This window comes from Actinacidiphila sp. bgisy160 (genome assembly GCF_965342435.1).
Lineage (GTDB): Bacteria > Actinomycetota > Actinomycetes > Streptomycetales > Streptomycetaceae > Actinacidiphila.
The window spans coordinates 1-56,842 of record NZ_CBDRCM010000040.1; the positions used below are offsets into that span (position 1 = coordinate 1).

Below are 56,842 nucleotides of genomic sequence, written 5' to 3' on the forward strand. Positions count from 1 at the left end.
CGGCAAGGGGCAGATCTTCGTCAAGGGCGAGGTCATCAAGACCGTGCCGGAGTCGAAGATCGTGGAGACCCTCATCGAGGAGGCCATGAAGCTCGCCGAGCAGATGGAGGCCGACGGCGTCACCTCCGGCGAGCCCTCCGTCTCCGTCAGCTGACCCATCATCCCCTCCGCGTCCCGGACCCCCGGTCCGGGATACGGGCGGGCACGGGCGGAACACGCGTTCCCGAGGTAAGGTTCGGGGACTTCCCCCGACCGCTGCGGCCCGTACGGTGAGGCGCCCCACGTGTTGACGACCACGACGACCAAGGTCATGGAGCCCGGCGAACTCGACGCCGCCTTCGCGGTGCTCGACCGCGATCCGGTGGCCAACGCGTTCGTCGCGTCCAGGGTCGCCGTCGCCGGACTCGACCCCTGGCGCCTCGGCGGCGAGATGTGGGGCTGGTACTCCGGGGGCCGTCTCGAGGCGCTGTGCTACGCGGGCGCCAACCTCGTCCCGATCTGCGCCGGCCCCGAGGCCGTGCGCGCCTTCGCCGAGCGGGCGCTGCGCGCCGGGCGGCGCTGCTCCTCCATCGTCGGACCCGCCGACGCCACCGCGGCGCTGTGGTCGCTGCTCGAACCCAGTTGGGGACCGGCCCGCGAGGTCCGCGCCCACCAGCCGCTGATGGTCACCCGCTCGCTGCCCACACGGGTCGAGCCCGACCCGTACGTGCGGCGGGTCCGGCGCGACGAGATGGACGTGATCATGCCGGCCTGCGTCGCCATGTTCACCGAGGAGGTCGGCGTCTCCCCGCTCGCCGGCGACGGCGGTCTGATCTACCAGGCCCGCGTCGCCGAACTCGTCGGCTCCGGCCGGGCGTTCGCCCGCATCGAGGACGGCAAGGTCGTCTTCAAGGCGGAAATCGGCGCCGTTACCCGGCACGCCTGCCAGATCCAGGGCGTCTGGGTCGCCCCCGAGCACCGCGGCCGCCGCCTGTCCGAGACCGGCATGGCCGCCGTCCTGCACTACGCGCTGCGCGACGTGGCCCCCGTGGCCAGCCTCTACGTCAACGACTTCAACGCGCCCGCCCGCGCGGCCTACCGCCGCGTCGGCTTCACCGAGGTCGGCGCCTTCATGAGCGTCCTGTTCTAGTAGTGTCGCCGCCCATGGAGGACGTGGCGGTCGAGCCGATCGACCTGGCGGCACGGGTGGACGAGGCACTGGCCGTCCAGGCGGTCGCCTTCGGGCTGGGCGCGGAGGAGGTCGCCATCCGGCGCCAGATCGTGCTGCGGCACCTCTGCTTCCCCGGCGTCCGCGCGCTCGGCGCGCTCACCCCCGGCGGACGGCTCACCGGTTTCGTGTACGGCATGCCCAACAGCCGCACCCACTGGTGGTCCACGGTCGTCGAGCCCTACCTGCGGCGCGCCGGCACCGAGGCGTGGCTCGACGACTCCTTCACCATCACCGAACTGCACGTCCACCCCGACTTCCAGGGCCGCGGCCTCGGCCGCGCCCTCATCACCACCATCACCGACAGCGCCGACGAGCCCCGCAGCATCCTCTCCGCCATCGACACCGAGAGCCGGGCCCGGCGGCTCTACCGCGCCCTCGGCTACATCGACCTGGCCCGGCCCGTGCACTTCCCCAGCGCGGCCAGCCCCTACGCGGTCATGGGCGCCCACCTCCCACTCGCGCGATAACGCGTTTCCGGCGGCGCCCCGCGGCTCGATATCCTCGGCGGAACGGTACGAAACCCCCTGGAGAGCCCCCATGGTCCTGCGCATGTCCCGGCTGATGCTCAAGACGCTGCGCGACGACCCGGCCGACGCCGAGACCGCGAGCCACAAGCTCCTGGTCCGGGCCGGATACGTCCGCCGCTCATCGGCGGGGGTGTGGACCTGGCTGCCGCTCGGCAAGCGGGTGCTGGAGAACGTCGCACGTGTCGTCCGCGAGGAGATGGACGCCATCGGCGGCCAGGAGGTCCTGCTGCCCGCGCTCCTCCCGCGGGAGAACTACGAGGCCACCGGGCGCGCCGAGGAGTACGGCGACCTGCTCTTCCAGCTCCGCGACCGCAAGGGCGCGCACTACGTGCTCGGGCCCACGCACGAGGAGATCTTCACCCAGGTGGTGAAGGACCAGTGCACGTCCTACAAGGACCTGCCGGTGATCCTCTACCAGATCCAGACCAAGTACCGCGACGAGGCCCGGCCCCGGTCCGGCGTGCTGCGCGGCCGCGAGTTCCAGATGAAGGACTCCTACTCCTTCGACACCACCGACGAGGGCCTCGCCGAGGCCTACCGGCTGCACCGCGAGGCCTACATCAAGATCTTCTCGCGGCTCGGCTTCGACTTCCGCGTCGTCTCCGCCGTCTCCGGCGCGATGGGCGGCTCGGCCTCCGAGGAGTTCCTCGCCCCCGCCGCGGCCGGCGAGGACACCTTCGTGGACTGCCCCGCCTGCGACTACGCGGCCAACACCGAGGCCGTCACCACGGTGGTGCCCCCTGTCGACGGCGCCGCGCACCCGCCGCTGGAGGAGGTCGACACCCCCGGCACCCCCACCATCGAGACCCTCGCGGCGCACCTCGGTGTGCCGGCCTCGGCCACCCTGAAGAACCTGCTGGTCAAGGTCGACGGCGAGATCGTCGCCGTCGGCGTCCCCGGCGACCGCGAGGTCGACCTCGGCAAGCTCGGCGAGCACCTCGCCCCGGCCGAGGTCGAGCTCGTCACCGCGGAGGACTTCACCGGCCGCCCCGACCTCGTCCGCGGCTACGTCGGCCCGCAGGGCCTCACCGGCGTCCGCTACCTCGCCGACCCGCGCGTCGCCCCCGGCACGGCCTGGGTCACCGGCGCCAACAAGCCCGACACGCACGCCCGCAACGTCGTCTGCGGCCGCGACTTCGAGGTCGACCAGTACCTCGACGTCGTCACCGTCGAGCCCGGCGACCCCTGCCCGCGCTGCGGCGCCGGCCTCAGGCTGGACCGGGCCATCGAGATCGGCCACATCTTCCAGCTGGGCCGCAAGTACGCCGACGCCTTCGAGCTCGACGTCCTCGGCCAGAACGGCAAGCCGGTCCGGGTCACCATGGGCTCCTACGGCATCGGCGTCTCCCGCGCGGTCGCCGCGCTCGCCGAGCAGACCGCCGACGGGCAGGGCCTGTGCTGGCCGCGCGAGGTCGCCCCGGCGGACGTCCATGTCGTGGCGGCGGGCAAGGCGCTGCAGACGGAGCTGGCCCTCGAGGTGGCGGAGAAGCTGCACGCGGCCGGGGTCAGGGTCATCGTCGACGACCGCGCGGGCGTCTCGCCGGGCGTGAAGTTCACCGACGCGGAGCTGCTCGGGGTGCCGACGATTCTCGTCGTGGGGCGAGGGGCGGCGGACGGGGTCGTCGAGGTCAAGGACCGCCGGAGCGGGGAGCGGGAGGAGTTGCCGGTCGCGGAGGCGGTTTCCCGCCTCTCGGCGTAGCGGCTGCGGGCCGCTGCGCCGGGCTGCCCGGTTGTGGTGGTGCGCGGCGCCGTTGTGGTCGGGGTTGCGGTTTTCTCCCCCGCCCGTGCCGGCACGATCCGCCCGGCGGCCGCCTGCGGCAGCGGAGCGTACGCCGCAACCGCACCGGCTCCGGCCGGCCCCGGTCCGACGCGGCCTACAAGGCGCCGTGCCCCCGTCGATGCCCGACCACCGGCGACAGCTCGACCAGGTCTTCACCGGCCCGTCTGCACACAGCACCGCGTCGGCGAGCTCGAAGAGCGCATCGGCTTGGCTGTACAAGCAGTCGTAGAAGTCGACCCGAAAGCGGGACAACACGTCCAACGCAGTACCTGCGGGCGGCGTCTCGGCGGGGAGACTCCTGGGCAGCGGCCGTTCTCCCGTGCTCCGTGACCCGACCTCTCGAAGGGCGGAGAACGGCCGCCCCCACTGTCCCGAGAGGAACCGCAGATCAGCAGGTCGAGTGACCTGCGAGGTAAAATGTAGAGTCAAAGCCAGGCCGCGAACTCCAGCAGCAACTCCCCGCCCTGACGGTCGCCCACGGAGAAGGCCCACACGCCCGCCTCCACGGCGCGGAACAGGGACCAGGCCCGGACGCGGTCCCGGTCGACCTCGAGGGAGTCGGAGAGTTTGGCGACCCTCCGGCGGGCCGCGGACTGCGACCCCGGCGTCGCGACCAGCGTCTCCAGGCGGTCGCGGACGAGCCACGCCAGGTCGTACGCGGGGTCGCCCGCGACCGGCTTGGGGTCGATGGCCAGCCACGGCACGCGGTCCGCGGCGAGCACGTTCCCGTGGTGGTAGTCGCCGTGCAGCAGTACGGCCTCGCCCGGGGCGGCCGCGCACAGTTCGTCGCGGACCGCGAGGGCCTCGTCGACCAGGGCCCGGGCCTCCTCGGGCACGTACGGCTGCTCGCGCCGCTCCCGCAGCAGCGCCGCCAGGCGCGCCGTGCGCTCGGCGACCGGCACGAACGGGTGCCCCTCGCCCGGGGGGATCCAGAGCCGCCGCAGGGTGGCGCAGGCCTCGAGCATCGCCTTCTGCTCGGGCAGTGAGCGCAGCGACACGTCGCTGTGCAGGCGCTCCAGCAGGAGCGCCCCCGCTTCGGGGTCGGCCTGCAGCAGGCGGACCGCGCCGCGGCCGTCCCAGCGGGCGAGGGCGGCGTGCTCGTGCCGGGTCTCGTCCGTGACGAGGCCGACCTTGAGGGTCGCGGGGGTGCCGTCGGCCTGCCGTACCAGGACGACCATGCTGATCTGGCCGCCGGGGGAGAGAACCCGCTCCGGCCGCAGCTCCCAGCGCGTGAGATGGTCCGCGACGCGCTCGGGGAGGCCGGCGAGCCAGGCGCGGCCCGCCTCGCCCTGCCAGGCGCTGACCGTGCGGACCAGCCGCTCGGGCGGTTCCAGGTGCTGGGGCTGTGGTGCCGAGGCCATGCGTGGGTACGTCCCTCCTGGTGCTAAACGTTCTCCGCGGCCGTCCGCGCGCGTTCGGCCAGCCCCGGGAAGGCTACGCTGCCCCCGCGCCAGCGCACGGCGCGGACCGCCGCCTCGCGCAGCGCGTCGGCGGCCTCGCGGCGCAGGTCGGCGTCGGCGGCGCGCACGAGGTCCGCGTAGACGCCGGCGACCCGGTCCTCGATCTCCGCGGCGAGGCGCACGGCCGCCGCGCCGTCCGGTACGTCGAACGGCAGGGCGTACGCGGGCTCGGCGGCCACGGGTTCGGCGCCGAGGTCGCCGACGGTGCGGCGCAGCGAGTCGCGGCGGGCGCGGTGCGCGTCGTACGCCTGCTGGGCCTGCTCGCCCCGTTCGCCGCCGACGCGGGCGCCGACGATGCCGTAGCCGTACACGGCGGCGTGCTCGGCGGAGAGTGCGGCCTGGACGGCCTTGAGCAGCGCTTGCTGTGCCATGAGTCGGGTCAGTGCTCCTTGAGCAGCAGGACGTGCCCGGCGCCGCAGGCGGCCACCGAGGCGAGCAGGCGGGCGAGTTCGGGCGGCGCGCCCAGGAGCACGGCGGCCCGGGCGTCGGCGAGGGTGCGTTCGGCCGCCGACAGCGCGGACAGCGCGTCCCCGGCCCGCGCGGGGACGGACGGCGAGGAAGTCGGCGACGGGGTGGACGACGGCGAGGACGACGACGAAGGCGCGGCGGACGGGGACGCGGCCCGCCCGGACGTGCCGAACGCCTCGACGTGGCGGGCCACTTCGGCCCGCAGCGGCCGCAGTCGCTTCGCCAGGTCCGGATGCGCCGCGATGGTGGCGTCGTAGCGCGCGAGCAGCGCCGCGCTGTCCCGCACGGCCCGCCTGCGCAGCGTCACGTTCGCGTCGGCGGACGGCGAGCCCTTCGCGGAAGTCCCCTCGGGCGGTGTCTCGCTGGAGCAACCGCCGAGCAGTCCGGCCGCGGCCGGCAGGACGAGGGCGGCGCGGACCGCGCGCCGGCGGGGAATGTTGCTGAGCGGCACAGTGCCCCTTCCCGTGATCACCTCACGTGAGGGTACCCGCGCGGCGCCCGGGGGCCGTGACGGCGCCCTCCGCTGTGCCGAATCGTCGTTCCGGGGCCCGAACCGATAGGCTTTGGCCCGACACACGACCTTCCACCACAACAGCACACGCGGCCGAGGAGTCACCCGGATGAGCACCACCCAGAGCGAGAGGCTGCGCGGGCTGCTTGAGCCGCTTGTCGCGAAGACGGGGCTGGAACTGGAAGAGGTCAAGGTGACCGCCGCCGGCAGCCGGCGGCAGCTCCAGGTGATCGTGGACTCCGACGAGGGCGCTCCGCTGGACGCGCTCGCGGAGCTGAGCCGGGAGATCTCGCAGGTCCTCGACGACGCCGACGCCATGGGTGGGTCGCCGTATCTGCTGGAGGTCTCCTCGCCGGGCGTGGACCGCCCGCTCACCGAGCCGCGCCACTTCCGGCGCAACGAGGGCCGGCTGGTCAAGCTGACGACGGCCGCCGGTGAGCAGCTCGTCGCGCGGATCCTCGCGGTCGACGAGGAAGGGCTCGACCTGGAGGTCCCGGGTGTCAAGGGACGCAAGCCCAAACCCGCCCGTGTCGCCTTCGGCGAGATCGCCAAGGCGCGGGTGGAGATCGAATTCAGTCGCAAGGACCCGGCCGGTGCCGATACTGACGGCGACGAGAGCACTGAGGAGGCGTAGCCGTGGACATCGACATGAGTGCCCTGCGGGGTCTGGTACGGGAGAAGGAGATCTCCTTCGACCTGCTGGTCGAGGCGATCGAGTCGGCGCTCCTCATCGCGTACCACCGCGAACCGGGCAGCCGCCGCAACGCGCGCGTGCAACTGGACCGCACCAACGGCCACGTCACCGTGTGGGCCAAGGAGGACCCGTCGGAGACCCCCGAGGGCTCCGAGCCCCGGGAGTTCGACGACACGCCGAGCGGCTTCGGCCGGATCGCCGCGACCACGGCCAAGCAGGTCATCCTGCAGCGGCTGCGGGACGCGGAGGAGGAGATCACCTTCGGTGAGTACGCCGGCCGTGAGGGTGACATCGTCACGGGTGTGGTCCAGCAGGGCAAGGACCCCAAGAACGTGCTGGTGGACATCGGCAAGCTCGAGGCGATCCTGCCCGTGCAGGAGCAGGTGCCGGGCGAGGACTACAAGCACGGCACGCGCCTTCGCTCGTACGTCGTCCGGGTGGCCAAGGGGGTGCGCGGTCCGTCCGTGACGCTCTCGCGCACCCACCCCAACCTGGTGAAGAAGCTCTTCGCGCTGGAGGTCCCGGAGATCGCGGACGGTTCCGTCGAGATCTCCGCGATCGCCCGCGAGGCCGGCCACCGCACGAAGATCGCCGTCCGTTCCGGTCGCTCCGGGCTCAACGCCAAGGGCGCCTGCATCGGCCCGATGGGCGCCCGGGTGCGCGCGGTGATGGCCGAACTGAACGGCGAGAAGATCGACATCGTCGACTGGTCGGACGACCCGGCGGAGATGGTCGCCAACGCCCTGTCACCCGCTCGGGTGAGCAAGGTGGAGATCGTCGACATGGCCGCCCGCTCCGCGCGGGTGACCGTGCCGGACTACCAGTTGTCGCTGGCGATCGGCAAGGAAGGGCAGAACGCCCGCCTGGCCGCACGGCTCACGGGCTGGCGGATCGACATCCGGCCCGACACCGAGCAGGTCGAGCGGTAGCACCGGCGGGTAACCAGGGAACAACCGTGCGTCGAATAACCCGGAGGGGTGAGGTCGGCGCGGGGAGGTAGACTAAGGATGTCTGGCCGGACGCATGTCTCAGCACGCCCGGAGCGCACGTGCATCGGGTGCAGGGAGCGAGCGGCCAAGCGCGATCTGCTGCGTGTGGCGATGGTCGGGGAGTGCTGTGTTCCCGATCTTCGCGGTACGCTGCCCGGTCGGGGTGCGTACGTGCACCCCGACACCGTCTGTCTCGACCTGGCGGTCCGCCGCCGGGCGTTCCCACGGGCCTTCCGGGCCCCGGGACCGCTGGACACCGCGGACCTCCGTGGGTACGTCGAGCCGGCACACCGTGAGTAGGCAGGAAGACCGCTCGGGCGACCGTGCGGTCAGTACCCCGCGAGTTGGAAGTAGGTCGAGATTGCGATGAGCACTCGATGAGCACGCGATGAGTACGCCCATGAAGTAGCGACGGTCCGGCGGACGACCACCCCGGACCTCATGAAGGAGCGAAGTGGCTAAGGTCCGGGTATACGAACTCGCCAAGGAGTTCGGAGTTGAGAGCAAGGTCGTCATGGCCAAGCTCCAAGAACTTGGCGAATTCGTCCGTTCGGCGTCCTCGACGATCGAGGCGCCGGTTGTTCGCAAGCTGACTGACGCACTGCAGGGTTCCGGTGGTGGCTCCGCCTCCTCGAAGCCCTCGGCTGCCAGGCCCGCGGCGCCGCGCAAGGCCGCGCCCGCAAAGCCGGCCACGCCCACTCCGGGTGCGCCGGCCCGTCCCGCTGCTCCGGCCCCGAAGCCGGCCGCGGGACCCGCCCCCACTCCCAAGCCCGCCGGTGGCGCGCCGACCCCGGGCCCGCGCCCGACTCCGGGTCCCAAGCCGGCCCCGGCCAAGCCCGCCCCGGTCACCCCGGTGCCGCAGGCGGAGTTCTCCGCCCCGCCGGCCCCGGAGCGGCCCGCTCAGGAGCGTCCGGCCCAGGCCGAGCGCCCCGCCGCCGCGCGTCCCGGTTCCCCCGGCCCGCGTCCCGGCACCCGTCCCTCCGGTCCCGGTCAGCGTGACGGCGGCCGTGGCCAGGGTGGCCCCGGTGCCTCGCGTCCCGGTGGCCAGGGCCAGCGTCCGGGTGCCCCGCGTCCGGCCGGTCCCCGTCCGGGCAACAACCCCTTCACCTCCGGCTCCACCGGCATGCCGCGCCCGCAGGCTCCGCGTCCCGGCGGCGGCCACGGTGGTGCCCCCGGCCAGCCCGGCCCGCGTCCCGGTGGCGCCCCGGGTGCCGCCGGTCCTCGTCCGGGTGGCGCTCCGCGTCCCGGTGGCGGTGCCGCCTCCGGCGGTCCGCGTCCGACCCCGGGCGGCATGCCCCGTCCGCAGGGCGGCGGCCCGCGTCCGAACCCCGGCATGATGCCGCAGCGTCCCGCTGCCGGCGGCGGCCCCGGCCGTCCCGGTGCCGGTCCGCGTCCGGGCCCGCGCCCGGGTGGCGGTGCCGGTCGTCCCGGTGGTGGCGGCGGCTTCGCCGGTCGCCCCGGTGGTGGCGGCGGTCGTCCCGGTGGTGGCGGCGGCTTCGGCGGTCCGCGTCCGGGTGGTGCCCCCGGTGGTGGTGGCGGCGGCTTCGCCGGCCGCCCCGGTGGTGGCGGCTTCGGTGGTCGTCCCGGTGGTCCGGGTGGCCGCGGTGGCACGCAGGGCGCATTCGGCCGTGGCCCCGGTGGTCGTCCGGCCCGTGGCCGCAAGTCGAAGCGGGCGAAGCGCCAGGAGTACGAGGCCATGCAGGCCCCGTCCGTGGGCGGCGTGCTGCTGCCCCGCGGCAACGGCGACACCGTGCGCCTGTCCCGTGGTGCCTCGCTGACCGACTTCGCCGAGAAGATCGGCGCCAACCCGGCGTCGCTCGTCCAGGTGATGCTGAACCTCGGCGAGATGGTCACCGCGACCCAGTCCGTCTCCGACGACACGCTGCAGCTGCTCGCCGACGAGATGAACTACACCCTCCAGATCGTCAGCCCGGAGGAGGAGGACCGCGAGCTGCTCGAGTCCTTCGACATCGAGTTCGGCGAGAACGAGGGCGGCGAGGAAGCGCTCGTCGCGCGTCCGCCGGTCGTGACCGTCATGGGTCACGTCGACCACGGAAAGACCCGCCTGCTCGACGCGATCCGCAAGACCAACGTGGTCGCGGGCGAGGCCGGCGGCATCACCCAGCACATCGGTGCCTACCAGGTGGCCACCGAGGTCAACGGCGAGCACCGGGCGATCACCTTCATCGACACCCCCGGTCACGAGGCGTTCACCGCCATGCGTGCCCGTGGTGCCAAGTCCACCGACATCGCGATCCTCGTGGTGGCGGCGAACGACGGCGTCATGCCCCAGACGGTCGAGGCCCTGAACCACGCCAAGGCGGCCGACGTGCCGATCGTGGTCGCGGTCAACAAGATCGACGTCGAGGGCGCGGACCCGACGAAGGTGCGCGGTCAGCTGACCGAGTACGGCCTGGTGGCCGAGGAGTACGGCGGCGACACCATGTTCGTCGACATCTCCGCCAAGCAGGGCCTGCACATCGACAGCCTGCTGGAGGCCGTGGTCCTCACCGCGGACGCCGCCCTGGACCTGCGGGCCAACCCCGAGCAGGACGCACAGGGCATCGCGATCGAGGCCCACCTCGACCGCGGTCGCGGCGCCGTGGCGACCGTCCTGGTCCAGCGCGGCACCCTGCGGGTCGGCGACACCATGGTCGTCGGCGACGCCTACGGCCGTGTCCGCGCCATGCTCGACGACAACGGCAACACCGTCGACGAGGCCGGCCCCTCGACCCCGGTCCTGGTGCTCGGTCTGACGAACGTGCCGGGTGCCGGCGACAACTTCCTGGTGGTCGACGAGGACCGTACGGCCCGTCAGATCGCCGAGAAGCGTGCCGCCCGCGAGCGCAACGCGGCCTTCGCCAAGTCCCGTCGCCGGGTCAGCCTGGAGGACCTGGACAAGGTGCTCAAGGCCGGCGAGGTCCAGCAGCTCAACCTCATCATCAAGGGCGACGCATCCGGTTCGGTCGAGGCCCTGGAGTCCTCGCTGCTCCAGCTCGACGTGGGCGAGGACGTGGACCTGCGCATCCTCCACCGGGGTGTCGGTGCGGTCACCGAGACCGACGTCACCCTGGCGGCGGGCTCCGACGCCATCATCATCGGCTTCAACGTGCGGGCCGAGGGCCGCGCCACGTCGCTGGCCGAGCGCGAGGGTGTCGACGTCCGCTACTACTCGGTGATCTACCAGGTCATCGACGAGATCGAGGCGGCGCTCAAGGGCATGCTCAAGCCCGAGTACGAGGAGGTGGAGCTCGGCACCGCCGAGATCCGCGAGGTCTTCCGCTCCTCCAAGCTCGGCAACATCGCCGGTGTGCTCATCCGCTCCGGCGAGGTCAGGCGCAACGCCAAGGCGCGCCTGCTGCGCGACGGCAAGGTCGTCGCCGAGAACCTCAACATCGAGGGTCTGCGGCGCTTCAAGGACGACGTCACCGAGATTCGTGAAGGTTTCGAGGGCGGTATCAACCTCGGCAACTACAACGACATCAAGATCGACGACGTCATCGCGACCTACGAGCTGCGCGAGAAGCCTCGCGTCTGATCGAGGGACACATGACCGGGGCCGGTTGGCGGAGGGTAAATTCCGTCGATCGGCCCCGGCCGTTGCCTTTACTGTGGTGATTGCTGTTCACGGTGTTCGCACCGTTCACGACGAGGCCCCACAGGTCGGCTTGACCTGATGCCCATGTATGTAGGGACGCTGTCCTTCGACCTGCTTCTCGGCGACGTCCGCTCGCTGAAGGAGAAGCGGTCCGTCATCCGGCCGATCGTGGCCGAGCTCCACCGCAAGTTCGCGGTGAGCGTCGCCGAGGTCGACCACCACGACCTCTACCGCAGGGCCGAGATCGGCGTGGCGGTCGTGTCCGGGGACCTCGGGCACATCAAGGACGTCCTCGGACGCTGCGAGCGCTGGATGGCCTCGCGCCCCGAGGTGGACCTGCTGTCGGCGCGGCAGCAGGTGCACGGGGACGACGACTGACACTCACGTACCGAAGCGTGAAGAGAAGAGAGAAGAGCACGCATGACCGACACCGCGCGGGCGCGCAAGCTGGCGGACCGCATCCGGGTCGTGGTCGCGGAGACGCTCCAGCGGCGGATCAAGGATCCGCGGCTGGGCTACGTGACGATCACGGACACCCGGGTCACCGGTGACCTCCGGGAGGCGACCGTCTTCTACACGGTCTTCGGTGACGACGAGGAGCGGGCCGCCTCGGCGGCGGCGCTGGAGAGCGCCAAGGGCGTCCTCCGCTCGGAGGTCGGACGGCAGACCGGCGTGCGCTTCACGCCCACCCTGACGTTCGTCGCCGACGCGATCCCGGAGAACGCGCGCACCATCGAGGATCTGCTCGCCAAGGCCCGCCTGGCCGACGAGGAGGTCCGCAAGACCGCCACGGACGCCTCCTACGCCGGCGACGCGGACCCGTACCGCAAGCCGGCCGAGGACGAGGGCGACGACGAGGGGGAGGACGGCGCCCGATGAAGGACGGGCTTGTCATCGTCGACAAGCCGGGCGGTATGACCTCGCACGACGTCGTGGCCCGGCTGCGCAGACTGGCCGGGACGCGGCGCGTGGGGCACGCGGGCACGCTGGACCCCATGGCCACCGGCGTCCTCGTCATCGGCGTCGAGAAGGCCACCCGGCTGCTCGGGCACCTCGCGCTCACCCGCAAGGAGTACGAGGCGACCATCCGGCTCGGCCGGAGCACGGTCACGGACGACGCGGAGGGCGAGGTCACGGCCGCGGTCCCCGCGGACGGGGTCACCCGCGAGGCGATCGACGCGGCCATCGCGCCGCTGACCGGCGACATCCTGCAGGTGCCGTCCAAGGTGAGCGCGATCAAGGTGGGCGGCGTCCGGTCGTACGCCCGCGTGCGCGGAGGCGAGGACTTCGAGCTGGCGGCGCGACCGGTGACGGTCTCGTCGTTCGTCGTGCGGGACGTCCGGCACGTGCCGCTCGAAGGCGGCGACGTGGTCGACGTCGACGTCACGGTCGAGTGCTCCTCCGGCACGTACATCCGGGCCCTCGCGCGTGACCTGGGCGCCGGGCTCGGCGTAGGCGGCCACCTCACCGCGCTGCGGCGCACCCGCGTCGGGCCCTACGGTGCTGGCCTCGCCCGCACGCTGGAGCAGCTGACGGAGTCCTTCGCGGTGCTGCCCATCGCGCAGGCCGCGGCGGCGGCGTTCCCCCGGTGGGACGTGGACGCCCGGCAGGCGCGGCTGCTCGGCAACGGCGTGCGGCTGGACGCGCCGCCGTCCCTGGGCGCGGTGCCCACGGCGGTGTTCGGGCCGGAGGGGGAGTTCTTGGCGCTGGTCGAAGAGCGGGAGGGCCAGGCCAGGATCCTCGCCAACCTCGGGTGACGCTGCGCTGCGCTCGCGTGCCAAGTGGTTGTGGTTGCGGTCCGTTGTCGTGTGCGGGTTGTCTGCGCCTGCGGCGGAGTTCCCCACCCGCCCACCCGCCCGCCCGATTGCCCGGCACGATCAGTGCGGGCCTGCGCGCGTGCGTGGATGGGCCGGGAACGGGGCCTCCGGGGCTGGGCATTCTGGACCGCATACTTATGTGCATGGCGGGCGGTTCAGGTTGTGCCGTCTGTGCTGCACAACACATATGCGTCAGGGTCCAGAACGCCCACCCCTACGACCCCGCCCCCTCCGTCGGTTCCGCGGCCAACGGCCGGTGGGGGCGTGGGCAGGCGGTTTCACCGCATGCGCAGGGGCACCCCCAGTGATAGCCGGGTGCACAACCACAACGGCGCCGCACGTGGCCGGAATGCCCACCCCAAAGGCCCCGCTCCCGGCCCACCTCGCACGCGCGCAGGCCCGAACCAAGAACCGTGGAGCGCGGGCCCTCCCCCCTCGCGGCCCGCGCCGCACGATCCCCCTCCTCCCGTCCCTATCCACCCCACAAGATCAATTCACTCCAACGGGCAGGCGCTCGGAGTGAAGAGAGGGAGCGCTCGGGGGCGCTTTCGACATGGGACCTGTTGTGTCGATCAACGGACGTCTACGGTCGAAACGGGCACTGTGGCGGGGAGGTACGCAGATGGCGGTACTGCCCGCCGATGTCGACAGGGCGCTGGTGCGCGTCCGTGACCTGGCCGGACGGCCGCGGGGGACGGGGTTTCTGGTCGAGGCGCGGGACGGGCGGGGGACGCTCGTGACGAGCCACGAGGCCGTGGACGGCCTCGTACGGCTCGTGCTGCACGCGCACGGGGAGCAGACGATCCTCGTCGAGGCGCCCGCGATCACGCCGCTGCCGGAGCTGGGGCTCGCGCTCGTGGCGACGGAGGGGCTGGACGTACCGCCGCTGCCCGTGGCCGGGTTCGCGCGGGCCGACGGGCCCGGCCGCTGCGTGCGGTTGCGCGGCGCGGCCTGGGTGAATGCCACAATCGCGGGGACGGCGCCGGTGACGTACACCGCGACGGACCGCTTCCACCTGCTCGACACGGCGTACGAGCTCATAGGTTCGCGCGGCGACGACGAGCCGCTGCGCGCGGTCGCCTCGGGGGAGCCGGTGATCGACGCGGAGACCGGTGCCGTGCACGGCCTCGTGGTGACCGCGCTGCACGCGGGGCGGCGCGCGGGTGGATTCGCCGTGCCGTTGCGGGCGCCCGCGGAAAGCGGGGTGCTCGCGGACGTGCTGGCGCGCAACGCGGCGACCGTGCCCGCGTACGGGCCGCACCTGAACATCGCCGGCGCGCTGCTGCTGAGCGCGACCTCCGTAGGCAGCGCGGCCCGGCCGCGGCCCTGGCGCGAGACCGTCGCGCGCCCGGACACGGAGGCGGAGCTGGCGCGCTTCACGGAGGAAGGACGCGCCCATGTGCTCGGCCTGGTCGGCGCCCCTGGCAGCGGCCGCACGACCGAACTGGAGGCACTGGCCGCCCGCCGCGCCGCGGGTCCGGACCCGGCGCCCACGGTGTGGCTGCGCGGGGCGGAACTGCGGGCGGCAGACGCCGGGTTGAGGGAGGCCGTGGAGCGGGCACTGGCCGCCGCGGGACGCGTCCTGCACGCCGGGAAGGCGCCGGAGCTCGCGCCGGCCGACGCGTCGCCCGATGCCGTCGCCCGCCTGGCGCGCGCCGTGGGACGGCCGCTGCTCGTCGTCCTGGACGCTCCCGAGGAGATGCCGCCGCTGCTCGCCCACGCGCTGCCCGAGTGGACCGCGGAGACGGCGCGTTGGCTGCGTGTGGCGGGGATGCGGCTGATCGTGGCGTGCCGCCCCGAGTACTGGGAGCAGGCCGGCACGCTCTTTCCGCCCGGCCTGCTCCACGACGCCGGCACCCCGCCGGGGGCCCGGCCGCTGCCCGCCTGCCTCCGCCTCGGCGCCCTGCCGGAGGAGCCGGCGAGGCTCGTCCGGGAGCGGCACGGGCTGCCCGCGGGTGCCCTCGCAGGGCAGGACGCGGTTCATCCGCTGGCGCTGCGGCTGCTGTCTGAGGTACGGGCCGCCGGAGGTGGCCTCACGGGACGGCCCGGCCGGGCCGAGGTCTTCTCGGCCCACCTGGACCTGGTCTGCCTGCGGATCGCGGGCCGCATCGCGGCCGCCGCGGCCCACGCCCCGGCCACGGAGGTACGGCGGCTGGCCGCCCGCGTCGCCGGTCAGGCGCACGAGGCGGCCCGGCGCTGCCTGGGCCCCGGGCAGGGCGAACTGGACCGCGCGTCCTTCGAGGAGCTGTTCCCGTGGCGCCCCGGGTGGGCGGCCGCGGTGCTCACGGAGGGGCTCCTGGTGCCGGCCGGCGCCGGGTACCGCTTCGCCCACGAGGAGTTCGGCGACTGGCTTCAGGGCTGCCAGCTCGACCTGGACGAGGCACTGTACGCCCTGGTCCACCGCTGGTCGGCCGGCGACCGGGACGGCTGCGCCGAGGTCCCCGTGCGGCTGCCCGCCCGGGCCGGGGCGCTGCCGCGGCACACCGCCGTGCCGCCGGTGCCGCCCGCGCCGCCGCTCGCCCCGCCCTCCGCGCCGCGCTGCCTGCCCGTGCCGCGGCACCGCATCGGCCCCGTCGTGCAGGCGCTGCTGCTCACCGCGCGCCGGCCGGGGCCGGAAACCCTCGCCCGCAGGCTGCGGCAACTGGTCCTGGTGCTCGACCGCGACGCCGCCTCGCCCGCGCCCCGCGACGGCGGGACCGTCCCGCTCGACGGTGTGCCCCGGCAGCGCGGGGAGGCCGGGGGCGCGGCGCGTACGGCGGCCCGGCGCGCGGACGCGGTGTGGTGGGCGGCGCATCTGCTGGGGGAGACCCTGCTCGGGGTGCCGGACGCGACCCCGTACCGGGACGTGCTGCGGCTGCTGGCGGAACGCGTCACCGCCCGCTCGATCGAGGCCGGTGGCTTCCACGAGGGCACGGGGCTGGGGGAGTTCGGGCCGTGGTTCTGGCGGCGGCTGCGGCTGTCCCCGGAGGAGCGCCTGGCGCTGCTGCGCCTGCTGCTGCCCGCCGACGGCCCGCCCCGCGCCGCGGACGGCCCGCGGGAGCGGTTCCTGACGGCGGCAGGCGAGGTGCTGGCGGCGGCGCCGCGGCCGTCGCTGCCCGCGCTGTGCGACTGGTTCGCCGACGAACGGCTGCTGCAGTCCGCACCCTCCGGTCCCCGGCCGACGGTCGCCACGGCGGCGCAGGCCCTGCTCCACACGCACCGGAGGCAGGCCGTGGACGACCTCACCGAGGTTCTGGCCGCCACGGACCACCCACGTGCCCGGGAGGTGCTGGCGGCCCTCGCCGAGGACGAGCCGTCCGCCGTGTGCCGCGCCGTCGACCGCTGGGCGCACGACGACCGGCCGGAGCGGCACGCCGCCGCGGCCACGTACGGCCTGCTGGCCGCCCCGCACGCCGCGCTCGCCGCCGACCGCGAGCTGCTGCGCCACGCGGCCCTGGCCATCCTGGCCCACCCCGCCGACCGTGCCCTGCACGGCGCCGCACTCGGCCTCCTGGTGCGGGACCCGGCGACCCGTTCCCTTCATCTGCGGGCCGCGCTGGACGGCTTCGCCGCGGGCGACCCGCTGCTGCCGGCCGCGGCGCTCGCCGCGGCCCTCCCCACGCACCCCGAGCAGGTGCTCGCCGCGTTCCACTCCCGGCTGCGCGAGCCCGGCCCCGGCGCCGCCGAGGTGCTGCGCGAACTGGCCGAGGTGTCCACCCCGGCGCTCGCCCGCCGGGCGGCCGCCCTGGTGTGGGACCATCTCGCTCACCGCCCGGAGGACGCCGGGCACGCGGCGGCCTACCTCGACCGCCGCCTGGAGCACGGGCCGGCCGCCCGTGCCGTCCTGCTCCCGCTGGTCACCGGACTGCTACGGGAGCACCCGCCGCAGGTGCGCAGAGTGCTGGCGCCCGTGCTGGCCGCACCGGGCAGCCATGTCTCCCGACCGCTGCGCCGGGAGCTGCTGGACGTCCTCCTGGGTCAGGAACGCGACCCGGCCGTGCTGGACGCCCTCCTCACCGCGGCCGCCGACGGGTGCGCCGGGCGGCCGGCCCGGACGACCCGCGATCTGGTGCACCGGGTCGGCCTCATGCTCTGCCGTACGCCCGAGGGTGCGGCCCTGTTCGACCGGCGGCTGGTGCAGCTGGTCAGCGGGTCGCCTGGATTCGCCCGGCAAGTGCGCGGATGGCTGACCGCGGACTGCCCCGACGGCGCGGGCCCTGGGGTCTGGGACGCGGTCATCGGCCCCAGCGCCCGGCGCATGTGCGACCAGCTGGCGCCCGCCGAGGCGGTGGGTCTGTGACCGGCCCGCACCGGCCCCGGGCTGCCCTGGTGATCAGCACGGCCGCCTGGGGCGGCACGGTCGTGTGCCACCCGGATGTGGTCCGGCTCGCGGGCGGCCCGGCCGCCGAGGACGCGCCGCAATGGCGCGGTCAACGGGGGCGCCGCGCCGGGGCGCGCCCCGGCATGGCAGGCTTGGACCTGCACATCGAAGAACCATCGGCGGTCGAGGAGCGGTCACTGTGCAGCGCTGGCGAGGCTTGGAGGACGTCCCTGAGGACTGGGGACGCAGCGTCGTCACCATCGGCTCGTACGACGGCGTCCACCGCGGGCACCAGCTGATCATCGGCAGGGCCGTGGAGCGCGCCCGTGAGCTGGGCGTCGCCTCCGTCGTCGTCACCTTCGACCCGCACCCCAGCGAGGTCGTCCGGCCCGGCAGCCACCCGCCGCTGCTTGCGGCCCACCACCGCCGCGCCGAGCTGATGGCGGAGCTGGGCGTCGACGCGCTGCTCATCCTTCCGTTCACGGCCGAGTTCTCGCGGCTCTCGCCGGGCGACTTCATCCGTACCGTGCTGGTCGACGCGCTCCGCGCGCGGGCCGTCGTCGAGGGCCCGAACTTCCGCTTCGGGCACAAGGCGGCCGGTGACGTGGAGTTCCTGGCCGCGATGGGGCTGAAGTACGACTACGAGGTGGACGTCGTCGACCTCTACCTGACGGGCGAGGCGGGCGGCGGCGAGCCGTTCTCCTCCACCATGACCCGCCGACTGATCGCCGAGGGCGACGTCGCGGGCGCCGCCGAGATCCTCGGGCGGCCGCACCGCGTCGAGGGCGTGGTCGTCCGCGGCGCGCAGCGCGGCCGCGACCTCGGCTACCCCACGGCGAACGTCGAGACGCTGCCGCACACCGCGATCCCCGCGGACGGGGTCTACGCCGGCTGGCTGCACGTCGAGGGCGAGGCCATGCCCGCCGCGATCTCCGTCGGCACCAACCCCACCTTCGACGGAACCGCCCGCACCGTGGAGGCGTACGCCATCGACCGCGTCGGGCTGGAGCTGTACGGGCTGCACGTCGCCGTCGACTTCCTCGCCTACCTGCGGGGCATGGAGAAGTTCGACACGATCGACGCGCTCCTGGAGCGGATGGCCGGCGACGTCAAGCGGGCCCGGGAACTGGTCGACGCCTACGGCGCGAAGTGAACCGGCGGCCGGTGCGCCGCTGACCGCACCGACGGGAAGGGCCCGTCCCGCCACGACGGCGGGACGGGCCCTTGCGCTCACTGCTGCTGGGTCCAGCCCGGCGGGACGGGCCCCTGCGGCGGGGGCTGCTGCCCGGACTGCGCCTCATGCGGGGGCGGGGGCGGCTGCTGGGTCCAGCCCTGGGGCATGCCGCCCTGCGCGGTCGGGGGCGGCGGGGCCGGCTGTCCGTAGGGCTGCTGCGGGTAGCCGTACCCCTGCTGGGGAGGCATCGGCTGCTGCGGCGGGTACGGCTGCTGCCCCTGCTGGGGCGGGTAGCCGCCCTGCTGCGGCGGCATCTGCTGCTGGGGCGGGTAGACGCCCTGGGCCTGCTGGGCGCGGACGAAGTCCTCGGCGACCAGCGACGCCAGGTGGAAGTACGCCTCCCGGGTCTTCGGCCGCATCATGTCGAGGTCGACCTCGGCACCCGCGGCGAGGTGCTCGTCGAAGGGCACCACGACGACGCCGCGGCAGCGGGTCTCGAAGTGCGCGACGATGTCGTCCACCTTGATCATCTTTCCGGTTTCGCGGACCCCGGAGATCACGGTGAGGCTGCGCTGCACCAGGTCGGCGTAGCCGTGCGCGCCGAGCCAGTCGAGGGTCGTGCTGGCGCTGCTGGCACCGTCCACCGACGGGGTGGAGATGATGATCAGCTGGTCGGCCAGGTCGAGCACGCCGCGCATCGCGCTGTAGAGCAGTCCGGTGCCCGAGTCGGTGAGGATGATCGGGTACTGCTGCCCGAGCAGGGCCAGCGCGCGGCGGTAGTCCTGGTCGTTGAAGGTGGTGGAGACGGCCGGGTCCACGTCGTTGGCGATGATCTCCAGACCGGAGGGCGCCTGCGAGGTGAAGCGGCGGATGTCCATGTAGCTGTTGAGCTGCGGGAGCGCCTGGACCAGGTCGCGGATCGTCGCCCCCGTCTCGCGGCGCACGCGGCGGCCGAGGGTGCCGGCGTCCGGGTTGGCGTCGATGGCGAGGATCTTGTCCTGGCGCTCGGACGCGAGCGTGGAGCCCAGGGCGGTGGTGGTCGTCGTCTTGCCGACGCCGCCCTTGAGGCTGATCACCGCGATCCGGTAGCAGGACAGCACCGGGGTGCGGATGAGGTCCAGCTTGCGCTGGCGCTCCTGCTCCTCCTTCTTCGCGCCGATCTTGAAGCGCGACGGCTGGTTGTTGTTCTTGCGTGCCTTCGGCTGCTGGCGCAGCAGGCGGTCCGAGGACAGCTCCACAGCCGCGTTGTAGCCGAGCGGCGCGCCGTGCATCACCCGCTGCTGCTGTTCCTGGCCGGGACCGGGGCCACCCCAGCCGGCGGCCGTGCGCGGGTCCACGGGCGGGGTGGGCTGCTGCTGTGGCTGGGGCTGCACCGGCGGCTGGGGCTGCGGCTGGGCGTGCGGGCCCGGGCCGGGCTGCGGGTAGCCGTAACCGTACGGCGGCGCCGGGGGATTGGGGCCGTCGGCGTAAGGCGGCACCGGCCGCTGCCCCTGCTGCGGGGCCGGCCCGGGGCCGGGTGCGGGAGCCGGGGGCTGCTGCGGGGCCGACTGCGCGTACGGCGGCATGGGCGGCTGGGGCTGGGCCTGCGGACCGGGCCCGGGCTGCGGGTAGCCGTATCCCTGCTGCGGGTACGGAGGTTGGGGCTGCGGCTGGGGAGGCTGCTGCGCGTTGGGGTCGCCCCACGGCGCGCCCTGGTCCGGCTGCGGGTAGCCGTAACCGTGCGGGGGCGGGGCGGGCTGGGGGTAGCCGTAGCCGTACGGCGGCTGCGGCGTCGGCGCGTTGGGGTCGTTCCACGGCGCGCCCTGGTGCGGCGGCTGCGGGTAGCCGTACCCCTGCTGCGGCGCGGGCGGCACCGGAGCGTGCTGCCGCGGCGCCTCCTGCGGGGTGGCCGGCTGGTACTCCGGCGGCAGCGGTGGCACCTGGGACTGCGGCGCCGGCGCGGGCGGCGGGGCGACGGGCGGCTGCGGCCCGGGCTGTTGCTCGTCGGGGGCGGGCGCGGCCTCCGCCTCGGGTGCTTCCCCGGGTTGCGGCACGGGCGGCCGCGGCAGGGCGTCCGGCTCCGCGGGCTCCGCTTCGGCGGGCTCGGCGCCGGCTGCGACCGGCGCGGACTCATCCGCCGACGGCGGTTCCGCCGACTGGGACTGCGCCGGCTGGGGCTCCACCGGCTGCGGGTGCACCGGTTGCGGTTCCTCGGCCCTGGCGGGCTCGGGGGCGGCGAAGACCGCCGCCGCGGCCGCCTCGCGGGCGGGGTCGGGGGCCACCGGAGCGGGCTGCGGTTCCGCCGGTGCAGGGACGGGCGGTTGCCCGGCCCGCGGCTGACGGGGGATCTGCGGCTCCTGCGGCGTCGCCTCGGACGCGGCCGCCACCGGCGGTGCCACGGGCGGACCCACCGGGGGCCCGACGGGCGGCGGCGGGCTCACCGCGGGACCCGGGGCCGGGGGAGCGGGCGTCGGCGCTCCTCCGCCCGCCTGCTGGGTGTACCAGGACGGCGGCGCGTAGTCGATCTGGAACTCGCCCGTGAGGTCCGCGTCGGACTGTTCCCCGTCCGGGACGGCCCCGCCCGTGCGGATGTCGTCCTGATCGCTGCTCACTGTGCCTCCTGGTCAACTGATGTACGCGCCTCTTCCGTCGGAGCGGACGCGATTCCCCCGTCTCGGAGTTCCCGCGGCACAGCCGCCGGCGGCTCACCCGAAGAGCCTAATCACCCGGCCCGCCGGTAGGGCAAGCGCCGGCGGCATGACGACCGGCACGCCGCGGTGATGCCCCCTTTGCCCCCCACGAGGGCCGTGCTGCCGGCGGGTTGACGCGACCGCTGCGGACCCCGGGACCCCTGAGCCCCATGCCCCGTGCCGCGGCGCGGAAACCGCCGCGGCACGAGCGCGTCCGGAACGCCCCGCCGGGCCGGCCCCGGATCAGTCCACGCGCCGGGCCGGGCCGAGAAGGCCGGACTCCGCGTCGGTGGGCTGCGTCATCACGAACTGCCGGTGCTTGCGCGTGCACCACATCGTCACGTTGTCGCCGAGCGTCGGCAGCGCGGCCACGTCGGCCTCCGACAGCCCCATGACCCGGCCGATGACCTCGGCCTCCTGGGGAGAGACCCGCTGCAGCCCGACCACGTCGGCGCCGGCGAGCAACCGCGGGGCCGTGGGCCCGAGGTACGGCAGCAGGGTCACGACCGACTGCCAGGACTGCGCCGCCACCCGGCTGCGCGGCGGACGGGCGCCGCAGTCACGGACGATGACGACGGGGCTGTGCACCGAGGGACCCTGCGGGGCGATCCGCCCCACCTCGTGCACCGTCACGCACTGCTGGCCGCCCCCCGCCGCCTGTGCCATCGGCGCCCACGACTGGGGCCGGGCGGTCTCCACCGCGACCCGCGCACCGGTCGCGGCCGCGCGCAGCGACAGCACCTGCGCCAGCCACATGCTGCCGACCAGCACCACGTCGAGCCGGGCCGGGCGGCTCAGCGCCAGCACGGCGGGCTGGTTGGCGGCGTCGATCCCGATGACGACACCGTCGTCACCGATCGGCAGGGACAGCCCGGAGAGCTGCCCGGGAGGCAGGGTGTGCCGGTCTCGGCGCGGCCCGAGCAGCCCGAAGGCGGCGCGCAGCGTGCGCCGTCCGGCGCCGGCGAGTGAGGAGCCGCGCGGGTCGGTGCCCTGCGGCAGGTGCGAAGGGCGGGGTTCGGCGCCGCCGGGGAGGCCGGAGCCCGCGCCGGGGCGCTGTCCGCCGAAGGCGGGAACGGTCGGAGCCGGCATCAGCGGGTACCTCCCAGGGGCAGCGTGGCGAGGATGCCGGGCACCTGCTCGCGGTCCAGCCGCACCAGGCCCAGCCGGGACGCGGTGGCGCGGCGCTCCAACTGGCGGCGCGCCTCCACCAGTTCGTTCTCGCTGCGGCCGGTCAGCCGTACGTACCCGGACAGCAGCGCCGCGCGGCTGCCGCCCGGTGCGAGGACCAGCGAGAAGGTGCTGGCCAGCGCGGGCGAGGAGGTGAGCAGGCCGACCAGATCGGGCAGCGCGGTGGCGCCGGAGCCCAGTTGCGGCCAGCGACTCACCCAGTACGTGGTGTGCCAGCGGTCGTCGCAGCGCCAGGCCCGCGCGCTCTCCGAGGTACGGCGCGCCTGGCGGCTGCCGTCGAGGGCGGCGCCACCCGTCGTGGCGAGCGGGTTCACGCAACTCGACGTCGCCACCGCGGCGATGATCTCGGGCTCGGTCAGCACACGGGCCTCCAGACCGGTGCCCACCAGCCGGCTCACCAGGTGGTCGGCGGCCCGCAGCAGGGCGCGCCGCGCTCCGGCCATGCCGCCGCCGCGCGCCCGCACCGCCTCGGGGCAGAGTTCGGGGTCGAGTTTGATCGCGATCCAGGTGAGCCGCAGCCCCGGCGTCTGGCTCTGCGCCTGCAGCGGCGCGTAGGAGCGCGCGGCCACCGCCTGCGGGGGCAGGTGCGGGGCGGGCGCGGGCTGCGTGTGCTGGACGACCTGGACCGACGCGAGCCGGATGTCGTCCACCGTCAGCAGGCCGTTCAGCAGGTCCAGGGGGAGCGAGCGGACGCCGCGGGCCGGGCGCAGCGGCTCGTCGACCGCCTGCACCTGGACGACGGCCGTCAGGAAGGTGCCGTCGCCGACCATGCCGATCTCACGCTGTTCGCGCTCGTCGGTGTACCCGTAGGTGCGCAGTGCCGGGTCGCACTCCACGACCGGCACGAAACCGGGGTCGGTGCCCTGCGGGACGCCGACGGCGTTGCGCCGCTGACGGGCCTTCAGGGCACGGGCGGCGGCCATCCACTCCGGCATCGGGCGGCCGCGCCGCCGCACCAGGCCGAACAGCACCAGCGGCAGGGCGATGACCGCGGCCACGACGGGCCCGGCCACCTTGTGGATCAGCCAGCCGCCCAGCAGCAGTGCGAGTGCCAGCTCGATCAGCACGAGCTGCTGCACCCGCACCGGGCCTATGCTCCCGGGCCTGCGGGTCATCACCGGGGCCGCCGCCCCGGCCCGCGCCGCGGGGGAGTCGCCCCGCCCGTTCCCGGGTGGTCCGGCGTACTGTTGCGATGGCTCGTCCCCCGGACTGCGCCGGGAACTCGTCGCGGTGGTCATCCCCCGTACAACCCTTCTGCTTCTGCCGGTACCTGTGCCGCGTGGGTGGCGTCCGGCGTCGTCCAGCGCTCGCTCGCGTCCGCTTCGCCCTGCCGGGGTGGGACGCTCCGGGTGCCGCTGGCGGGCCGATCGCGCTACCCCGTACCGTACGGTGCGATCGTCACACGGCATAGTAGGGGTCCCCCTCACCACAGCCGTCACCGCGCGGACCGACGGGGCCGGGGAACGCCACGACAAGGCAGCGACACACGGGGAGTTGACGCAGGGATGGCGACACGTAGGGATGAGCTGAACGCCTACTCGTTCGCGCGGAGGCGCACGGTGGCCGCGTTTCTCCAGCCCTCCCCGCACGGTTCGGAGGAGGCCGCGCCGCGACCGCTGAAGACGGTCGCCCCGAGTCTCGTCGTGGGTCTGCTGGTCGTGGTCGGCTTCGGATTCTGGGGCATATTGAAGCCCTCGGCGCCCAAGGGCTGGGACACTCCCGCCCAGAAGGTCATCGTCGGGGACGAGTCCACCACCCGTTACGTGGTGCTGAAGACCAACGGTGAGGCGCAGCTGCACCCGGTTCTCAACCTCGCCTCCGCCCGACTGCTGCTCGACCCCGAGAAGTTCGAGGTCATCAAGGTCAAGGAGTCGGTGCTCGACAACAGCGGCATGACGCTCGGCACCACCATCGGCATCCCCTACGCGCCGGACCGGCTGCCCAGTCAGGGCGACGCCGGCAAGCCCAAGACCTGGGCGCTGTGCGAGACCCCGGGCGGCGGCACGGACCGGTCGGCGCAGCGGGCGGTCCTCGTGATCAACCAGCAGAAGCCCAAGGAGGCGGCCCTCGTCGGGGGCGGGAACCGGCTCCGGGACGACGAGGCCATGTACATCGAGGTGCCCGGCGGCGCCCAGTACCTGGTGACGGACCGGGGCTTCACCTACCTGCTCGGCGGCCCCGACTGGAAGCAGGAGCCCGAACTGGTCAACACCCTTCGCCAGGTCATCTTCGGCGCCTCGGCGCAGCCGCAGAAGGTCGACGCCGACTTCCTGTCGACCCTCAACAACGTGCCGGGTGCCGCCATCTCCTTCCCGCCGGTCGACGGCATGGGCGAGTCGTCCACCGCGCCGGGCCTGAGCCCCGAGCACGCGAAGGTCGGCCTGGTGCTGAAGGCCAACGAGGACCAGTACGTGGTGCAGCGGGACCGGGTCGTGCGCGTCACGGACTTCATGGCGAAGCTGCTGCTGAACAGCCCTCAGGCGAGCTCGCTGTACAGCGGATCGCCGGAGGCGGTCTCCGTCAACGTGGGCGAAGTCACCTCGGCCCAGGCGAGCGAGACCTTCATGGACGACCTCGGCTGGCCGCAGAAGGCGGTCACGCAGGCCAACACCCAGGACGAGAAGGACGGCCGCAAGGTCGCCTGCAGCGTGTACGGCGGGGTCGACGACAAGCTGACCAAGAAGCCGGCGATGACGATGTGGGCCGGGAGGAAGTTCCCCCGGGACGTGGCGCAGAGCGGTACGAACACCTACGTCTCGCCGGGTAGCGGCCTCTTCTACAAGGCGTACGACGGCACCGACAAGCGCATCGGGTCCATCTTCCTGGTCACCGACACCGGACTGCGTTACTCGGTGCCGACGACCGGCGACAGCGACAGCGGCGGCGCCGCCAAGCAGGACGACGCGGTCGGCGTCGTGCAGACCAAGCTCGGCTACGCGAAGAACTCCCCGGTGCCGGTGCCGCGGATCTGGTCGGACCTTCTCGCGAGCGGACCGACGCTCGACGTGAACGCCGCAAAACAGGCCCAGGGCTCCTGAACTGGCATTTCCGCAAGGCTTCACGGATATTGATTGAGTATTTGACAATCCATTGGCCACGCCATCAACTCTCGTGCCAACGTGAGGGTTTGGTGATGAAGGTCAGGATCCCGATACGGATCCGGGTACCTGTTCGCCTTGTCACTGCTATTGGCTAGAGTTGAAGACCGGCGACATCTTCCGATGTACGTCGAATCCGATCTTCTACGTCTCATGGGGGACGCGACACATGGCTGGACAGCAGTTCACCATGACCGAGGAGGAGATGGTTGCTTTCAGCAACCGCATCTCCACGGTCAACTCCTCGATCCAGGGCGAGATCCGCCGCCTCCAGACCGTGATCGACACGATCACCTCCGGGTGGAAGGGCTCCGCCGCGACGGCGTACAACAACCTGCAGACGCAGGTGAACGAGGACGCCAACAAGATCAACCAGATCCTGGGCGACATCAAGGAAGCCGTGGACGCGAGCACCAAGAACTACTCCGCCTCCGAAGAGGAGCAGCGCGCGTCCATCCAGGGCATCTCGGCGCAGGGCGGCAACCCGTTCGGATGACCTTCCCCGCGCGGTGATCTGACGCCGCGCCGGCCGGATCACGCATCCGAATCCAACATCTGAGGAGACATCACATGTCCGGGCAGATCCTGGTCAACTTCCAGACCATCTCCCAGGCCGCGAGCGACGTGCGTACGACGGCCAACAACATCAAGCGCCAGCTGGACGACCTCGAGTCCGGCGTCAAGAAGATCGCGACCACGTGGGAGGGCTCCGCGCAGGAGGCCTACCGCGCCAAGCAGACCGAGTGGGACCAGCGCGCCGCGTCCATGCACCAGACGCTGGAGGCCATCGCCCGTGCCCTCGACACGGCCGCGCAGAACTACCAGGCCACCGAGAACAAGAACCGGCAGATCTGGGGCTGATTGCGCGCCTGGCCGCGTAATACGTGATGAGGGCGGGCGTGTACGGAAGACGTACGTGCTCGCCCTCATCGGCGGTTTGACCACGAACCGCGCACAACGGGAGGACGGAACACCAATGGGATCGCACGCCGTGAGGCGCACCGCCGCAATCGCCGCGACAGCGGCGCTCGCCGCCTTCGGCCCGCCGGCCTCCGGCGTCGCCTCGGCGTCGTCCGCCGGCGACGTACGCACGGTCATCGCCGACGACGGCGACGCCGAGCGCTTCCAGATCGACGACACCCAGTGCTCGTTCCCGTCCGACGTGATCAAGGGCACGCCGTGGTCGCTGCAGCGCATCGTCCTGGACCAGCTGTGGAAGGACACCCAGGGTCTCGGGGTGAAGGTCGCCGTCATCGACACCGGCGTCGACAAGAACAACCGGCAGCTCGCCACCGCCATCCAGTTCCGCGGCGGCAAGGACCTGATCGAGCGGGGCAGGACGAACGACGGCACCAAGGACCCGGTCGGCCACGGCACCAAGGTCGCCGGCATCATCGCCGCCCGGCCCTCCAGGGAAACCGGCTTCGTCGGCATCGCCCCGCGCGCGTCGATCCTCGCCATCCGCCAGAACGACAACCAGGGCGGCGGCACGGTCAGGACGATGGTCGAAGCGATCAAGTACGCCGCGGACGCCGGCGCCCAGGTCATCAACATCTCGCAGGACACCGCCACGGCGATGCCGCCCAACTCGGCGCTGGAGCAGGCCGTCAGGTACGCCCAGGAGCGCGACGCCCTGATCGTCGCCTCCGCCGGCAACGACGGCGCCGGTGGCCAGGTCAAGCTGACCTACCCCGCCTCCTACGACGGCGTCCTCGCGGTCGGCGCCTCCGACCGCGACAACGCCCGCGCCAACTTCTCCCAGCCCGGCCCCTTCGTGGGCATCGCCGCCCCCGGCGTCGACATGGTCTCCACCGTCCCCTTCGGCGGCCACTGCATCGACCAGGGCACCAGCTTCTCCGCGCCGTACGTCTCCGGTGTCGCCGCCCTCATCCGGGCCAAGCACCCGGACTGGAGCTACCGCCAGGTCATCACCCAGATCGAGCAGACCGCGGACCGCAGCAAGCCGGGCCGCGACGATTTCGTCGGCTGGGGCGTGATCGACCCCGTGGCCGCCGTCAACGACGACGCCACCACCCCGAAGGACGCCCCGACGCCGGACCCCGTCGTCAACGCCGGCGCCCGGGAGAAGATCGAGGCGGCGACCGTCATCCTCGGCGAGAGCCCCCAGGAACGCACCGAGCGCTACGCCGTGTACACGGTCGGCGGCGCGGTCGGCGGTGTCGCGCTGCTCGTGGGCGGCGGCGTGGTGCTCGGCGACTGGCGTCGCAAGCGAGGGATCAACACATGAGTAGGAACGGGGAAGCGACACGATGAGTGACCAGTACAAGGTCGATCTGAGTGAGCTTGAGGACACGATCACCAAGCTCAACGGCGTCATCAGCCAGCTGGGTGTGGCCAACGTCTGCGCCAAGAACGACACCTACCTGCCGCCCGGCGCGCTCGGCGCCGGTTTCGAAGAGGCCGAGAAGCTGGCGCGTGCGCACGAGGACATGAAGACGCACATCGAGGCGGTCGTCACCTACATCCACGGTGTCATGAACGATTTCGGCGACAAGACGAAGAAGGTCCACGGCCACTATTCGGACGCCGAGTACGACGCGCAGGGCGGCATGTCCGGGTCCGGTCGGTGAACGGGGCCATGAGCGTCGCCGAGGCCGCAGCAGTCAGGGCAGTGAGGAACGTCGTGCCGGTCGCCAAGGGGGTAACGCACCATGACTGACAACGCGGGGACGTACTACGAGTACAACGCCCCGACCCAGTGCTACGCCGGTGAGCACACCACCGACTTCGCCGGCAGCAAGAACATGGACCAGATGAAGGGCATGCTCGCCAACGCCGACCATGTCGAGGTCGAGTCCTGCGCCAAGGGCTGGATGGACGTGCACGACCAGCTGGTCGTGGGTTCGGGCAGCGCCAAGTCGGTGTTCGACGCGGCGGTCGAGCACATCACCCAGCACTGGGACGGCGCGGCGGCCGAGGGCTTCAAGGCCCAGGCCAGGGTCATCAGCAAGATGATCAGCGACTGCTCGACGTACGCACGGTACACGTCGCAGGCGATGACCAACGCGGCGTCCATCCTGAAGGCGATCAAGCCGCAGGTCGACGCGATGGAGAAGCCCGGCACCCTGTCCAGCTGGGGCGACGCCCTCGGCGACGGGTTCGACCGCAGCGACGCGCAGCTTCACGCCGACCTCGGCAACGGGATGGGCACGCAGTCCGCCCTCGACAAGAACCGCGGTTCGCTGTCGGCGGGCAAGGAAGCGCAGCTCGAGATGGCTGTGAAGATGGAGCAGCTCGGCGCGGGCTACAACGCGCAGTCCATGTCGATGGGGTCGTGGACGAAGAAGCCGATGCCCAAGCGTTACGACGAGAAGGACGACTACCCGGGTGACCCGGGCGGCGTCGCCCCCGTGCCCATGCCGATTCCTGCCGAGGTCGGCAGTCCCCGTCCCAGCGACGCAGGCCGCGGCAGGACGGGAGGCACCACCGGCACCCTCACGCCGTCGCGTGACGTGCAGTCGCCGCGTGAATCCGGCATCACCGGTGGCGTGCAGAAGCCGGTGGCCAGCACCAAGCCGCAGGTCGGCACTGCAATCGACGGCATCGCCGGGGGCACGACCGGCGCCGGCGGGTACGGCGGCGGGACCGCGGGCGTCGGAGGCGGAGCCGGCGGTGCCGGCGGCGTGGGTACCGGAGGCACGGCCGGTGCCGGTGGTTACGGCGGTGCCGGCGCGGGTGTTCTGGGCGGCCTCGGTGGGCGCGGCGCCATGGCGGGCGGCGCGGGTGCGGGTGGCGCCGGTCGTGGTGGCGCCGCGGGCCGGAGCGGTATGCCGGGCGCCGGTGGCGCGGGGGCAGGTGCGGGCGGCAGGGGCGGCGCGGCCGCCGGCCGCGGCGGCAGCCTCGCCCGACGCGGCGGCGGCGTCGTCGGTGCCGCCAAGGGCACCGGCTCGGGCACCCGCGGTACGCCGGGCGGCTCGGGCCTGCACAGGAGCCGTGGCGCGGCGGGAGCCGGCGGCGGCAGCAACGTCGGCAAGGGCGCGAACCGCATGATGGGCCGCGGCCAGACCGACCGTGCGGACGAGGAAGAGGGGCGCGAGGGGGAGCGTCCCGACTACCTGGTCGAGGACGAGGAGACCTGGACGCCCGAGCGCAACAACGCTCCCCGGGTCATCGAGTAGCGACGACGCGGCAGCATGTAGAACAGTGTGGGGGCTCGGCCGGCGAAGCCGCAGCCCCCACATCGCCTGAGAGAGGACAAAGGATGGCCTTCACACGGACGCTGCGCTCGGTGGGCGGCGTTGTGCTCGCGGGTGCGCTGATCTTCGCCGCTGCACCGGCCGCTTCGGCGGACCAGACCAGAGAAGACCAGTGGCCGCTGGAGGCCTTCGACGCGGCATCCATCTGGAAGGTCTCGAAGGGCAAAGGCGTCACCGTCGCTGTCATCGACTCCGGTGTCAATGCCGGTCACGTCGACCTCAAGGGCAATGTGATCGAGGGGAAGGACTTCATCGACGGCGGGTCCACCGCTCCCGACCCCGGCGACGATCACGGCACCGCCATGGCCTCGATCATCGCCGCCCATGGCCACGGCGCGGGTGGGGCCGACGGCGTCATGGGGCTCGCTCCCGAGGCCAAGATCCTCGACATCCGCGACGACGGACATCGCGACAGCGGGTTCGCCGAGTCGATCCGTTATGCCGTCGACCACGGAGCCTCCGTCATCAACGTCTCGTCCGGAGGCGCGGCCAAGGTCGAGGCGGAGGCGGATGCCGTCGCCTACGCACTCAAGAAGAACGTCGTCGTGGTCGCTGCCTCCGGCAACGAGGGTTCCGAGGTGAGCTACCCGGCGGGTCACCCCGGTGCGATCGCGGTGGGCGGAGTCAAGAACAACGGTGAAATCTGGGAGAAGTCCAACTTCGGCTCCGCGCTGCTGCTTTCGGCACCCGGAACCTTCATCGTGAGCGCCGGCGGCAAGAACAACGCGGCCTACCGCTCCGGCACCGGGACCTCGGACTCGAGCGCGTTCGTATCCGCGGCTGCGGCCCTCCTCCGGGCCAAGTTCCCGGACCTGAGCGCCGGGCAGATCGTCAACCGCCTGACCAGGTCCGCCGGCCTGCCCGCGTCGGAGAAGGGACTCTCCCTTCCCGACGAGCACTACGGCTACGGCTACATCCAGCCCCTCGCGGCGCTCACCCGGGACATCCCCGCGGGGCCAACCTACGGGCCCCTCAAGGTGCCGGAGTCGCTGCAGGCCGGGCAGAGCGGTGACGGCACGGGCGCCACGGACAATCCCTCCGCCTCCGCGCCCGACACCACCGGCGGGGGCATGAGCGATGACGAGCAGGCGGCCGCCGACCGCAAGCAGGTCATCGCGCTCAGCGTGATCGGCCTGGTGGGTCTCCTGGTGCTCGCCCTCGTCGTCTTCCTGATCGTGAAGCTCGCGCGCCGCAACAAGGGCAACAACGGTGGCGGCCCGGGCGGGCCCGGCACACCCGCGGGTTGGGGCGGCAGCGGTCAGCCGCAGTACGGCCGGACGCCGCACCAGCAGCAGCACCCGGGCCAGGGCGGCAATCCGTACCAGCAGCAGCCGCAGGGCCCGGGACAGTGGTCGAACCAGTAGCCGGGGCCCGATAGCGGCCCTGTGAACGGCAAACGGGGTGCAGTCCACGTCTTCCGGACCACGGCCGGCGCGGGCGGCCATTCGCCACGCCGCCGGGCCGGCGACATCGCGCCCCCTCCCCCACGAGCAGAGGCGGAGATGAACCCGACGAACCCGGGCAGTGCGAGCAACCACCAGTACGTCGTTCCCCCGCAAGGCGCGGCCGTCGACCGGGCGCCGTACTCGGTGTTCGTCAGCGCCCGTGGGCTGGCGGGTCACGAGCGGAGGGCGGCGGACGGCGCCCCCGCGGCGACCGTCGAGCGGACGGGGGAGGGCGGCGCGCGGGGCGGTGTCGTGGCCGACGTCCACGTCATGGCGGGGGCGGGGCGAGCGGCGGACGGGACGTGGCCTGGGTTCGCGTTGGTCGGTGCCGGTGACGGGGCGACGGTGTGCACGGTGCATCCCGTGGGCCCGCAGGCGTACGAGGTGCGGGCCGGCGATGGTGCGCCGCTGGGGCGGCTGACCCGGCGGGCGGGCGGCTTCCTGCCGCCCCGGCGGGTGCGGTGGACCGCGGAGGCGGTCCTCGGGCCCACGTGGACCGGCGCGGTCGGCCCGCGCAGCGCCTGGGCGGCGTACGTCCTGCTGTCGCCGGCGTGGTTCCCGCTGTGGCTGGTCCTGGTGGCGTACTCGTACGTGGACGCCCTGCTGGACGGCGGCCGCGCGGACTGGGCCGTCCGGCTCACCGGTCCGGTCCGTACGCGCTGGCGGGCCGCGGGGGGCGGTGGCGGGCTCGGCTTCAAAGGCCCGCGCTACCGGATCGAGCCGGACCGCATCGACCACCGCCTCGCCCTCGCGCAGGCGGTACTGCACGCCTCGGACCGCTGACCGTCCGGGGAACTTCGGAATGACCACGGGGAGACAGATGTCCGACTTCAGGATCGACGTCGATCGCATGCGGGACCTGGTCAACAAGCTGGACCAGGCCGACGACCGCATGCGCGGGGTCTGCGAGCGGCTCAAGAAGGTCGGGCCCAACGGCCTGGGCACCGACGACCTGGACGACGCCTGCGACGAGTTCCAGTCGCAGTGGGGTGACGGCATCAAGCGGATCGCCGACGCCTCCAAGACGATGCACGACAAGCTCGAGCTGACGCTGGAGGCGTACACCGCCAACGAGGACGAGACGAAGAAGGTCTTCGACGGCAAGTAGCCGTCGGCCGGCCACAGGGAACGGTACCGGGAGAACGGGGAGAACGGGGAAGAGATGGGTTCGGACGCGAACTGGCCCGGGCTGGGCTTCAATCCCGCCAAGGGCGAACTGCACACCGTCCAGTCGCTGGCGTACGACGTGAAGTCGGTCGGTGACGAACTGGACGACCTGCACCGCCTGCTCACCGACATAGGCAGGACGGACGGGGTCTGGGAGGGCCAGGCGGCGCAGGGCTTCTCGCGCAAGCTCGGGGAACTGCCCAGGTACCTGAAGCAGGGCACGCAGTCGATGCACGACTGCGCCAAGGCCCTCAACACCTGGCACACGCAGCTCACCGACTTCCAGCAGCGGGCGAGGGCCCTGGAGTCGGACGCGGTCGAGGCGCGTGCGCGGGTGGCGGCGAAGACCGCGGCCAACGACCGCGTCAACGACAGGATCAACCAGATCAACCTCTCGGGCAGGCTGCTCACCGAGGCCGAGGCCGCGCAGTTGCGCGAGGAGAGCAGTTCCGCGGTGAGCGCCGCCAACGCGGCGGTCGACGCGCTCGACAAGATCATCGACCAGGCGGAGAAGCTCCAGGCGAACTGGAAGGACCGTGCGGGTGAGGCGGAACGGGCGATCCTGAAGGCCTCCGAGAACCACCCGCCGGACCTCCACTGGTGGGACCGCGCCCTGGACGGGCTGACGGGCGCCTGGCGCGACTTCAAGGACTGGCTGGTGGAGAACGCGGACCTGCTCTCGACCATCTCCAGCGCACTGGCCGCCGCCGCGCTCGCCATGCAGTTCATCCCGGTGATCGGCCAGGCGGCCGGCGCCGTACTCGGCACCGCCTCCGTGATCTGTGCCGCGGGTGCCCTGGCGGGCCACTGGATGGGCAACGCGCGCGGCAACGGCACACCCGCGTGGAAGATCGGGCTCGATGCGCTGGGCGTGATGCCGGGTGTCGGCGCGGGCGTGAAGGGCTTCCTGTCCTTCGGCAAGGCGGCGAAGGCTGCCGCGGGTACCGGCCGGCTGGCCCGGATGATGGAGGGCGGCATGGAGGGGCTGAACAACCCCCTCAGCATGAAGATGGCGAACAAGGTCGCCGGGATGTTCGGCAAGGAGATCAACACCGTGGGCACCCAGCTCGTCATGAAGACGGGCTCCGCCCTGCACGGCGCGTACAAGTGGGCGACCGGCGGGGACGAGGGACGGGCACCCGCCGCGGCCCCCGCCGCGCCGGCCACGCCGACGGCGCGGGCCGACGTGTCGATCCAGCCCTACCCGGCGACCTCCCGCCCGTTCCACAGCGCACTGGCGGCGTGACCATGACCGACCTCGTGCCCGTCGAGGGCGGCGGGAAGCTGCACGTCGGCTGGTTCATGCCGCCCTTCTTCCACGAGCTGCCCGTCGACACCGACGACCCGGACGAGGGCGCGCGCCGCCTCGTCGCCACGGCCAAGGAGGTCCTCGCGAACGGCAGCGAGGACGAGCAGATGCGCATGGCGCTCCTGTACGCGAGCATCATGGGCGACCTGCGTGACGCGGGTGCCTGCTACGCCGGCTTCTGCGTCCTGGACATGGACGGCCGCAACAGCACGGCCACCGTCGCGGTGTATCGGACACCGCTGCCGGAGGAGACGACCGCGGCCGAGGCCGTGCCGGAGATGCTCGCCGCCTTCTCGCGTGCCTACCCCGAGGACGACGTCCAGGTCAGCGAACTCCCCTGCGGCCGGCCGGGAGTGGTGCGGATCGGCTCCGCGCCCTTCGATCTGCCTGCCGAACTCTCCCCGTCGGGGGAGGCTGTTGCCGTGGACCGTGGCCTGATCCAGGTGTACGTCCCGCTGCCCAACGACGCGGAGATGGTGACCTTCGAGCTGAGCACCCCGTCCATGGAGGACTGGGACCTGTACTCGGAGCTCTTCGCCGAGATCGTGCGCGGTCTCGACTGGGGCACCGAGGAGGAGGTGGCGCTGGCCACCGCCCTCGAGCAGGTCCCGGCGCCGCAGGAACCGCCCGCGCCGGAACCGGAGGTAGCGCGGGGGCTGTACGACCGCTCCAGCCGCTTCCTGGACGCGCTCGGCGTGCGCGGGCGTATGGACCGGGGGAACGAGCTGACGGCGGTCACCTGCCCCGATTGCTGGGGAAAGGGACTGCGTTCCGCCTGCTCGGCCCGCCACCGCTGGCGGATCGACGAGGTGGAGGAGGCGCTGCTGGCCCCGGCCGTCGCGCGGGTGGAGGCGTTCGCCGCCCAGGGCGGCTGGACTGTCGCCGACGCGGCCGGGCTGCGCCTGACCGTCCACGAGGAGGGCGAGGGGGCGCACCGGGTCACGGTGACGGCCGTCGCAGGGGAGGGCCGTATCACCGTCGAGGTGCTCGCCCCCTGCCACCGCACGGTCCGGCCCCCGTCCGGTTCGGCGTTCGGCTGACCTCCCGCGCCCCCGACGGGCGGCCGGGTCCGTGCCGTGCGGCCCCGCGCCGCCGTCCATCGCCCCGCGCGGCGGCGCGGATCACGCCCGGTCAGCCCGCGGACCGCTTCAGGGTCGGAGCCGTACGGGGAAGGGCATCGGCGTCGAGGCACTTCGCGGAGTGCCCCGCCACGTAGCGCGCGGCGTCGGCGGCGAGCTCCGCCATGGCCTCGCGCGCCTTGCGGGCCTCCTCTTCGCCTTCGCGCAGGGCCGGGGCGGCGACACTGATGTACAGGGCGTACCCGCCCTTCTCCCCCTGGCCCGGCGCGGTGCCGGCGAGCGTGCAGGGGGCGGTCAGGGCGGCGAGTTCCGTGCCGCCGCCGGAGGTGACGTAGCCACGGGCCGGGCCCCAGTCGAGGGCGGCACCGCCGGCTCTCACCCGCTGGGCGACGGCCTGTTCGTCGATGAGGTCCTCGCGCAGGGCGGACCGGATCTGGACGGCCTCGCCGTCGATGAGCAGCGAGCAGTACTCCCCGTCCTCGCCCACCGACCGCTCCGTGAGCGGTGCCTTGAGGCCGCCTCCGCCGCTCTCGGTCTCCACGACCTCGGAGCGGGGCGGCTGATGGAACAGGGCTATCGGCTTCGTGGACACCGAGGTGCCGCAGAGCCCGGCGGGCAGCGCGGGCGAGGACGACGGGCTCGGGGGCCCCGCTTGGGTTCCCCGGCCGGACGTGCAGGCGACACCCGCGGACGCCATGAGCAGGAGGCCCGTGAGGACCTGGACCGTCTTCTTCGTCACTGCGTGTCTTCCCTCGTGGTCAGCCATGCCGGGAGTCCTCGGCCTTGGCGCCGGCCGCGTGACTCTGCTGGGCCTCGCGTCCGGCGGTGTCCTGCAGATCGCTGATGGTTTCCGTCCCGTGGTGACCGTGCGCGCCGGCCTGCCGTACCGCCTCCCTGGCGGACCGCACGGCCTCCTCCTGGCCGTCGCTGTAGCCGCGTCCGGCCTCGTGCTCGGCCTCCGTGGAGCTGTCCTGCTTGATGGACTCCAGCACGCTGCTCTGCACGTCCTCGATCATCCAGCCCGCGACGTCCCCGACGACGGGCACCTTGATCGCGCCGGTCACCAGTCCCGCGCCCCGCCCGACCCATTTGCCGACGTCTTCGCTGTTCTTGTTGAAGTCCTCGTCCTCCGCGCGCTTGGTGTCCCACACCGCGTCCGCGCGTGCCTCGCTCATGATGCCCGCGACGGTCGCCCCCGGGTGGACGGCGCTGGCCACCCGGTCGCTGACGGGCACATGGGTGTCGGTCTCCCCGTTCATGGCCCGGTCCACCAGACCCGTGGTGTACGCCTGCTGGGACGCGGTGATGGCCCGGTAGGCGTCGGGGTCCTGCCCGACCTCCGCGAGGAAGGCCTGCGTGGCGGCCCGGTCGAGATGCGCGGACGCTCCGTGAACGGGCAGGTCGTCGTCCCCCGAGACACCCCGCTGGACGTCACCCATGTAGCCGGCCGCGATGTGCCCCAGGCTGTCGCGCATCGGCTCCAGGGGCGCGCCGTCCTTGCCGTTGAGGAGTTCACCGCCGCCCTCGCCGCCGAACTTCTCCACGATGTCGTTCACCAGCCCGGCCTGCGCCTGGCTGTGCTCGGGCATGTCCGAGCCCTCGTAGTCGTACGCCACGCCGCTGGTCGCCGCCTCCAGGGCGTGGCCCAGGGCGTCGGGGCCGTGCGCGGTGGCCTTGGCGCTCTCGTCGAGGTCGCGGCTGGCCGTGTCGGGGACCCAGTCGCGGTCGGGGTCGGTGAAGTAGTCCAGGTAGGAGCCGACGTCCTTCTTCCCGTCGCCGTGGTCCACCCTGACCTCCCCGTCCGGATCGACGGTGCCGTCGCGGTGGTAGGCGACCACGTCGCCGGTGAAGAAGTCCTCGGCCGCCCCGGGGCTGTGGCCGAGGCCCTCCAGGATGCCGGTCATGGGGTCGAAGCCGTCGCCGCCCTTGCCGGAGGGGTTGGACGTGATGTCCTCGTTCAGCGAACCGCGCGGGGAGTTCTCGATCCAGATGCCGGGGTTCTCCGCTTCCAGGGAGACCGCGTGCTGCGCGATCGGCGTGAGGAAGCGCGAGTCGTACTCGCCGTACCGCAGGATGCCGCCCAGGACCTGGTAGCCGTACGGCTGGTACGGGTAGCCGGGGTTGTCGCTGACCGTGAACTTCTGGGCGCCCTGGGCGCGCAGCTCCGCGTTCCACGCGTCGGACAGGTGTGGCTGCTTGTCCGGGTCGGTGGCGGTGGCCAGGGAGTAGCCGAGGTTCTTCTGGAGTTCCTGCACTTCCTTGAAGCGCTTGGAGTCCGGTTCCTCGTCGGCCTGGGCGGTGAGGTTCGCGTAGAAGTCCAGGGTCTTGCGCGGCCCGAGCCTGTCGTAGAAGCCGGTGGTGAAGTCGGAGTCCTTGCTGTTGGCGTGGAGGATCCGGTTCAGCTTGTCGAGTTCGGCGTCCGTCGCCTGGTCGCCCTTGGCGGCGATGGCGGTGGCCTGGTCGATCTCCACGGCGTCGAGGCTGGTGTAGACGCTGGTGTTGAACGATCTGCTGTCGCCGTTGGCGTCGCGCTCGAGGGCGGCGCTCGCGGCCTCGTCGGCGGCGGTGGCCTGTTCGAGCACGCTCTTCAGGCGTGCGGACAGCGAGTCCAGCTTCTCCTTGCGCTCGGTGGCGAAGCCCGGGGAGGCGGAGGCGGTCGGGCTGTCCCAGCGGGAGTCGACGTCCTGGATCGCGCCGTCATCGCAGACGCGGAAGCTGTCGCGGCGGGCCTCGTCGAGCAGGGTGCGCAACTGCCTCTGGTAATGGGAGAACTCGGTATGGGCGTCCTGGAGCAGTTTGGCGACCCGGCCGGCCTCGGTGGCGGCGTTCTCGTACTCGGTGCGGGCCTTGCCCATGGTGGCGAAGGCCGCGGTCGCGGCGTCGCCCTCCCAGTGGCCTTTGAGGTGGTTGATGACGCGCTGCTCGAACTCGTGCTGGAGGGCCTCGTACTTGGCGGGCAGCGCGCCCCACGAGGCGGCGGCGTCGGCCAGTGGGCCGAGGTCGGCCTTGTCGAGGTAGGGGATGGACACCATGTGTGCGTCAGCTCCTGTCCGTCCCTGCGGACGGGTGTGGGTTTGCGTTGCGGCCGTGCCGTCTGGCCCGCGGGCCGGAAGGCGGTCCCTATCCGAAGGGGGTGTGGATGGAGGCCTGGCGGGCCTGTTCCTCCTGCTCGGTGCGGGTGTAGTGGCCGGTGCTGGCGTGGAGCTTGTCGCTGATGTCCTGCAGCATGCGCTTGAGGTTGACGACCTGGTCGCCCCAGCGGACGTCCATCGTCACCAGGGAGCCCGCGGTGGCCCAGGAGCCGCCCTCGGGAGGACCGGGGGCGGTGTGCTTGTTGAGGCCCGTGACGGCGCCGAGGGTGTCCTCGTCGGCCTTGTTGTCGACGTTCTCGGTGTCACCGCGCAGTTCGACCAGCGCGTTGGCGGCCTCGTCCAGGCGCTGGGTGTCGACCTTCGTCGTTCCTGCGGACGTTCCGCCGCCGCCCGGATCCGCCGGTACGGAGTTCAGCCGCATCCGGGCGGCGCCACCCTGCCGTGACGTGTCAAAGGGAGAACTCATCCCTGTACCAACCCCGTTCGCTGCGACCGCCCGGCTGGTGTGCCGGGCGGGCAGGCACCGGGTTTCACCCCGGCCCCCGTCGTTTTAACGCGCGCATGCCAATCGCGCCACGACGATACCGGATCCCGCCGGCCCGGCGACGCGCCGTCCCGTCGCAGCCCACCATCGATCCGGGGGGGATCTCGTTCCCCGCACCCGCGCCGGCCGGGGACGGGCGCCGCCCGCCCGCCCGCACGGCGCAGGCACGGGGCACCGGGCGGGACTGGTGAGCCCCCGGCGCCCCGCACCCGCGCGAGGCCGCCGCCTCAGCCCGGCAGGCACCCCACCAGCAGGTCGGCAAGCCCGCCCGGGTCGGCGAGCGCCAGCAGATGCCCGCCCGGCAGGACGTCCGCCTCGACGCCGATCCGCTCCCGGGCAACACCGCGCTGGAAAGCGGCCGGGAACAGTCGGTCGTCGCGGCCCACGACGACGCGGGTGGGCACGTCCGGCCACGTACGCAGCGGGAAGGGCACGCCGAACGGGGTGTCCGACTGCCGGTTCTCCTGGGCCAGGGCCTCGTCCGCCACAGGCCGCGGGAGGTCGTGGAAGAAGGTGACGAGAGGGTCGAACTCCCCGTTGGCCGGCCGGCCCTCGGCGAGGTCGAGGGCGCGCCGGGCCTCCGGCTGGCCGGTGGCGGCCCACCATTGTCCGGCGGTCTCCCCGGGGGCCGGGACCATCGCGTTGACCAGTACGAGCAGCACGAGCCGGTCCCCCAGAGGTGCGCAGGCCAGGGGCGCGCTGAAGCCGGCCATCGACTGGGCGACCAGCACCAGCGGCGCGCGGTCGCCCGCGGCGGCGACGATCGCGTCGGCGTACTCCCGCAGCCCCGCGCAGTCGTCCCCGGTGGGAAGGTCCACCGCGACGGCGGCGTGGCCGCGCCGGCGCAGTTCCGGCACGAGGAGGTGCCAGTACCAGGTGCCGCCCCCCGCGCCCGGGACCAGGACGAAGGTCGTTTCCGTCACGTTCGCCCTCCCGTCAGGACGTCGCCAGGACGGAGGTGAAGCTGTCCAGGATGTGGCCGGCGCCGGCCTCCGCCGTGGCGCAGTGCTCCTCGGGGACGCCGGGCTGGCGGTAGACGACCTCGGTCCTGTCGCCGTGGTCGGTGAAGGTGGCGTCCATGACGACCTCGGGCGCGCCGGGGACCTCCATCGTCCACACCAGCCGCTCGTGCACCTCCACCTCGCGGTACACCCCGCTCAGCGGCATCTCGCCCTGCGGCGTGGTGACGGTGGCGCGCCAGGCGCCGCCGGGGCGGACGTCGATGGCGACGGTGGGCAGCGGGGCGCCGAACCACTGGGCGAAGTACTCCGGCTCGGTCCACACCTTCCACACCTTGGCGAGCGGAGCGTCGAAGACCCGGGTAATGCTGATGTCGTTCATGGTGCTGCCTTCCTGGTCGGGCCGGGCCACTGCGGAACGGCTCCGGGGATGGGACCGGGCGGGTCGGCGGAACTCATCGGTGGCGGTGTCCGACGCGTGTGGTGTGATCGGCAGGAGCGACGAGGGGAGCGGAAGATGGCCGCGCGGGTACGGATCGAGCCGTGGTCGGAGGGCGACCTCGACCTGCTCCGCCGGGCGAACGCGCCCGCGATGATGCGCCACCTCGGCGGCCCAGAGACCGAGGAGCAGCTGCTCGTCCGGCACGAGCGGTACCTGGCGAGCGGGAGCGAGGAGGGCGGCGGGATGTTCAGCATCGTGCTGCTGCCCGAAGGGGTGCCGGCCGGGAGCATCGGCTACTGGGAGAGGTCCTGGCGGGACGGGACGGTGTACGAGACCGGCTGGGGCGTCCTGCCCGAGTTCCAGGGGCGCGGTGTCGCCGCGGCCGCCGGGGAGGCCGTCATCGCGCGGGCGGCTGCCGACCGGGGCCCGCGCTTCCTGCACGCCTTCCCCAAGGTCGACAACCACCCCTCGAACGCGATCTGCCGCAAGCTCGGCTTCACGCTGGTGGAGGAGTGCGACTTCGAGTACCCGCCGGGTCACCCCATCCGCTGCAACGACTGGTGCCTGGAGCTGTACGCCCCGTGACGCCGGGCGCGCTCCCCGCGGTCGCCGAGCACGCCGAGGGCCGCCGCGCAACCCGCGCGCGGCCCCGTCCGCGCCCGTCCGCGCCCGTCCGGGGCTGCCACGATCGACGCATGCCGACCCTTGGGACGATCATGCTCGCACTGACGGACGTGCCGCGCGCCGCGGCCTTCCGGGGCGCCGCCCTCGGCCACGTGCCTGCGTGCCCCGTGACGGCGAGGTGCGGGCGGAGGACGACTGGGCGGTGCCGGTGCCCGCCGCGGGAGCGGCCGGGCCGCGGATCGCCCCGGCATCAGCGTCCCCCCGGTGCGGGGAGCACCCCCGGGGTCCACCTGGACCCGTACGTGGACGACGCCGCCGAACAGGCGGCCGAGGTGGAGCGGCTGGTCGCCCTGGGCGCCGGGCGGGTCGGCCGCAGACCGGCCCGGGCGCGTCACAGCGGCTCCGGCCCGGCCTGCGGCGGGTCCACGAAGAAGCTGTCGTGACGGAGCAGGAACTCGCCGAACGCCGCGCCCCCGCGCTGCGCCATCTCGCAGGCCCGCTCGAAGTACTCCTCCCGGGGCGCGCCGGGCGCGAAGAGCAGCAGCATCGACACGGGTTCGTCGGAGTCGTTCTGGAAGGCGTGCAGCCCGCCGGCCGGCACGTGGAGGAAGTCCCCGGGACGCGCGGTGATCCAGCGCTCCCCGTCGAAGAGCTGCACCGCCCCGGACAGCACGAAGAAGGACTCGGAGATCGACCGGTGGAAGTGGGTGCTGGGGCCGGGGGAGCCCGGGCCCATGTCGATCCGGTACAGGCCGAAGTCGCCGCCCGTCGACGCGTGCGTGGCGAGGTAGTGGGTGCGGTTGCCCGAGGGCGCGATCACGTCCGCGGCGGTGTCGGCGGAGCGGAACAGCGCGCTGGTCTCGCCCTGTTCTCCGAGGTAGCGGGGCTCGGGGTAGGACATGGCGCTCGTCGCCTCCTTCGGCATCGGTCAGACAGACCGTGCCACATCCGATCGGGGAACTCCGCTCAGCGCTCCGGGAAGGGCAGCCGAAAGGTTGACGAAGCGTGTCCACGCTGCCCGCTCAGGCGGCGATCCCGTCACCGTGGTCGCGGCTTCCCCTTGATGGCACGATGGCATCCGCACTCTTGTCACGACACTCTCGACCGGGGGAACGGATCCGATGAGCAAGGAGATCAGCGACGCGGACCTGATGGACGTCGCGGACGACCCCGCGCAGGCCCGCCGGCTGCACAAGGCCCTCAGGACGCTCGCCGACAACCCCAACGCGGACGGCACGCTCAAGGAGATGGCGCGGGAGGTGCTCTCCGGTCGCCTCGGCATGCGCGAGGCACTGGGTACCGGCGCCTACCTGGGCGCACTCGGCGACCGGATGGCCGAGCTGAAGCGGACCGACGAGCGGCTGACGCCCGAGGAGCGGGCGGCGCAGGAGGAGCGCGCCCGGCGCTGGTTCGAGCAGCGAGCCGACGAGGGGGCGGCGGAGGCGGCGGAGGCCGAGGACGCCCGGGAGGACGAGGCCGCCGGTGGCCACCGCCGGGCCGTGCGGCGCGACCCCCGGGACGTCCCGCCCGCCTACCGGCCGCCGTCCTCGCGGGACTGAACGCCGACACGCGAGCGGGGGCGGGCCGTCCGGCCCGCCCCCGCTCGCGTGTCCCGGCGCCGCGCGCCGGAACGGGGTCACCTCTCCGGCAGGAAGCCGGTCTGGATGAGCTGGTTGCCACGGCGCCGCGTGATGAACTGCGCGCGGCCCGGCGGCAGCTTGGACGCCTTGACGTTGCCGAAGACCGGGCCCTCGCCGGGATCGCCGGAGAGCAGCACACCGGTGGCGCCCAGCTCCTTGACGCGAGTGAGGAACGGCTCGAAGGATGCCCGCGACGCACCCGAGGTGCTGCGCGACAGCACGATGCGCAGCCCCAGGTCACGGGCGAACGGCAGGTACTCCATCAGCACCTGCATCGGGTTGCCCATCGAGGTGGCGACCAGGTCGTAGTCGTCCACGAAGACCCAGGCGTCCGGCTCGCTGTACCAGCTGCGGTTGCGCAGCTGCTCGGGCGTGACGTCCTGGCCGGGCATCCGGCGGCCCATGGAACCGGCCAGCGACTCCATGACCTCCTGCAGCTGCGGGCCGGAGGCGCAGTACTTGTACACGTGGCTGTCCGGGACCTGGCCGAGCAGCGCCCGGCGGAAGTCGGAGACCACGAACAGCGCCTTGCCGGGCTCGTAGCGCTCGCTGACCTGCTGGGCGATGAGCCGCAGCAGCGAGGACTTGCCGGACTCGCTCTCGCCGTAGATGACGAACAGCGGGTCGGTCTCGAAGTCCACGAACACCGGCGACAGGGTGAGCTCGTCCACTCCGATCGCGATGCCGCGGTCGGAGAAGTCCCCACCGCGGGGCAGTTCGCTCGACGGCAGCATCGTCGGCAGCATCCGCACCTTGGGCGCGACGGGGCCCGGCCAGTTGGAGTTGACCGTCGCCACGAACTGCGCCATGCCCTCGGAGAGGTCCTCCACGCTGGAGGAGGCGTCGACGCGGGGCAGCGCCGCCAGGTAGTCCAGCTTCTCCGGGGACAGACCGCGGCCCGGCTTGCCGACCGGCACGTTCTCGGCGCGCCTGCGGTCGAACTCGGACTCCATCGGGTCGCCGAGCCGCAGCTCCAGCCGGCTGAGGACCTGGTCGCGCAGCGCGGGCCGGATCTCGGTGTAGCGGGTGGCGGTGATGACCAGGTGGATGCCGAAGCCCAGACCACGGGTGGCGATGTCGTTGATGACCGGGTCGAGCATCTCGTAGTCGGTCTTGAAGGTGCCCCAGCCGTCGATGACGAGGAACACGTCGCCCCACGGCTGGTCGGGGAAGTGCCCCGAGGCCCGGCGGGAGCGGAAGGTGTTCATGGAGTCGATGACGTTGGTGCGGAAGAACTCCTCGCGCGCGTCCAGGATGCCGTGCACCTCGGCCACCGTACGGCGGACCTTCTCCGCGTCCAGCCGCGAGGCGACCCCGCCGACGTGCGCCAGCCCGTCCAGCGCCAGCATGCCGCCGCCGCCGAAGTCCAGCGCGTAGAACTGCACTTCCTTCGGGGTGTGGGTCAGGGCGAAGGAGGCGATGAGCGTGCGCACCAGCGTCGACTTGCCGGACTGCGGGCCGCCGACGATCAGCGCGTGACCGCCGGAGCTCGACAGGTCCGCGTACAGCACGTCGCGTCGCTGCTCGAAGGGCTTGTCGACCAGGCCGACCGGCACCTGGAGCTTGCCGGTGGCGGTGTAGCCGTCGGCGTGCAGACCCCGCTCGGCGCTCACCGTCAGCGGCGGCAGCACCTGGTCGACGCTGAACGGCTCGTCCAGCGGAGGCAGCCACACCTGGTGGGCGGGCGGCCCCTGGCCCTCCAGCCGGCCGACGATGACGTCGAGCACCGTGTCGGCCAGGGCGTCGTCCACCTGCCCGGCGCGCTGCTGCGGCTCCGGCTCGGTGACGATGCGCACGGGCACCGGCGAGGCGGTGAACAGCACGGGGGAGCGGTCGATGCGCGCCCCGCTCGCGGTCCGGGTGCCCGGCGCCCGGTAGGTGCCGGACACGTACGCGGCCTTGAACTGCACCATCGTGTCGGTGCCGTACTTCAGGATGCCGGCGCCGGGGACGTTGGGCAGGTGGTAGGCGTCGGGCACACCGATCGCCGTGCGCGACTCGGCCGCGGAGAAGGTCCGCAGACCGATGCGGTACGACAGGAAGGTGTCCAGGCCGCGCAGCTTGCCCTCCTCCAGGCGCTGCGAGGCCAGCAGCATGTGCACGCCCAGCGAACGGCCGATGCGGCCGATCTGGATGAACATCTCGATGAAGTCGGGTTTGGCGGCGAGCAGTTCGGAGAACTCGTCGATGATCAGGACCAGCGAGGGCAGCGGGTCGAGCGCCGCGCCCGCCGCGCGGGCCTTCTCGTAGTCGGTGATGTTGGCGTAGTTGCCGGCCTGCCGCAGCAGTTCCTGGCGGCGGGTCAGCTCACCCGTGATGGAGTCGCGCATGCGGTCCACCAGGGTCAGCTCGTCGGCCAGGTTGGTGATCACCGCCGACACGTGCGGCATCGTGCCCATGCCGGTGAAGGTCGCGCCGCCCTTGAAGTCGGCGAGCACGAAGTTGAGGGTCTCCGAGGAGTGCGTCACGGCCAGGCCCAGCACCAGCGTGCGCAGCAGCTCGGACTTGCCGGAACCGGTGGCGCCCACGCACAGTCCGTGTGGGCCCATGCCCTCCTGCGAGGCCTCCTTGACGTCCAGCATCACCGGCTCGCCGGTCTCGCCCAGACCGATCGGCACCCGCAGCCGCTCGTGGAGCGTCCGCGGGCGCCAGGTCCGCGCGACGTCAACCGACGACGCGTCGCCGATCCCCATCAGGTCGGTGAAGTCCAGGTTCGCCAGCAGCGGTTCGTCGGCGTCCGCGGCGCCCAGCCGCAGCGGTGCGAGCTGCCGCGCCAGCGACTCGGCCTGCACCAAGGACAGCACGTCGGGGACACCGGTGAAGGTGCCGGCACCGGCCTCCAGGTACAGCTGGTCGCGCCACACCTGGATGGACAGCGAGCCGCGCGCGTCGTCCAGCTCGCCGGGGACGACCTCGAGGATCGTGACGCCCTGCAGGCCCTCGGCGGAGGCGATCACCGAGTCCGGCGGCACGCCGCCGCCGTCCAGCACGATCACCACGTGCGGTTGGTCCAGCACCGGCTGGCCCTCGCGGTTGAAGCGCGGGCGGCCGTCGAGCTCGTCCGCCAGCAGATCCTCGACCTCACCCAGGTCGCCGCAGATCAGACGGCGCGAGCCCGCGCCGTCGTGCTCCTTGTGCTGCGCGTGCGGCAGCCACTTGACCCACTCCCACTCCGACTGGGCACCGGGCGCCGCCACGACGGCGACCAGGAGGTCCTCCGGCGAGTGCAGGGAGCACAGCTGGCCCACGATGGAGCGGGTCTGCCCGTAGACGGTGTCCGGGTCCCCGGAGACCGTCACGTGGTAGAAGGAGCGCAGCCCCACCGCCAGCGGCAGGTTGTCCAGCGAACCGTGGGCCGCGATGAACTGCTGCATCGAGTGCGCGGTCAGCGGCTCCAGTTCGTCCACCGGGGCGGTCTCCGGTGCCACCAGCGGCGTCGACAGCTGCTGTGGCCCGAGGCCCACCCGTACCTGGGCGAAGTCCGCGTCGGTGGAGCGTCGTTCCCACACCCGTGAGCCCTCGGCGACCAGCGCCCACAGCTGTTCGGGCGCCGGGTGCAGGTAATACTGCGCGTCACGCTGCTTGCGGGCGGTCTTGCGCACCCCACGGCGTATTTGTGCCAGGTACTTCAGGTAGTCCCGGCGGGCCTCCGCCATCTGTCCCGACGGCCCCTTGCGGGCGCGCACGATCTGGGCCACCACCATCGCCACGGTGGAACCCATCATGAGCACGCCCATGACCTTCATGAACCCGCCGGACGTCCCCGACCCCGTGGGCAGAAAGAAGAACGCCGCCGACGAACCCATGCCGAGCATCGGCAGCAGATTCATCAGCAGGCCCTGGTCCTCGCCGCGTGGCAGTTCGGGCGGGGCTTCGAGCCGTACCTCCTCACTCGGCACCTCCGGCGGGTAAACCCGCGGCGGGCGCTTGATGACGACCACGCTCACCGATGCACCAGTCCTTCACGCGAATCGCAGTTTCGGGCCGCCCCCGTGGCGACGGTCCCCCGTATGACACGTCCCGGTCGCGCTCCACCCCCGCGCGGGGCGGGCATTGGACCACAGGCAGGTGGCGATCCTACTGGGCATGACAGTCCCAGGGCACTGGGACGGGTGGGGGACAAGGGACTTGGGGTACCCGGTAGGGTGACGGATCGCGAAGCGCGGACGGGGGTCCGACCCTGGACGGCCGCGTGGACCTCACCCCAACCCACCCATCACCGGACGAGGGGGACCACTCCAGGTGAGCACGATCTCAGCGACGGGATTCTGCAGAGTCACGGTGGCGGCGCCGAACAGCCGGATCGATGTGGCACTCCCGGAGGATGTGCCGCTGTCCGACATCCACCCCGAGATACTGCGCCTGTCGGGCCAGACACCCGACGAAGCCGCCCCCACCGGCTACAACTTGGTCCGACGTGACGGGCGTGTCCTCGACGGCACCCTGTCCCTGGCCGAACAGCGCGTGCACGACGGGGAGTTGCTGCTGCTGCGTCCGTTCGCGGACTCGCTGCCGCCCGCCGTCTTCGACGACGTCGTCGACGCCGTCGCCGCCGCCGTCGAGACCGACCGCCGCAGCTGGAACGACGGCCTGATGCGCGGCGTGGGCCTGACCGCGGGCGTCATCCTGCTCGCCCTCGTGGCCTTCGTGCTCTGGTTCTCCGAGCCGGTCAAGCACGACATGCACGGCCTGCCCGGCATCCTCGCCGGCGCCGCGGGCCTGGTGCTGGTGGCGCTCGCCTCGGTACGCGCCCGCGTGTACGACGACCGGCACTCCGCCGTCGCCCTGGGCCTGGCGTCCCTGCCCCTGCTGCTCGTCGCCGGCTCCGGGATCATGGGCCTCGGCGAGAACGAGGGGCCCGGCCGGCTGCACTTCCTCATCGGCTGCGTGGTCGTGCTCATCGCCGCCGTACTGCTCGTGCTGATGCTGCCGCAGGGGGACGCGCCGTTCGTCGCGGCCTCCTTCACCGCCGGCGTCGGCACCGTGGCCACCTTCGTGGCGATCCTCACCGACGCCGCGCCGCGCGAGGCCGCCGCCGTCACCGCCGTCGTCATGATCGCCGTCATCGGCTTCCTGCCCGGCTGGTCCGCCCGCTTCGCCCGGCTGCCCATCGGCTTCCGCTCGCCCGACCAGGTCCAGGCCCGGCACCGCGGCGACGGCGACCGGCACGGCGAGGAGGAGCCGGTCGACTTCGACCGGATCACGGGCCAGGCCCGCCGGGGCCACGAGCTGCTGCTCGGCCTGGTCGGCGGCTGCGCCGCCGCGATCGTGGGCTCCGCCGGCGTCGTGCTCGGCTTCTCCGACAGCACCTGGGCGCAGTTGCTCGCCCTCGCCATGGGCCTGGCGACGCTGATGCGCGCCCGGCTGTTCCGCTACACCTCGCAGGTCGTGACGCTGATGGTCGCCGGTGTGGTCACCATCGCGCTGCTGATCATCGGCCTCTCCCTCAACCTGCCGACCGACGTCCTCACCGACCTGCTGCGCGGCAACCACTCCTCGCTCGACATCCGCACCGTGTGGTTGTCCGCGGCGGTCGCGCTCGGCGCCGCCCTCCTGGTCGCGATCGCCCTCATCGTCCCCAGCAAGGGCGTCACCCCCTTCTGGGGCCGGATGCTCGACCTCGCAGAGGCGACCGTGCTGCTCTCCCTGATCCCGCTCGCCCTCGCGGTCCTCGACCTGTACGCCGAGGCCCGCGGCATGACCAGCGGCTGAGCCGGGCGGCCCCAGGCCGCCCGGGGCACCCGCGGCACCCGCCACCCCGGCCCCGGACATCGCACCGGGCCCGGGGTGGTACTCTGTGTAGTCGATGCGTCCGCCCATGTGCGGCGCGTCATGCCTTCCGGGTCATCGAAGCTTCTCCTGTGACGCAGACCAGGGGCGCTCGGAGGCACCGACACCACAAGGAGACCGTATGTCGCTCGACGTCGCGACGAAGAAGCAGATCATCGCCGAGTTCGGCACCAAGGAGGGCGACACCGGCTCCCCCGAGGTCCAGGTCGCGCTGCTCTCGCGCCGCATCTCGGACCTGACCGAGCACCTCAAGACCCACAAGCACGACCACCACTCCCGTCGTGGTCTGCTGATCCTGGTCGGCCAGCGCCGCCGCCTGCTGCAGTACCTGGCCAAGAAGGACATCCAGCGCTTCCGCGCCCTGGTAGAGCGCCTCGGCATCCGCCGCGGTGCGGCCGGCGCCCGCTGAGACGCCGTAAAGGGAGCGGTTCCCACCCGGGAGCCGCTCCCTTGGCGTACCCACGGGACCGCGCTGGGCGCGAGACCGGGACAGAAGCTTTGTAGTCTGGTCCCATACACAACGCCATAGAGCATGAGGAGGGAGCGTCCTCCTAAGCGCCACCAGAGCCGGTCCTCGGTAGTGGCCGCCGGGCAGCACGTACGTCCCGGAGGCTTCGATCGAAGACCGGCCCGGCGGGACGCCCCTCCACCGACGGCCACCGGGAAGACGCCCGGCGGCACGAAAGAGGAGAATCCCCATAGTGGAGAACGAGACCCACTACGCCGAAGCCGTGATCGACAACGGCAGCTTCGGCACCCGTACGATCCGCTTCGAGACGGGCCGCCTGGCCCGTCAGGCCGCCGGCTCGGCCGTGGCCTACCTGGACGACGACACCATGGTGCTGTCGGCCACCACCGCCTCGAAGCACCCGAAGGACCAGCTCGACTTCTTCCCCCTGACGGTGGACGTCGAGGAGCGCATGTACGCGGCCGGGCGGATCCCCGGCTCCTTCTTCCGCCGTGAGGGCCGTCCCTCCGAGGACGCGATCCTCACCTGCCGCCTGATCGACCGCCCGCTGCGCCCGTCCTTCAAGAAGGGCCTGCGCAACGAGATCCAGGTCGTGGCGACGGTCATGGCGCTCAACCCCGACCACCTCTACGACGTGGTTGCCATCAACGCCGCCTCCTGCTCCACGCAGCTCGCCGGCCTGCCCTTCTCCGGCCCGATCGGTGGCGTCCGCGTCGCGCTGATCCGCGGTCAGTGGGTCGCCTTCCCGACCCACAGCGAGCTGGAGGAGGCCGTCTTCGACATGGTCGTGGCCGGCCGCACCCTCGAGGACGGCGACGTCGCGATCATGATGGTCGAGGCCGAGGCCACCGACAAGACGATCAAGCTCGTCGAGGGCGGCGCCGAGGCGCCGACCGAGGAGGTCGTCGCCGCGGGTCTGGAGGCCTCCAAGCCCTTCATCAAGGTGCTCTGCAAGGCGCAGGCCGACCTGGCCGCCAAGGCCGCCAAGGAGACCGCCGAGTTCCCGATCTTCCTGGACTACCAGGACGACGTGTTCGAGGCGCTCGAGGCAGCCGTCGCCGACGAGCTCAAGCAGGCGCTGACCATCGCCGGCAAGCAGGCCCGCGAGTCCGAGCTGGACCGCGTCAAGGGTCTCGCCGCCGAGAAGCTGCTGCCGCAGTTCGAGGGCCGCGAGAAGGAGATCTCCGCGGCCTACCGCTCGCTGACCAAGAAGCTGGTCCGCGAGCGCGTCATCAAGGACAAGGTCCGCATCGACGGCCGCGGCGTCACCGACATCCGCACCCTGGCCGCCGAGGTCGAGGCGATCCCGCGGGTGCACGGCTCGGCCCTGTTCGAGCGCGGCGAGACCCAGATCCTGGGTGTCACCACGCTGAACATGCTGCGCATGGAGCAGCAGCTGGACACGCTGTCGCCCGAGACGCGCAAGCGCTACATGCACAACTACAACTTCCCGCCGTACTCCACCGGTGAGACCGGCCGCGTCGGCTCCCCCAAGCGCCGCGAGATCGGCCACGGCGCGCTGGCCGAGCGGGCGCTCCTGCCGGTGCTGCCGGCCCGCGAGGAGTTCCCGTACGCCATCCGCCAGGTCTCCGAGGCGCTCGGCTCCAACGGCTCCACCTCCATGGGTTCGGTCTGCGCCTCCACCATGTCGCTGCTGAACGCCGGTGTGCCGCTGAAGGCCCCGGTCGCCGGCATCGCCATGGGCCTGATCTCCCAGGAGATCGACGGCGAGACCCACTACGTCACCCTCACCGACATCCTCGGTGCGGAGGACGCGTTCGGCGACATGGACTTCAAGGTCGCCGGCACCAAGCAGTTCGTCACCGCGCTGCAGCTGGACACCAAGCTCGACGGCATTCCGGCGTCGGTCCTGGCCGCGGCCCTCAAGCAGGCCCGCGACGCCCGTCTGCACATCCTCGACGTGATGATGGAGGCGATCGACACTCCGGACGAGATGTCGCCGAACGCCCCGCGCATCATCACCGTCAAGATCCCGGTGGACAAGATCGGTGAGGTCATCGGCCCCAAGGGCAAGATGATCAACCAGATCCAGGAGGACACCGGCGCCGAGATCACCATCGAGGACGACGGCACCATCTACATCGGTGCCGCCGACGGCCCGTCCGCCGAGGCCGCCCGCGCCACCATCAACGGCATCGCCAACCCGACGATGCCCGAGGTCGGCGAGCGCTACCTGGGCACGGTCGTGAAGACCACCACCTTCGGTGCCTTCGTCTCCCTGCTCCCGGGCAAGGACGGCCTGCTGCACATCTCGCAGATCCGCAAGCTGGCCGGTGGCAAGCGTGTGGAGAACGTCGACGACGTCCTCGCCGTGGGCTCCAAGGTCCAGGTCGAGATCGCCGAGATCGACCAGCGCGGCAAGCTGTCGCTGATCCCGGTCATCGAGGGGGACGAGGCGTCCGACGAGAAGGCCGACGACAAGGCCGAGGACGCGTCCGAGAAGTGACCACCCGCACCACTCGTGTGACGGCCCGCCCCTCCACCAAGGGGCGGGCCGTCCGCACGCAGACCCTCCTGCCCGGCACCGACGGCATCGGCACGGTCCGGCGCAGCGTCCTGCCCGGGGGACTGCGCGTCGTCACCGAGACCCTGCCGACCGTGCGCTCCGCGACCTTCGGCATCTGGGTCGGCGTCGGCTCCCGCGACGAGACCCCGGCCCTGAACGGCGCCACGCACTACCTGGAGCACCTGCTCTTCAAGGGCACCTCCCGGCGCAGCGCGCTGGAGATCTCCTCGGCGATCGACGCCGTCGGCGGTGAGATGAACGCCTTCACCGCCAAGGAGTTCACGTGCTACTACGCGCGTGTCCTCGACACCGACCTGCCGCTCGCCATCGACGTGGTCAGCGACATGCTGACCGGCTCCCTGATCCGCCAGGAGGACATCGACGCCGAGCGCGGTGTCGTCCTGGAGGAGATCGCGATGACCGAGGACGACCCCGGCGACCAGGTCCACGACCTGTTCGCCACCTCCATGCTGGGCGACTCCCCGCTGGGCCGCCCGGTCCTCGGCACCGTCGACACCATCAACGCCCTCACCCGCGACCAGGTCGCCCGCTTCTACCGGAAGCACTACGACCCGACGCGGCTGGTCGTCGCCGCCGCGGGCAACATCGACCACGCCACCGTCGTCCGCCAGGTCCGCAAGGCCTTCGAGGACGCGGGCGCCCTCCGCGACACGGACGCCGTGCCCCGCGCCCCGCGCGGCGGCGTTCGCACGATCCGCGGCCAGGGCAGGGTCGAGCTGCTGGAGCGCCGTACCGAGCAGGCACACGTCGTGCTCGGCGTGCCGGGGCTGTCCCGGCACGACGACCGGCGCTGGGCGCTGGGCGTGCTCAACACCGCGCTCGGCGGCGGCATGAGCTCCCGGCTGTTCCAGGAGGTCCGCGAGAAGCGCGGCCTCGCCTACAGCGTCTACTCGTACACCTCGTCCTTCGCGGACTGCGGCCTGTTCGGCGTGTACGCCGGCTGCCAGCCGCGCCGCGTCCACGAAGTCCTCAAGATCTGCCGCGAGGAGCTGCACCAGGTCGCCGAACACGGGCTGAGCGACGAGGAACTGCGCCGCGCCATCGGCCAGTTCTCCGGCTCGACCGTACTCAGCCTGGAGGACACCGGCGCGCTCATGAACCGGATCGGCAAGAGCGAGCTCTGCTGGGGCGAGCAGATGTCGGTGGACGCCACACTGGAGCGGATCGCCGCGGTCACACCCGACGAGGTGCGCGCGGTCGCCCGCGATGTCTTGGGACAGCGTCCCTCACTGGCCGTCATAGGCCCGCTGAAGGACCGGCAGGCCGCTCGACTGCACGAGTCCGTCGCCTGAGCCCGAGCCTGAGCCGTACCGACCGTCTCGAACGTCTGGACCGGAGGACTGGAACGATGAGCAAGATCCGCGTGGGTGTGATCGGGGCCCGGGGCCGCATGGGCGCCGAGGCGGTCAAGGCCGTCGAGGCCGCGGACGACCTGGAGCTGGTGGCGGCGATCGGCCGCGAGGACAAGCTGGAGGTCATGGCCGAGAACGAGGCCCAGGTCGCGGTGGAACTGACCACCCCCGGCTCGGTCATGGGCAACCTCGACTTCTGCCTGCGGCACGGCATCCACGCGGTCGTCGGCACCACCGGCTGGACCGACGAGCGCCTGGACACCCTGCGCGGCTGGCTCGGCGCGGCGCCGGGCACCGGTGTACTCATCGCGCCGAACTTCGGCATCGGCGCGGTTCTGGCCATGCGCTTCGCCCGCCAGGCGGCCCGCTTCTACGAGTCCGCGGAGATCGTCGAACTCCACCACCCGGACAAGGTCGACGCCCCCAGCGGCACCGCCGTCCGCACCGCGCAGCTCATCGCCGACGCCCGCCGCGAGGCCGGGCTCGGCGAGCAGCCGGACGCCACCGCGACCGCCCTGGACGGCGCGCGCGGCGCCGACGTCGAGGGCGTGCCCGTGCACGCGGTACGGCTGCGCGGTCTCGTCGCCCACCAGGAGGTGCTCTTCGGCGACGCCGGCGAGGTACTCACCATCCGTCACGACTCCATGAACCGCGGTTCCTTCATGCCGGGCGTACTGCTCGGCGTGCGCAGGATCGTCTCCACGCCGGGGCTGACCTTCGGCCTGGAGCACTTCATGGACCTCGACTGACCGACCGAGAGACACAGACTGGAGCCGGTTCGACCACCATGCGCGCAAAGATCACCTACTTCGTCCTCGCGGCCGTCCTGGTCGTCTACTTCGTGCTGGCCGGCGCCCGCGGCGTCTGGCTGATCCAGGACGGCCGCCCGGTCACGGTGGTCCTCGGCGTGGCCGTGCTCGTGCTGCCGCTGGTCGGCGTGTGGTTCCTGGTCCGTACGACGCAGTTCGCGCGCAACGCGGACCGGCTGGCCAGGGAACTGGAGGCCGAGGGCGGACTGCCGGAGGACGAACTGGTCCGCACCCCGAGCGGTCGCGTGGACCGGGCCTCCGCCGACGCGGTCTTCGCCCGGCGCAAGGCCGAGACGGAAGCCGCGCCGGAGGACTGGCGGACGTGGTTCCGGCTCGCGGTCGCCTACCACGACGCCCGCGACACCCCGCGGGCGCGCAAGGCCATGCAGCGGGCGATCGCCCTGCGCGGGAAGGCGCCGCAGACCCGCTGAGCGGGTCCGGGCTCAGCCCGGCAGGACGGTCGTCCCGGTCTCCCCGGGGGCGCCGGTCAGCGCCCGCAGCAGGACGTGCGGGGCACGCCCGTCCAGCACCCGCGCGGTTCGGACACCGGCGCGGACCGCGCGCAGGCAGCTCTCCATCTTCGGCACCATGCCGCCCCCGAGCGAGGGCAGCATCAGTTCCAGTTCGGTGGCGGTGAGCCGGTCCAGCACCCGCTCCCGGCGCGGCCAGTCCGCGTACAGCCCCGGTACGCCGGTCAGCACCATCAGGGACTCCGCGCCCAGCGCGACGGCGAGCGCGCCGGCTGCCGCGTCCGCGTTGACGTTGTAGACCTCGCCGTCCGTCCCGCGGGCGAGCGGTGACACCACAGGGACGTGGCCGTGGTCCAGCAGCACGTCCAGGGCCGCGGTGCTGACCTCCGTCACCTCCCCGACCAGGCCGATGTCCATCAGCTCCCCGCCGACCTCGGCGTACCTGCGCACCGCGGTGAGGGTGTGCGCGTCCTCGCCGGTGATCCCGACGGCGTACGGGCCGTGCTCGTTGATCAGCCGCACCAGCTCCCGCTGCACCTTCCCGGCGAGCACCATCCGCACCACGTCCAGCGTCTCCGGGGTGGTGACACGCTGCCCGCCCAGGAAGCGCGCCGGCACGCCGAGCCGCTCCAGCTGCGCGCTGATCTGCGGACCGCCCCCGTGCACCACGACGGCCCGCACCCCGGTTTGCCGCAGCCGCACCACGTCCTCGGCGAAGGAACGCAGCAACGGCGCGTCGGTCATGGCGTGCCCGCCGAACTTCACGACGACGGTCCGGCCCCGCAGCGGTTCCAGCGCGGGCAGTGGCCCAGGATGGCTGAGGAGCGTGTTCGGGTGGGGCGGTGCGAGCAAGAGTCGCTCCAGGTCCTCGGCGGGCCGGGTCGGCCGGACGCTAACAGCCCCAGGCGAACACCCGATGACGCTCGTCTGTCGCCCGCACAGCGCCCAACGGCGCGGCGTCACGGGGCCATCGCGCTGCTGCGGCGGGCTGTCGGCCCGGCACGGCCCGGGCCCGTGCCGGGTCACGGCGTGGCGCCCCGCAGGGGTTGGCGGGCGGTGGGGACGACGAGGGGGGTGCCCGTCTCGGGGTCGTCGATCACGCGGCAGCGCAGCCGGAAGACCTCCTGCACCAGGGCCTCGGTGACCACGTCGGACGGTGCGCCCTCGGCGACCACGCGGCCGTCCCGCATCGCGATGAGGTGCGTGGCGTACCGCGCCGCGTGGTTGAGGTCGTGGAGGACGGCGACGACCGTGCGGCCCTCCTCGTACAGCCGCGCGCACAGGTCGAGGACCTCCAACTGGTGCGTGATGTCCAGGTACGTCGTCGGCTCGTCGAGCAGCAGCAGGGGCGTCTGCTGCGCCAGGGCCATCGCGATCCACACCCGCTGCCGCTGTCCGCCCGACAGCTCGTCGACGGCGCGTTCCGCCAGGTCCGCGACGCCGGTGGCAGCCATCGACTGCGCGACGATCCGTTCGTCCTCCCGGGACCACTGCCGCAGCAGGCCCTGGTGCGGATAGCGGCCGCGCGCGACGAGGTCGGCGACCGTGATGCCCTCCGGCGCCACCGACGTCTGCGGCAGCAGCCCCAGTGTGCGGGCCACCTGCTTGGCCGGGAGCCTGCCGATGTCCTGCCCGTCCAGCAGCACCGTGCCGGCCACCGGCTTCAGGGTCCGCGACAGGGCGCGCAACAAGGTGGACTTCCCGCAGGCGTTGGGTCCGACGATCACCGTGAAGGAGGCGTCCGGAACCGCCACGCTCAGCCCCTCGGCGATGGTGCGCCGGTCGTAGGCGAGCGTGAGCGCCTCCCCGCCGAGCCGGGTCGTGTCGTTGGCCGTCGTCATATCCGTCCTGCCTTGCGTTCCGTCGCGAGCAGCCACACGAGGTAGCTCCCGCCCAGCACCCCCGTCACCACACCCACCGGCAGCTGCCGACCGGGGAAGACCGACTGCGCCGCCCAGTCCGCCGCCACCATCAGCACGGCGCCCGTGCACAGCGAGGGCAGCAGGTTCGGCCCCGGCGTCCGGGTCAGCCGGCGGGCCAGCTGGGGCGCGGTCAGCGCCACGAAAGCGACGGGCCCGGCCGCGGCGGCCGCGAAGGAGGCCAGCAGCACCGCGGAGGCCAGCAGTACCAGCCGGACGCGCTGGACGCGCACCCCGAGCGCGTACGCGGCGTCGTCGCCCATCTCCATGATCCGCAGGCCCCGGCCGCAGCCGAGCAGCACCACGGGCACCAGCACCGCCATCGCAGCGAGCAGCGGTCCGCAGTCCCGCCGGCCGCGGCCGTCGAGGCTGCCGGTCATCCACAGCAGTGCCCGGGCGGCGTCCATCAACTGCCCCTTGGTGAGCAGGTATCCGTTGATGCCGGTGAGGATCGCCGAGACGCCGATGCCGACCAGCACGAGCCGCCGGCCGTGCACGCCCCGCCGCCAGGCCAGCGCGTAGACCAGGACGCCGGTGACCGCGCCGCCGGTGACCGCTCCGCAGGCGAGCGCCGTGCTCCCGCCGCCGGTGACGACCACGACCAGTGCCCCGGTCGTCGCGCCCTGGGTGAAGCCCAGCACGTCGGGGCTGCCCAGTGGGTTGCGGACCACCGACTGGAAGACGGCGCCGGCCAGCGCCAGGGCCGCACCGGTGAGCAGCGCGGTCACCACGCGCGGCAGCCGCAGCTCGTTGACGATGAAGTCGTCGGCGGGGGCGCCGTTCCCGGCGAGCGTGCGCAGCACGTCCCCGGGGGCCAGCGGATAGTCGCCGGTGCCGATCGCGAGGACGCCCACCGCGAGCGCGAGCAGCGCGCATCCCGCGCCGACCAGCGCCGCGCGCGGCCGCAGGCGCACCGACCGGGTTCCGTACCGCAGGACGCTCATGCGGCCGCCACCTTCCGCCGACGTACGAAGTAGAGGAAGAACGGCCCGCCCACGACGGCGGTGACCACGCCGACCTGCAGTTCCGACGGCCGGGCGACGACCCGCCCCAGCACGTCCGCGCCCAGCAGCACCACGGGGGCCAGCAACGCGCTGTAGGGCAGCATCCACCGCTGGTCCGGCCCGGTCAGGGCCCGGACGAGGTGCGGCACCATCAGCCCGACGAACACCAGCGGCCCACAGGCGGCCGTCGCCGCCCCGCACAGCAACGTCACCGCGACGATGACCGCCGCGCGGGTACGGGCCGGACGGGCGCCCAGCGCGCGGGCGGCGTCGTCGCCGAGGGTCAGCGCGTTCAGCGGCCGTCCCAGGGCGAGTGCCGGCAGCAGCCCGGCGGCGACGAAGGGCGTCAGCCGGACCACCGTGGTCATGTCGGCGCCGGCCAGCGAGCCGACCGTCCAGAAGCGCATGCGCTCCAGGGCGGCCGAGTCCAGCAGCATGACGGCGTTGACACAGGAGAACAGGGCCGCGTTGACCGCGGTG

The 56,842-nt window shown here is 72.8% G+C and carries 48 protein-coding genes and 1 pseudogene (1 of these 49 cut by a window edge); 32 read left to right on the top strand and 17 right to left on the bottom strand.

Annotated elements, in window-relative coordinates:
* The 4 genes and pseudogenes from ACRWNP_RS26355 to ACRWNP_RS26370 all read left to right on the top strand — a co-directional run.
* Positions 1–154 (top strand): annotated as a pseudogene (locus tag ACRWNP_RS26355) (flavodoxin-dependent (E)-4-hydroxy-3-methylbut-2-enyl-diphosphate synthase); the annotation flags it as partial.
* 129 nt (positions 155–283) lie between these two features.
* Positions 284–1,129 carry a GNAT family N-acetyltransferase gene (locus ACRWNP_RS26360; protein WP_431965507.1) on the top strand — a complete coding sequence of 282 codons (846 nt, stop codon included), beginning with the start codon at positions 284–286 and terminating at the stop codon, positions 1,127–1,129.
* A 14-nt stretch (positions 1,130–1,143) separates the two neighbouring features.
* On the top strand, positions 1,144–1,677 hold the full coding sequence (locus ACRWNP_RS26365; RefSeq protein ID WP_431965509.1) for a GNAT family N-acetyltransferase: 534 nt from the start codon (positions 1,144–1,146) through the stop codon (positions 1,675–1,677).
* A 70-nt stretch (positions 1,678–1,747) separates the two neighbouring features.
* Positions 1,748–3,436: a proline--tRNA ligase gene (locus ACRWNP_RS26370; protein WP_431965511.1), complete on the top strand. Its 1,689-nt coding sequence runs from the start codon at positions 1,748–1,750 to the stop codon at positions 3,434–3,436.
* Between the two features lie 506 nt (positions 3,437–3,942).
* On the opposite strand, the gene ACRWNP_RS26375 is transcribed toward ACRWNP_RS26370, so the two are convergent.
* Genes ACRWNP_RS26375 through ACRWNP_RS26385 form a run of 3 tightly spaced genes read right to left on the bottom strand, consistent with a single transcriptional unit; the run spans position 3,943 to position 5,917 of the window.
* On the bottom strand, positions 3,943–4,878 hold the full coding sequence (locus ACRWNP_RS26375) for an aminoglycoside phosphotransferase family protein (RefSeq protein WP_431965513.1): 936 nt from the start codon (positions 4,876–4,878) through the stop codon (positions 3,943–3,945).
* A gap of 23 nt (positions 4,879–4,901) precedes the next feature.
* Positions 4,902–5,348 (bottom strand): ferritin-like domain-containing protein, encoded by a 447-nt coding sequence (locus ACRWNP_RS26380; RefSeq protein ID WP_431965515.1) that lies wholly within the window; start codon positions 5,346–5,348, stop codon positions 4,902–4,904.
* 8 nt (positions 5,349–5,356) lie between these two features.
* Positions 5,357–5,917, bottom strand: a complete 561-nt coding sequence (locus ACRWNP_RS26385) for a hypothetical protein (protein ID WP_431965517.1) — start codon at positions 5,915–5,917, stop codon at positions 5,357–5,359.
* A gap of 148 nt (positions 5,918–6,065) precedes the next feature.
* On the opposite strand from ACRWNP_RS26385, the gene rimP reads away from it, so the two are divergent.
* The 9 genes from rimP (at position 6,066) to ACRWNP_RS26430 (ending at position 18,507) form a co-directional block, all read left to right on the top strand.
* Positions 6,066–6,590 (top strand): ribosome maturation factor RimP, encoded by a 525-nt coding sequence (gene rimP, locus ACRWNP_RS26390; protein WP_431965519.1) that lies wholly within the window; start codon positions 6,066–6,068, stop codon positions 6,588–6,590.
* 2 nt (positions 6,591–6,592) lie between these two features.
* Complete coding sequence (gene nusA, locus ACRWNP_RS26395) at positions 6,593–7,579, top strand: transcription termination factor NusA (protein ID WP_431965521.1); 987 nt, start codon at positions 6,593–6,595, stop codon at positions 7,577–7,579.
* A 78-nt stretch (positions 7,580–7,657) separates the two neighbouring features.
* The gene (locus ACRWNP_RS26400) at positions 7,658–7,939 is read left to right on the top strand and encodes a YlxR family protein (protein ID WP_431965523.1); all 282 of its coding nucleotides are present in this window, start codon (positions 7,658–7,660) and stop codon (positions 7,937–7,939) included.
* A gap of 154 nt (positions 7,940–8,093) precedes the next feature.
* Positions 8,094–11,177: a translation initiation factor IF-2 gene (infB, locus tag ACRWNP_RS26405; RefSeq protein ID WP_431965525.1), complete on the top strand. Its 3,084-nt coding sequence runs from the start codon at positions 8,094–8,096 to the stop codon at positions 11,175–11,177.
* A 144-nt stretch (positions 11,178–11,321) separates the two neighbouring features.
* Positions 11,322–11,615, top strand: coding sequence for a DUF503 domain-containing protein (locus tag ACRWNP_RS26410; RefSeq protein ID WP_431965611.1), 294 nt, complete (start codon positions 11,322–11,324; stop codon positions 11,613–11,615).
* A gap of 42 nt (positions 11,616–11,657) precedes the next feature.
* Positions 11,658–12,116, top strand: coding sequence for a 30S ribosome-binding factor RbfA (gene rbfA, locus ACRWNP_RS26415; protein WP_431965527.1), 459 nt, complete (start codon positions 11,658–11,660; stop codon positions 12,114–12,116).
* Positions 12,113–12,994 (top strand): tRNA pseudouridine(55) synthase TruB, encoded by an 882-nt coding sequence (gene truB / locus ACRWNP_RS26420; protein WP_431965529.1) that lies wholly within the window; start codon positions 12,113–12,115, stop codon positions 12,992–12,994. The genes rbfA and truB overlap by 4 nt, the downstream gene beginning before the upstream one ends.
* A gap of 682 nt (positions 12,995–13,676) precedes the next feature.
* Positions 13,677–17,333 carry a serine protease gene (locus ACRWNP_RS26425; RefSeq protein WP_431965531.1) on the top strand — a complete coding sequence of 1,219 codons (3,657 nt, stop codon included), beginning with the start codon at positions 13,677–13,679 and terminating at the stop codon, positions 17,331–17,333.
* Positions 17,334–17,553: 220 nt separating this feature from the next.
* Complete coding sequence (locus tag ACRWNP_RS26430) at positions 17,554–18,507, top strand: bifunctional riboflavin kinase/FAD synthetase (RefSeq protein ID WP_431965533.1); 954 nt, start codon at positions 17,554–17,556, stop codon at positions 18,505–18,507.
* Between the two features lie 77 nt (positions 18,508–18,584).
* Here ACRWNP_RS26430 and ACRWNP_RS26435 read toward each other — a convergent pair whose 3' ends face one another.
* The 3 genes from ACRWNP_RS26435 to eccE form a co-directional block, all read right to left on the bottom strand.
* Complete coding sequence (locus tag ACRWNP_RS26435) at positions 18,585–21,119, bottom strand: SCO5717 family growth-regulating ATPase (RefSeq protein WP_431965535.1); 2,535 nt, start codon at positions 21,117–21,119, stop codon at positions 18,585–18,587.
* A gap of 321 nt (positions 21,120–21,440) precedes the next feature.
* Positions 21,441–22,286 (bottom strand): hypothetical protein, encoded by an 846-nt coding sequence (locus ACRWNP_RS26440; protein WP_431965537.1) that lies wholly within the window; start codon positions 22,284–22,286, stop codon positions 21,441–21,443.
* Positions 22,286–23,623, bottom strand: coding sequence for a type VII secretion protein EccE (eccE, locus tag ACRWNP_RS26445; RefSeq protein ID WP_431965539.1), 1,338 nt, complete (start codon positions 23,621–23,623; stop codon positions 22,286–22,288). The genes ACRWNP_RS26440 and eccE overlap by 1 nt, the downstream gene beginning before the upstream one ends.
* 267 nt (positions 23,624–23,890) lie before the next feature.
* Here eccE and eccB point away from each other — a divergent pair, with 267 nt between their 5' ends.
* The 11 genes from eccB to ACRWNP_RS26500 all read left to right on the top strand — a co-directional run bounded on the left by eccB (position 23,891) and on the right by ACRWNP_RS26500 (position 34,661).
* Positions 23,891–25,423 carry a type VII secretion protein EccB gene (eccB, locus tag ACRWNP_RS26450; RefSeq protein WP_431965541.1) on the top strand — a complete coding sequence of 511 codons (1,533 nt, stop codon included), beginning with the start codon at positions 23,891–23,893 and terminating at the stop codon, positions 25,421–25,423.
* A gap of 229 nt (positions 25,424–25,652) precedes the next feature.
* The gene (locus ACRWNP_RS26455) at positions 25,653–25,979 is read left to right on the top strand and encodes a WXG100 family type VII secretion target (protein WP_431965543.1); all 327 of its coding nucleotides are present in this window, start codon (positions 25,653–25,655) and stop codon (positions 25,977–25,979) included.
* Between the two features lie 74 nt (positions 25,980–26,053).
* Entirely contained in the window at positions 26,054–26,344 is a 291-nt protein-coding gene (locus ACRWNP_RS26460; protein ID WP_431965545.1) for a WXG100 family type VII secretion target, read from the top strand.
* A gap of 115 nt (positions 26,345–26,459) precedes the next feature.
* Positions 26,460–27,731, top strand: coding sequence for a type VII secretion-associated serine protease mycosin (gene mycP / locus ACRWNP_RS26465; RefSeq protein WP_431965547.1), 1,272 nt, complete (start codon positions 26,460–26,462; stop codon positions 27,729–27,731).
* A 22-nt stretch (positions 27,732–27,753) separates the two neighbouring features.
* Positions 27,754–28,074 (top strand): hypothetical protein, encoded by a 321-nt coding sequence (locus ACRWNP_RS26470; protein ID WP_431965549.1) that lies wholly within the window; start codon positions 27,754–27,756, stop codon positions 28,072–28,074.
* An 81-nt stretch (positions 28,075–28,155) separates the two neighbouring features.
* Entirely contained in the window at positions 28,156–29,622 is a 1,467-nt protein-coding gene (locus ACRWNP_RS26475) for a hypothetical protein (protein ID WP_431965550.1), read from the top strand.
* 83 nt (positions 29,623–29,705) lie between these two features.
* A complete protein-coding gene (locus tag ACRWNP_RS26480) occupies positions 29,706–31,064 on the top strand; it encodes a S8 family serine peptidase (RefSeq protein ID WP_431965552.1) in 1,359 nt (452 codons plus the stop codon).
* Between the two features lie 138 nt (positions 31,065–31,202).
* On the top strand, positions 31,203–31,928 hold the full coding sequence (locus ACRWNP_RS26485; protein ID WP_431965554.1) for a hypothetical protein: 726 nt from the start codon (positions 31,203–31,205) through the stop codon (positions 31,926–31,928).
* A gap of 37 nt (positions 31,929–31,965) precedes the next feature.
* On the top strand, positions 31,966–32,253 hold the full coding sequence (locus ACRWNP_RS26490) for a WXG100 family type VII secretion target (protein ID WP_431965556.1): 288 nt from the start codon (positions 31,966–31,968) through the stop codon (positions 32,251–32,253).
* A 54-nt stretch (positions 32,254–32,307) separates the two neighbouring features.
* Entirely contained in the window at positions 32,308–33,558 is a 1,251-nt protein-coding gene (locus tag ACRWNP_RS26495) for a hypothetical protein (protein WP_431965558.1), read from the top strand.
* Between the two features lie 2 nt (positions 33,559–33,560).
* On the top strand, positions 33,561–34,661 hold the full coding sequence (locus tag ACRWNP_RS26500; RefSeq protein ID WP_431965613.1) for a hypothetical protein: 1,101 nt from the start codon (positions 33,561–33,563) through the stop codon (positions 34,659–34,661).
* A 91-nt stretch (positions 34,662–34,752) separates the two neighbouring features.
* Here the strand turns inward: ACRWNP_RS26500 and ACRWNP_RS26505 are convergent, their stop codons facing one another.
* The 5 genes from ACRWNP_RS26505 to ACRWNP_RS26525 form a co-directional block, all read right to left on the bottom strand.
* Positions 34,753–35,439, bottom strand: a complete 687-nt coding sequence (locus ACRWNP_RS26505) for a hypothetical protein (protein ID WP_431965560.1) — start codon at positions 35,437–35,439, stop codon at positions 34,753–34,755.
* A 19-nt stretch (positions 35,440–35,458) separates the two neighbouring features.
* The gene (locus tag ACRWNP_RS26510; RefSeq protein ID WP_431965562.1) at positions 35,459–37,732 is read right to left on the bottom strand and encodes a hypothetical protein; all 2,274 of its coding nucleotides are present in this window, start codon (positions 37,730–37,732) and stop codon (positions 35,459–35,461) included.
* 88 nt (positions 37,733–37,820) lie between these two features.
* A complete protein-coding gene (locus ACRWNP_RS26515) occupies positions 37,821–38,213 on the bottom strand; it encodes a hypothetical protein (protein ID WP_431965564.1) in 393 nt (130 codons plus the stop codon).
* A 350-nt stretch (positions 38,214–38,563) separates the two neighbouring features.
* Positions 38,564–39,259, bottom strand: coding sequence for an alpha/beta fold hydrolase (locus ACRWNP_RS26520; RefSeq protein WP_431965566.1), 696 nt, complete (start codon positions 39,257–39,259; stop codon positions 38,564–38,566).
* A 13-nt stretch (positions 39,260–39,272) separates the two neighbouring features.
* Complete coding sequence (locus tag ACRWNP_RS26525; protein ID WP_431965568.1) at positions 39,273–39,677, bottom strand: SRPBCC domain-containing protein; 405 nt, start codon at positions 39,675–39,677, stop codon at positions 39,273–39,275.
* Between the two features lie 135 nt (positions 39,678–39,812).
* Here ACRWNP_RS26525 and ACRWNP_RS26530 point away from each other — a divergent pair, with 135 nt between their 5' ends.
* Entirely contained in the window at positions 39,813–40,322 is a 510-nt protein-coding gene (locus tag ACRWNP_RS26530) for a GNAT family N-acetyltransferase (RefSeq protein WP_431965570.1), read from the top strand.
* 430 nt (positions 40,323–40,752) lie between these two features.
* Here ACRWNP_RS26530 and ACRWNP_RS26535 read toward each other — a convergent pair whose 3' ends face one another.
* Positions 40,753–41,262 (bottom strand): cupin domain-containing protein, encoded by a 510-nt coding sequence (locus ACRWNP_RS26535; protein ID WP_431965572.1) that lies wholly within the window; start codon positions 41,260–41,262, stop codon positions 40,753–40,755.
* 220 nt (positions 41,263–41,482) lie between these two features.
* Between ACRWNP_RS26535 and ACRWNP_RS26540 the strand changes: the two genes are divergently transcribed.
* Positions 41,483–41,920, top strand: coding sequence for a hypothetical protein (locus tag ACRWNP_RS26540; RefSeq protein ID WP_431965574.1), 438 nt, complete (start codon positions 41,483–41,485; stop codon positions 41,918–41,920).
* A 77-nt stretch (positions 41,921–41,997) separates the two neighbouring features.
* Here the strand turns inward: ACRWNP_RS26540 and eccCa are convergent, their stop codons facing one another.
* A complete protein-coding gene (gene eccCa / locus ACRWNP_RS26545) occupies positions 41,998–45,948 on the bottom strand; it encodes a type VII secretion protein EccCa (RefSeq protein WP_431965576.1) in 3,951 nt (1,316 codons plus the stop codon).
* A 295-nt stretch (positions 45,949–46,243) separates the two neighbouring features.
* Here eccCa and eccD point away from each other — a divergent pair, with 295 nt between their 5' ends.
* The 6 genes from eccD to ACRWNP_RS26575 all read left to right on the top strand — a co-directional run bounded on the left by eccD (position 46,244) and on the right by ACRWNP_RS26575 (position 53,400).
* Positions 46,244–47,713, top strand: coding sequence for a type VII secretion integral membrane protein EccD (gene eccD / locus ACRWNP_RS26550; RefSeq protein ID WP_431965578.1), 1,470 nt, complete (start codon positions 46,244–46,246; stop codon positions 47,711–47,713).
* Between the two features lie 199 nt (positions 47,714–47,912).
* The gene (gene rpsO / locus ACRWNP_RS26555; protein ID WP_361804583.1) at positions 47,913–48,200 is read left to right on the top strand and encodes a 30S ribosomal protein S15; all 288 of its coding nucleotides are present in this window, start codon (positions 47,913–47,915) and stop codon (positions 48,198–48,200) included.
* A 292-nt stretch (positions 48,201–48,492) separates the two neighbouring features.
* The gene (locus ACRWNP_RS26560; protein ID WP_431965581.1) at positions 48,493–50,727 is read left to right on the top strand and encodes a polyribonucleotide nucleotidyltransferase; all 2,235 of its coding nucleotides are present in this window, start codon (positions 48,493–48,495) and stop codon (positions 50,725–50,727) included.
* A complete protein-coding gene (locus ACRWNP_RS26565) occupies positions 50,724–52,100 on the top strand; it encodes a M16 family metallopeptidase (RefSeq protein WP_431965583.1) in 1,377 nt (458 codons plus the stop codon). The genes ACRWNP_RS26560 and ACRWNP_RS26565 overlap by 4 nt, the downstream gene beginning before the upstream one ends.
* A gap of 56 nt (positions 52,101–52,156) precedes the next feature.
* Positions 52,157–52,909 (top strand): 4-hydroxy-tetrahydrodipicolinate reductase, encoded by a 753-nt coding sequence (dapB, locus tag ACRWNP_RS26570; RefSeq protein WP_431965585.1) that lies wholly within the window; start codon positions 52,157–52,159, stop codon positions 52,907–52,909.
* Positions 52,910–52,947: 38 nt separating this feature from the next.
* Positions 52,948–53,400 (top strand): hypothetical protein, encoded by a 453-nt coding sequence (locus ACRWNP_RS26575; RefSeq protein ID WP_431965587.1) that lies wholly within the window; start codon positions 52,948–52,950, stop codon positions 53,398–53,400.
* A gap of 12 nt (positions 53,401–53,412) precedes the next feature.
* On the opposite strand, the gene argB is transcribed toward ACRWNP_RS26575, so the two are convergent.
* The 4 genes from argB to ACRWNP_RS26595 all read right to left on the bottom strand — a co-directional run.
* A complete protein-coding gene (gene argB / locus ACRWNP_RS26580) occupies positions 53,413–54,291 on the bottom strand; it encodes an acetylglutamate kinase (RefSeq protein WP_431965589.1) in 879 nt (292 codons plus the stop codon).
* A gap of 170 nt (positions 54,292–54,461) precedes the next feature.
* On the bottom strand, positions 54,462–55,280 hold the full coding sequence (locus ACRWNP_RS26585) for an ABC transporter ATP-binding protein (RefSeq protein ID WP_431965591.1): 819 nt from the start codon (positions 55,278–55,280) through the stop codon (positions 54,462–54,464).
* On the bottom strand, positions 55,277–56,302 hold the full coding sequence (locus ACRWNP_RS26590) for a FecCD family ABC transporter permease (RefSeq protein ID WP_431965593.1): 1,026 nt from the start codon (positions 56,300–56,302) through the stop codon (positions 55,277–55,279). The genes ACRWNP_RS26585 and ACRWNP_RS26590 overlap by 4 nt, the downstream gene beginning before the upstream one ends.
* Positions 56,299–56,842 carry the 3' portion of a FecCD family ABC transporter permease gene (locus tag ACRWNP_RS26595; RefSeq protein ID WP_431965615.1) on the bottom strand. 491 nt of this gene lie beyond the right edge of the window, so 544 of the gene's 1,035 nt are visible here — the last part of the coding sequence; the start codon falls outside the window, past its right edge — the gene reads right to left on this strand; its stop codon occupies positions 56,299–56,301. Before ACRWNP_RS26595 ends, ACRWNP_RS26590 begins: the two co-directional genes overlap by 4 nt.

What these genes read in the sequence shown, in the direction of transcription:
- ACRWNP_RS26365 (WP_431965509.1), top strand. Translation starts at nt 1,144, where the DNA reads ATGGAGGACGTGGCGGTCGAGCCGATCGACCTGGCGGCACGGGTGGAC.
- ACRWNP_RS26370 (WP_431965511.1), top strand. Translation starts at nt 1,748, where the DNA reads ATGGTCCTGCGCATGTCCCGGCTGATGCTCAAGACGCTGCGCGACGAC.
- ACRWNP_RS26375 (WP_431965513.1), bottom strand. Translation starts at nt 4,878, where the DNA reads ATGGCCTCGGCACCACAGCCCCAGCACCTGGAACCGCCCGAGCGGCTG.
- ACRWNP_RS26380 (WP_431965515.1), bottom strand. Translation starts at nt 5,348, where the DNA reads ATGGCACAGCAAGCGCTGCTCAAGGCCGTCCAGGCCGCACTCTCCGCC.
- rimP (WP_431965519.1), top strand. Translation starts at nt 6,066, where the DNA reads ATGAGCACCACCCAGAGCGAGAGGCTGCGCGGGCTGCTTGAGCCGCTT.
- ACRWNP_RS26400 (WP_431965523.1), top strand. Translation starts at nt 7,658, where the DNA reads ATGTCTGGCCGGACGCATGTCTCAGCACGCCCGGAGCGCACGTGCATC.
- ACRWNP_RS26410 (WP_431965611.1), top strand. Translation starts at nt 11,322, where the DNA reads ATGTATGTAGGGACGCTGTCCTTCGACCTGCTTCTCGGCGACGTCCGC.
- rbfA (WP_431965527.1), top strand. Translation starts at nt 11,658, where the DNA reads ATGACCGACACCGCGCGGGCGCGCAAGCTGGCGGACCGCATCCGGGTC.
- truB (WP_431965529.1), top strand. Translation starts at nt 12,113, where the DNA reads ATGAAGGACGGGCTTGTCATCGTCGACAAGCCGGGCGGTATGACCTCG.
- ACRWNP_RS26425 (WP_431965531.1), top strand. Translation starts at nt 13,677, where the DNA reads ATGGCGGTACTGCCCGCCGATGTCGACAGGGCGCTGGTGCGCGTCCGT.
- ACRWNP_RS26440 (WP_431965537.1), bottom strand. Translation starts at nt 22,286, where the DNA reads ATGCCGGCTCCGACCGTTCCCGCCTTCGGCGGACAGCGCCCCGGCGCG.
- eccE (WP_431965539.1), bottom strand. Translation starts at nt 23,623, where the DNA reads ATGACCACCGCGACGAGTTCCCGGCGCAGTCCGGGGGACGAGCCATCG.
- eccB (WP_431965541.1), top strand. Translation starts at nt 23,891, where the DNA reads ATGGCGACACGTAGGGATGAGCTGAACGCCTACTCGTTCGCGCGGAGG.
- ACRWNP_RS26455 (WP_431965543.1), top strand. Translation starts at nt 25,653, where the DNA reads ATGGCTGGACAGCAGTTCACCATGACCGAGGAGGAGATGGTTGCTTTC.
- ACRWNP_RS26460 (WP_431965545.1), top strand. Translation starts at nt 26,054, where the DNA reads ATGTCCGGGCAGATCCTGGTCAACTTCCAGACCATCTCCCAGGCCGCG.
- mycP (WP_431965547.1), top strand. Translation starts at nt 26,460, where the DNA reads ATGGGATCGCACGCCGTGAGGCGCACCGCCGCAATCGCCGCGACAGCG.
- ACRWNP_RS26470 (WP_431965549.1), top strand. Translation starts at nt 27,754, where the DNA reads ATGAGTGACCAGTACAAGGTCGATCTGAGTGAGCTTGAGGACACGATC.
- ACRWNP_RS26475 (WP_431965550.1), top strand. Translation starts at nt 28,156, where the DNA reads ATGACTGACAACGCGGGGACGTACTACGAGTACAACGCCCCGACCCAG.
- ACRWNP_RS26480 (WP_431965552.1), top strand. Translation starts at nt 29,706, where the DNA reads ATGGCCTTCACACGGACGCTGCGCTCGGTGGGCGGCGTTGTGCTCGCG.
- ACRWNP_RS26485 (WP_431965554.1), top strand. Translation starts at nt 31,203, where the DNA reads ATGAACCCGACGAACCCGGGCAGTGCGAGCAACCACCAGTACGTCGTT.
- ACRWNP_RS26490 (WP_431965556.1), top strand. Translation starts at nt 31,966, where the DNA reads ATGTCCGACTTCAGGATCGACGTCGATCGCATGCGGGACCTGGTCAAC.
- ACRWNP_RS26495 (WP_431965558.1), top strand. Translation starts at nt 32,308, where the DNA reads ATGGGTTCGGACGCGAACTGGCCCGGGCTGGGCTTCAATCCCGCCAAG.
- ACRWNP_RS26500 (WP_431965613.1), top strand. Translation starts at nt 33,561, where the DNA reads ATGACCGACCTCGTGCCCGTCGAGGGCGGCGGGAAGCTGCACGTCGGC.
- ACRWNP_RS26510 (WP_431965562.1), bottom strand. Translation starts at nt 37,732, where the DNA reads ATGGTGTCCATCCCCTACCTCGACAAGGCCGACCTCGGCCCACTGGCC.
- ACRWNP_RS26515 (WP_431965564.1), bottom strand. Translation starts at nt 38,213, where the DNA reads ATGCGGCTGAACTCCGTACCGGCGGATCCGGGCGGCGGCGGAACGTCC.
- ACRWNP_RS26525 (WP_431965568.1), bottom strand. Translation starts at nt 39,677, where the DNA reads ATGAACGACATCAGCATTACCCGGGTCTTCGACGCTCCGCTCGCCAAG.
- ACRWNP_RS26530 (WP_431965570.1), top strand. Translation starts at nt 39,813, where the DNA reads ATGGCCGCGCGGGTACGGATCGAGCCGTGGTCGGAGGGCGACCTCGAC.
- ACRWNP_RS26535 (WP_431965572.1), bottom strand. Translation starts at nt 41,262, where the DNA reads ATGTCCTACCCCGAGCCCCGCTACCTCGGAGAACAGGGCGAGACCAGC.
- ACRWNP_RS26540 (WP_431965574.1), top strand. Translation starts at nt 41,483, where the DNA reads ATGAGCAAGGAGATCAGCGACGCGGACCTGATGGACGTCGCGGACGAC.
- rpsO (WP_361804583.1), top strand. Translation starts at nt 47,913, where the DNA reads ATGTCGCTCGACGTCGCGACGAAGAAGCAGATCATCGCCGAGTTCGGC.
- dapB (WP_431965585.1), top strand. Translation starts at nt 52,157, where the DNA reads ATGAGCAAGATCCGCGTGGGTGTGATCGGGGCCCGGGGCCGCATGGGC.
- ACRWNP_RS26575 (WP_431965587.1), top strand. Translation starts at nt 52,948, where the DNA reads ATGCGCGCAAAGATCACCTACTTCGTCCTCGCGGCCGTCCTGGTCGTC.
- ACRWNP_RS26585 (WP_431965591.1), bottom strand. Translation starts at nt 55,280, where the DNA reads ATGACGACGGCCAACGACACGACCCGGCTCGGCGGGGAGGCGCTCACG.
- ACRWNP_RS26590 (WP_431965593.1), bottom strand. Translation starts at nt 56,302, where the DNA reads ATGAGCGTCCTGCGGTACGGAACCCGGTCGGTGCGCCTGCGGCCGCGC.